Consider the following 56,519-nt stretch of genomic DNA (forward strand, 5'->3'; position numbering starts at 1 on the left):
AGCCAAAGTACGAATATAGGTACCAGAGGAGCACGACACATCGCAAGAAAAAATCAGCGGATCTTCGGTTGCGGCGATTTCAAAATGGTAAACGGTGACTGGCCGGGGTGGCCGCTCTACCTCGCCCCCTTCACGGGCTATTTCATGAAGTCGCCGGCCCCCTATTTTGATAGCCGACACCATGGGAGGAATTTGTTCAATCGCTCCAATAAATTTCTGGGCCGCCGCCTCAACCTGTTCGAGGGTTATCCCCGCCATGTCATGCGTTGCCGTTACTTCTCCGGCCGCATCTAACGTTGAGGTTTCTACACCCAGCACAATTTGCCCGGTATAGCGTTTAGAAAGCCCGGTCAGGTACTTGAGTAACCGTGTTGACTTACCAACCCCCAGAACCAGGACTCCGGTGGCATCGGGGTCCAAAGTGCCGGAATGGCCAACTTTGCGGGTGCCGAGAATGCCGCGAGATTTAGCCACCACATCGTGACTGGTCCAGCCCGCCGGTTTATCAATGATGGCGATGCCGTTGGGCGGCGGATCAGTCTTGTTCATCCGCAGCGTCGTTTATTTCACGCAAAATAGTTTCAATGCGACCAGCGGAACGGCTTACCTCATCAGTGGTAAAAAGCAAAGGGGGCACCCTGCGTAGACGAGTCTGCGTGCCAATCGCTCGCTGCAATTGTTTTCGATGATCTTCGAAAGCTTTCAACAAGTCGTCGTCTTCGACGTTTCCTAAAACGTAAACCTTGGCTTGGCTAAGGTCCCGGTCGGTCACCACCCCAGTGATGGTGGCCAGAATAAGGCGGTCGTCGTCTATGTGTTCTAGCTCCTCAGCGAGGATGCGGCGAAGCAACTCGTTGAGTCGGTCGGTGCGGTCATAGCCGCGGGTAGAACGACTAGAGCGGCGAGGTTGTCGAGCCATAAGATCTAGACCCGGGGAATTTCCCGATCCTCATAAGTTTCGATAACATCGCCGACCTTAAGGTCTTGGAAATCCGAGAGGCCGATACCGCATTCGAAACCAGTTTGGACTTCGGCCACATCTTCTTTGAAGCGGCGCAACGATTTGATATCGCCCTTCCAAATGATGGCCCCATCACGCAAGAAGCGCACTTTGGAGCCCCGTGAAATGGTGCCGTTTTGAACATGGCAACCTGCGATACGCCCGATTCGAGGAACGGTAAAGATTTCTCGAACCTCTGCGTCGCCGGTGACCACCTCTTCGAACTCGGGGGCCAACATGCCGACCATGGCCGCTTCAATGTCTTCAATCAACTTGTAGATGATTTCGTAAGTACGGATCTCCACGTTTTCGGTTAGAGCAAAGTCTCGAGCTTTGCGTTCGGGGCGCACATTGAAACCAATAATGGTGGCGTTGGCGGCCGCCGCTAATTGGATGTCGTTTTCGGTGATACCGCCAACCCCGCGGTGTACAAAAGACAGGCGCACTTCTTCACGTTCAAGTTTGCGCAGGCTCTCAATTACCGCTTCCAGCGAGCCATTAACGTCCGCTTTGACAATGAGGTTCAAGTTGGCTGCTTCGCCCTTTTGAATCTGCTCAAAGATATCTTCCAAGCGAGCGCCGCCCGAGAGCGCGTGGGCATCACGGCCAATGTTGGCTTGGCGACGCCAGTGGCCGCGTTTGTCAGCTACCCGGCCGGCAATTTTTTCGTTCGGAGCAACCACAAAACCTTCGCCGGCATCTGGTACATCAGACAAACCCAATACCTGAACTGGGGTTGAAGGGCCAGCTTCTTTAATTTGTTCGCCGTGGTCGTTGATCATGGCGCGGACCTTGCCCCAAGCGGCACCAGCCACCAGAGGGTCGCCGACGCGAAGAGTGCCTCGTTGCACCAAAATGGTGGCCATCGGCCCACGGCCAATGTCAAGGTTTGATTCCAGGACTACGCCCTGGGCACGACCATCGGGGTCAGCACGGAGGTCTTCTACCTCAGCGATGACCTGCAAGTTTTCGAGAAGGTCGTCGATCCCCGTGTTTTGCAAAGCCGAAACCTCAACCGTTACCGTGTCGCCGCCCCAAGATTCGGGCACCAGTTCGTGTTCGGCAATTTGCGCCAAGACACGATCTGCATCAGAATTTTCACGATCCATTTTGTTGATAGCAACCACGATGGGAACGTCAGCAGACTTGGCGTGGCTAATAGCTTCCACTGTCTGAGGCATAACCCCGTCGTCAGCGGCTACCACCAGAATTACAATGTCGGTGGCTCCCGCACCTCGGGCTCGCATGGCGGTGAACGCCTCGTGGCCCGGAGTGTCGATAAAGGTCAGCGTGTTTCCGCCATGCTCGGCTTGGTAGGCCCCAATATGTTGGGTGATCCCTCCCGCTTCGCCATCCACCACGTTGGCTTTACGAATCTGATCAAGAAGCTTTGTTTTCCCGTGATCTACGTGACCCATGACGGTAATAACCGGCGGACGCAGAGGTGCTTCGTCATCGGCTTCGTCGTCGATGACGTCAAGCAGTTTAAGTAACTCGACTTCTTGTTCTTCGCCTAAGTCAACCATGCGGATTTCCGCACCGATTTCGGCGGCAAAGAGTTCAATCATGTCGTCAGAAAGCGACTGGGTAGCGGTAACCATTTCGCCTTGTTGCATCAAGAAACGCACCACATCTGCGGCAGTACGGTTTAGCTTCGGGCCAAGTTCTTGAGCAGTACTTGAACGCTCAACAACCACTTCGCCTTCCGGCACTGCTGCATCTTCGGGCGTGTAGTTCGGGGTGCCCATTGGCTGTAGTTCTTCGCGACTACGACGACGCTTTTTGCGTCGAGCTGGTGGGCGTCGACCGCCAGGGCCGCCAGGGCGTCCGCCGCCGGGACCACCAGGGCGACCTCCACCGGGTCCGCCACCAGGGCGCACACCGGCACCAGGTACCGATTCACGTGGGCCTCCACCGGGTGCTGGACGACGTCCGGCCGGAGGAGGGCTATTACGGCGTCCCGGAGGGCCACCCGTAGGTTGTTCATTTCGACGACCGCCCATACCGGGGGGCGGCGGAATAGGTTTTCCGCTGTTAGAAGTAGGGGGCCCAGGGGGCGGAGGAATAGGTTTTCCCGTTGACGACATGGGAGGGGTTGCCCCAGCAGTCGGCATACGCGGCGCAGGGTTGACTCGTTCTGCAGGGTCGGGAATTACCGATTTTTCCGCAGCGGGCGGCTCTTCTTTTTCTGCTTCTTCGACTTCTGGTTCAGGAGTTGGTTTGGTTGGAGCAGATGAACCACTAGAAGAAATCACTCGTGGAATGGGCGCAGCAGGCGCCTCTTCGGGTTCAACCAGGGTGTCATTTTCTTCAGTTATTTCTTCTTCGCCAACTGGGAGCTCAGGCTCAGGCTCAGGCTCAGGCTCAGGCTCAGGCTCAGGCTCAGGCTCAGGCTCAGGCTCGGGCTCTGGCTCAGGCTCAGGCGCTGGTTCAGGTTCAGGTTCTTTAATCGGCTCTGGTTCTTCTTCAACCACTTCGCGGGTGAGGCCTTCACGCTTTGCTTTACGGCGCACCCGGTCGGCTTGGGGTTCGGGCATACCCGATGAGTGACCCTTGACGCCGATACCCAGCGTTCCACAGAGTTCCACGACCTCTTTATTGGTCATTCCAAGTTCTCGCGCCAATTCATAGACGCGGATATTGCTCGCCACGGTGATTCTAAGTCTTTCGGTAGAAAATGGCTAAACAGCCAATGCCTGACGTTATCGCAGAAGCGACCCTGTTCACCCGTTCTCGGCCGAGGAACCGTCACCTTTTACTAGCCAACTCTTCAACAAATCGGCGAATATTCCCTCAGGGAGTGTCGTTCGTAAGGCTCGACTCAGTGCATCACGCTCTATGGCCTGTGCTAAACACGACTGTTGACGGCACAGATACGCTCCGCGGCCGCCGAAATTTGACCCCAGCAACAATTGTTGTTCTACGCTGTCCCAGGCCAAACGTTGAAGATCAACCGCCGGCTTTTTTAGCCGACACCCGACACAGGTTCGTTGTGGACCGACGGCTATTGCTCTTCGGTTTCTTCAGTAGAAGTTTCTTCAGTGGAAACTTCTTCATCGGAGGCTTCGACAGCAACCTCGGTGTCGGATTCAACCTCTGCCTCAACTTCTGGTTCCGTTACCGCTTTGGTTTCCGCTTCTTCGCTTTGTTCCACTTCAGCGGCTCCACCGTAATCTCCAGCAAGCACGTCTTGGCCGCCGTCGGCAGCCTTCCAAACGTTTTCACCAGTTTCTTCGTCAAGAACCCATTCACCCTCAGCCCAGTCGGTGGCGGCAAATGCTGCTTCTTCGGCTACCTGGGTTTCGCTTTTAATGTCCACTCGCCACCCGGTCATGCGGGCCGCCAATCGAGCATTTTGCCCTTCTTTACCAATGGCCAGCGACAACTGGTAGTCGGGCACGATCACCGTGGCGGTACCAGTCTCTTCATCGATCAATACTTCGTTGACTTTGGCTGGTGACAGCGCTTTCATAACGAAGTCTGCGGGGTCTTCCGAGAAAGGAACGATGTCAATTTTTTCGCCACGTAGCTCGTTAACCACCATGCGAACTCGAGCACCTCGGGCCCCCACACAAGCGCCCACAGGATCCACCTGAGGGTCGTTGGAGCCCACAGCGATCTTGGTGCGATGCCCTGGTTCACGGGCACAAGAACGAATTTCCACTACCCCATCAGCGATTTCTGGAACCTCAAGTTCAAAGAGGCGTTTAATAAGCCCAGGGTGGGTACGGCTCACCACAATTTGTGGACCCTTCGAGGTCTTACGAACCTCTACGATGTAAGCCTTCAAGCGGGTATTAGCTTCCGGGCGTTCAAAAGGAACCTGTTCGGCTTGGGGAAGCAATGCCTCAACCCGACCGAGGTCCAGCAGGGTGTAACGAGCATCCGTTTGTTGAATAAGACCGGTGACGATGTCGCCTTCGCGACCTGCATATTCTTCGTACTTGAGGTCCCGTTCGGCTTCGCGAATGCGTTGCCCCATGACTTGCCGGGCGGTGGTGGCCGCGATACGGCCAAAGTTGTCGGGAGTAACCTCGAACTCTTCGCCAATAACTTCACCCTCTTCGTCGAGTTTTTGCGCAAAGACCCGAATCTCCATCGTTTCAGAATCAATAGTCACCCAAGAGAAGTCTTCGGCTCCCGGCATGCGCTTATAAGCCGACTCTAAAGCGTCGGCCAAAGCAGCAAAAAGCGCTTCTGGAGAGATCCCTCTATCTACAGCGAGGGCTTGGAGTGCTTCCATCATTTCGGAGTTCATTGCTTCACGTCGCTTTCCGTAGATGACCCGACACCAGTTGATGCAGGTCGTTCATCATTTCGTCGAGGCCCTTTTGGTTCAGGTGCCCAATCAAAAACAGTGCGTGCTTTTAAAATCTCGCTGAAAGCCACCGTGCGGGTAGCCCCATCTTCTAAACGTATGGTGGCCGAGTTGTCATCGCTGGACTCTAAAACGCCGCCGAAACGACGATCTCCCTCAACCCCTGGTTGGGTCTTTATGGTCACCGTTTCGCCCATAGCTCGAGCAAAATGATCAGGCTTTTTTAAGGAACGTTCCAACCCCGGACTCGTCACCTCAAGGGTGTAGGTCCCATTAATAGGTTCTTCATGGTCAAAGGCCCGAGAAACTTCTCGCGTTAATTGAGCAATAGCGCCCATACCTACCCCGTCAGGGTGGTCAATAACCAAGCGAACAACGCCGCCTTCGTATTCCAGGTCGAAAAGCTCAACACCTACCCGGTCACACAACGGAGTCACCAAGGTTTCGACTCGTTCAATTATTCCCATGGCACCTCCCTTGTTGTCCTTTTAGTCCTAAATGCAGCAAATGAGAAAGGCGTGGGCCAAGCCCACGCCTCGTCAGAAACTGCACGATGTACGCAACAGAAGAGCATACCGGACTTCCCGCCCGTCCACAGAAAAACATCCCCTCCGTCTCGAGGACCGCCCCCATGACAGGGCCAGAAACGATTAGGGCTCGGTGTGGCGGCGGATCATTTCAATACGGGTACCAGAATCATTAGCGTCCACCCCTTGGGAAGCCAACAAACGGTCACGATCTCGGGCTGCTTCCCTCTCCGCTCGATCTATATCCACTCGAGCGAGTGCCGCATCGGCACCGTGTTCCATAATGAAATCTGCCCACTCCACCAAAGTCGAAACCATTTCATCTTCGGGAACCACCGCCGCATTACGGCCCTTGATAAACAAATGGCCCCGATGATTACCCGCCGCTATACCCAAATCGGCATCACGCGCCTCGCCGGGGCCATTGACCACGCACCCCATGATGGCTATTTGCAACGGAATCTCTCGATCAGCGAAAGCAGCTAACGCCTCTTCGGCCACCGCCACCACATCAATTTCAGCCCGTCCACAACTCGGACAAGCAATCAAGTCAACGTTTTTACGTTCCCGTAAACCCATGGACTCCAACAGTTGGCGGCCCGCTTTGGCCTCTTCAATAGGGTCAGCGGTAAGGGAATAACGAATGGTGTCGCCAATACCTTCCGCCAACAACGTGGCAATACCCGCCGTGGATTTCAACAAACCACCCGGCAAAGGACCCGCTTCCGTAACCCCCAAATGCAGCGGATGTTCGGTGAGTTCAGCCAGTTGCCGATAAGCATCAATCATCAACGGCACACTCGAAGCCTTCACCGAAATCTTTATCTGATCAAAACCCACTTCAGAAAAATAGCCAATCTCTTGCAGCGCCGACTCCACCATGGCCTCCGGGGTCACCACGTCGCCATACTTGGCGTACAAATCAGGATGCAGCGACCCCCCATTTACCCCGATGCGAATCGGAACACCACGGTCTTTGGCTTCTCGAGCCACCACCTTGATGTGCTCAGGTTTACGAATATTTCCGGGGTTTAAGCGCAAGCAATCCACACCAGCTTCCAAAGCGGCTAACGCCATGCGGTACTGGTGGTGGATGTCGGCCACGATGGGCACCGGCGACCGGGGAACAATCCGCGCCAACCCCTCGGCTGCCTCCGGTTCGTTACATGTACAGCGAACAATGTCTGCTCCCGCCATAGCGAGGTCATAAATTTGCTGCAAAGTAGCTTCATGGTCAGCAGTTTTTGTCACGGTCATGGATTGCACGCTTATCGGCGCGCCACCGCCCACCGGGACGTCGCCCACCATGACCTGATGAGTAGGACGACGGGGAAAAGTGGATTGAACCTCCATGGCGCTGAGGCTACCTGCTATCTGGCTTGCCCCAAGGCAAGAGACTTACTTCTCGTCAGCAACAGTTCAACCAAAATCTGGAAGATCAACAATGTCGCGAAAAAGCGCTAGGGCAGACAACGACAACAGAAACATCAACACCACCCAAGTAAGCGGCACCAACTTTGAGGCATCAGCGCGGTAATTGCGACCACCAAAAGAACGCAACCGCTCATAAATAGCAATCGCTATATGTCCACCGTCGAACGGCAACAAGGGCACCAAGTTAAACACCGCAATAAACACGTTAATGAGCACCATGAACCAGATGAACTGGTAAATACCCGACTCGAAAGCCGCACTCCCCAACCGGGCCGCCCCATAAATAGAAAGCAATCGATTCTCATCTTCAGAAGTTAACGCCACCCCGTCCGCGGCCTCACCCCCGTCGCTGCTAACCGTGCCTCGAACAAAATCCGCAATTCCCCCCGGAGTGAAAAACTTCACCAAAGCTTTAGCAGAAGCAGCCACCAACTCCGCTACCTCAGAAACTGCTTGACCAGTAGCCGAAACAATGTTTTCGGTAACCAACGGTCGCTGCGGAGAAACTCCAAAAAAACCACTTACCGCCATAGTTTCGGTGGGCAACTTATTGATCGCCACCATAAGTACCACTGTGTCTTGGCCATAACGCAGCGCCTCAACTCGTACCGGTCCCTGCCCTTCCAACGATGCCGGAAGATCTGACCAATATCGCACCGAGGTGTGATTGACAGAAACCAGTTGATCTCCTTCTTGCAAACCAGGAAATGCGGCGGCCCCAATGACCGTCAAACGTTCATTCAACCGGGCGGTCCGCACAAACGAAGTACCTTCATGGCTGATTTCAAACGGAACGAGATGACCCGTTGAGGCACGCACCACTTCGCCAAACTTTTCAAAATCTTCTACCGCTACCCCAGCCACTTTTTCTACTTGGTCCCCGCTTACTACCCCAAGGCTTTGGGCCGTCGAACCCTCAACGACCGCCCCAACCTCCCACGATGAACTATCGGGGCGACCAATGGTGGTGAACAAAATCGTCAACAAAGTAATGGCCAACAAAAATTGCATCCCCGAACCAGCGAAAGCCACCGCTACTCGGTGAGGAAAAGGCTGGGCCCGAAAAGAACGGTGCTCGTCTACCGGCGCTACCTCTTCCATGCTGGACATGCCGGTGATGCGCACATAAGCACCGGCAGGAATGGCCTTCACCCCGTACTCGGTTTCCCCGCGGTGCATTGACCAAATACGCGGGCCAAAACCAATGAAATACTCCGTGACCTGCATACCCGACCAGCGAGCGACCAAAAGATGGCCCAGTTCATGCAACGCCAACATGGCCACAAAAGCGCCAATCACCACCAAAAGAGAAACGCCGCCCGCCCAACCTAAAAACACCACGGTCAACAATGCGGTGACTCGGCGTGAAGACCCGGCAGGCTCAAGTTTTTCTTCGGTCATGCTTCCCGCTTAATCAAAGCCTGAGTGGCCGCTCGAGATTGTTCATCAGCCAAAAGGACTGCCTCTACCCCATCGGCTAAATCCCCCGGCCAGGCCTCAAGCATCTTTTTCAAAGTCTCGCCGATCCCCACCCAAGAAAGTGCCCCATCAAGAAAAGCTTGGACAGCAACTTCGTTGGCGGCGTTAAGCCAAGCCGGCGCTGTTTCGCCCAAACGCCCTGCCGTAAAAGCCAAATCTAGACAAGGGAAAGCCTCACGATCTGGCGCTTCGAAATCAAGGCGAGAAAGATCCGTCCAATCAATGGCCCCAAAAGGCACGTCCAAACGGTCCGGGTAAGCCAAGGCGTAACCCATGCAAAGCCGCATATCAGGAAGCGACAACTGAGCCATCGTCGCCCCATCAGAAAAAGTAACCATGGAATGCACAATGGACTGCGGGTGCACCACCACGTCAATTTGGTCGTAGCCCACCCCAAACAGTTCACGGGCTTCAATCACCTCAAGCCCTTTGTTCATCAAGGTCGAAGAATCCACAGTAATTTTTGGGCCCATTGACCACGTGGGGTGATCCAATGCCTCTTCAACAGTAATAGTCGCCAACTCTGCGGCGCTTCGTCCCCGAAAAGGGCCGCCCGATGCGGTCAAAACAATGCTGGCCACTCGCTCATGATTGTCGTTAGCTCGCAAACATTGATGAATAGCGCAATGCTCGCTATCTACCGGAAGTATCTCCGCCCCCGGAGTAGCCCGAGCCCGCTGCACTACTGGTCCGGCGGAAATAAGCGACTCTTTATTAGCCAAACCCAAACGACGGCCGGCCAACAACGTCGCCAAAGTGACCGACAAACCAGCGAAACCCACCACCCCGTTAATGGCCACCTCAGCAATAACCGCAGCCTCGGCTAAAGCCTGTGGACCAGCCAAAACCTCAGTGCCGGCCGGTACCCGCTCCGCCAACTCTTGGGCCCGGTTTTGGTCGGCTAAAGCCACCACTTTCGGGCGAAAGCGCTCTGCTTGTTCAACCAACAAATCAATGGACGAAGCCGCCCCTAAAGCAACCACCTCGTAGTCCCCGGGGCAAGCAGCAACCACCTCAAGGGTTTGTGTGCCGATAGAACCCGTAGACCCTAAAACAGCGACAGAGGTTGCAGACATAGCAAGACCGTACCGCCTCAAAAAGCCGAGGCGGTTTCGGGTCAGCCCCCGAACAAGTTAAGCAAACGAGCGGTGTAGTAAGTGGCCGGCAAAACAAAGAGCAGCGCATCAAAACGGTCCAACAAACCGCCATGGCCCGGCAAGAGGCTTCCCATGTCTTTAAGACCGAGATCTCGTTTAATCATGGACTCGCAAAGGTCGCCCAGCGGAGCCGCCAAGGCAGCCACCACCCCAAGAACAAACACAGAACCCATGTCGCCGGGGGTATCACCGAAAGGCGTTATCTGCCCAGTGATCACCACCGTCACCCCAAAGGATGCGGCCATACCACCCAGCAGACCTTCCATAGTTTTGTTCGGGCTCACCGCAGCCAAAGGCGTACGGCCTGCTACACGGCCCACCAACAAACCACCGGTGTCATAAGCCACCGCCGCTAATACGGCAGCAAGAAGCATGCCGATGCCGTTGACATCGTTCAACATGAGCCCAATAAACGAACCCAACAAACCGATATAAAGCACACCGAAAAGAGTGACCGACACGTTCAGCATCGGAGCATCTCGATCAACCCCGGTGAGGTACCAAAGGAAAGTAAACAAAACGGTGAGCATAAGCACCACCGGTATGGCGGCTTCGAAGCGCCAGTATGCACCAAGGTTTAAGGCCGCAACCGCCACAATGCCCAACAGCGAAGCTGGTTGGTAACCCGAACGACGCACCGCCATGAAAAACTCGGCGGCGGCCAAGGTCAAAATAACCGTGGACAAGGCCACGGTAGCTCCCGTACCCAATTTGAAAGCCACCAAAACAAGCGCAGCCAAACCCAAACCAGTCACAATGGCCATGGGCATATCCCGCTCATCACCTGAAGATTTTTCTGGACGTTTACGGCGCTTGGCTCCGCCACCTCCACCACGGCGCTTCGGCGCGGACTCGGCCACCGGTGCCGGGGTGCCCATGGGGGGCAATGCTTCTTCATCCGGAGGAAGCAACGGTGGGTTGAAATCTCCACTAACCGCCGCCGCTGCTTCGGTAGCCTCTTCACCAAAGAAAAGGGTGGCTGGTTCGCCAGCCTCGCCCACCGGTTGTTGAGATTCGTGTTCGGCCGGCACGTCATCGGCCCAACGTGGAGCTTCTTCCACCAAGTCGGCCCATTTGTCTTGTTCCGGAGGGGCGGACGGGGTATCGGTCCAATGCGGCAATTCTTCTTCTGCCGATCCTTCACCGAACACCGAGCGCCCAGGGGCCACCTTGTCCTCGGTGGGCTCTAAGCCCAAAATACGTATTTCTTCAAAATTTTGTTGGTCGTTCATTGGTTCTCCCCGGTCGCTACAAAAGGTTCACACCTCAAGTAAGTCACTTTCCTTTGCTGATCGTGCTTGGTCAATTTCGGCTTCGTATCGGTGAATAAGATCATCGAGTTCTTGCGATGCATGCTTAATGTCGTCCTCCGACACCCCGCCATCGTCGGAAATATCGTCAAGGTCTTTGCGGGCGTTTCGCCGCTGACCCCGGAGGCGAGTCTTTCCGTCTTCGGCCATGCTGTTTACCATTCGTACCAGATCCCGGCGCCGTTCTTCGGTCAACTCGGGAAAAGTTAGACGAACTGCATGGCCATCGTTGCTGGGGGTGAGCCCCAATTCGGCTTTCATGATGGCTTTTTCTACCGCTACCACGTTGGCCGGATCATGTGGGGTAATCAGCAACTGGCGAGCTTCCGGCACGGCGAAGCTGGCCAGTTCCAACATTTTCATTTCTACGCCGTAAGCCTCAACAGTAAGACGCTCAACCAACGTAGAAGAAGCACGGCCGGTGCGGATGGTCGAAAACTCGCGACGACTATGCGTCACCGCCTCAGTCATGCGCTCTTCGGTCTCTTCGAGAACCATCTGAATCATTTCGTTACTCAATGTCACCCCTTGTTAGGTGACCAGCGTACCGACCGACTCACCGGCAAGGATGGATCTCACGTTGCCGGGGACCATAAGGTCAAACATTACGATGGGCATTTGGTTATCCATACACAAAGTAATGGCCGTGGTGTCCATAGCTTTTAACCCTTGTTGGACAACTTCAAGGTGCGTAATTTCGTCTATTTTAGAGGCCGTCGGGTCGAGGCGCGGGTCGGCGGTGTAAATGCCATCAGTGCCGGAATGCGAGCCCTTAAGCACCACTTGTGCTTCCATCTCCACCGCTCGTAAAGCGGCTGCGGTATCTGTGGTGAAAAAGGGGTTTCCGGTTCCTCCCGCAAAAATGACCACACGGCCTTTTTCTAGGTGGCGGATAGCTCGGCGCCGAATATACGGCTCAGCAATTTGCGACATATGAATAGCCGTCTGCACCCGAGTGGGTTGGCCGAGCTGCTCCAAGGTGTCCTGGAGCGCCAAAGCATTAATGACCGTGGCTAGCATGCCCATGTAGTCGGCTTGAGCACGGTCCATGCCCGCACCAGCACCAGACATGCCTCGCCAAATGTTTCCGCCGCCCACTACCACCGCAAGGTCAACAGCAAAGTCTCGACGGACGTCCGCTATTTCTTGAGCGATCTTGGTGACGACCTCACCGTTGATGCCATAACCATCTTCACCAGCAAATGCTTCGCCAGAGACTTTTAAAAGAACTCTGTCCCAGCGAGAGGTAAGACGGTCAGACAAGATCAGCCTCCGAGGTAAGCCTGGTTAAATTGAACAATTTCGCCATCACCCAAAGAGTCTCGCACAGTTACCTTGTCCCCGTGGAGTCCTTGGTCAAGAAGTACTGATTCACGGAACCAACCGGTCATCCGGCCTTCCACGATCTTGTCCCAAGCTTGTTCAGGTTTTCCTTCGGCTTTGGTGATTTCCAAAAGAGCGGCTCGTTCTTTTTCAATTGCTTCTTCAGAAATTTCATCGCGGGTTAGGGCCGCTGGCTTAGCAAATGCAATGTGTAGGGCAATCTGGTGAAGATTTTCTTGACCTACCCCGGAGCCTTCAACAATGACCCCGTTTACCCCACGACCATCTTGGACGTGTAGGTAGGTGTCGATCAAGTTGCCTTCGCCGGCTTCTACTAATTCAATCGTTCCTATTTCAATATTTTCTTTTACCGACAGGCGCAGGTCGTCAAGGGCAGCCTCTCGGGCGTCCATAGCCGATGGCCCTTCAGCCAAGACTGCGGCTACCAACTCATCAACGAAAGCCACGAAGCCATCTGATTTTGCAGAGAAATCGGTTTCACACTTAAGGTGAACCAAAGCAGCTCGGTTGCCTTCTACCGCAAGAGCCACCGCACCTTCGATGTTTGATCGGTCGGTTCGTTTAGCTGCTTTAGCTAAACCTTTTTCACGCAATAACTGTGCTGCTGCTTCGGCATCCCCACCGGTTTCTACCAGTGCGCCTTTGGCATCCATCATTCCGGCACCGGTGGCGTCACGCAGCGCTTTTACTTCTTTTGCAGTTATGTCGGCCACGACTAGGCCTCCTCAGCTACTTCTTCAACTGGAGCTTCCTCAGCGGCCGGAGCCTCCTCAGCTACTTCTTCAACTGGAGCTTCCTCAGCGGCCGGAGCCTCCTCAGCTACTTCTTCAGCCGGAGCTTCCTCAGCGGCCGGAGCCTCCTCAGCTACTTCTTCAGCCGGAGCTTCCTCAGCGGCCGGAGCCTCCTCAGCTACTTCTTCAGCCGGAGCTTCTTCAGCGGCGGTAGCCACTCGAGCCTCACGCTCAGCGGCGTCGACGGCTGCTTCAGCGCGAGCCACCGCCTGTTCGGCTTCTTTGTCTTCAGCATCTAACGAAGGGCCATCATCTTTGCTCTGTTGACGAGCGTTGGCGATGTAACGGCCTTCTTCAATGGCGTCCGAGATCACTCGGCACAACAAGCGGCTGGCCCGGATGGCGTCATCGTTGCCGGGAATAGGGAAATCAATAACGTCAGGATCGCAGTCGGTATCCAATACTGCAATAACTGGGATGCCCAATTTGTTTGCTTCGGTAACCGCAATGTGTTCTTTCACGGTGTCCAAAACGAAGATGGCGTCGGGGAGCCGTTCCATGTTGCTAATGCCGCCCAAGTTGCGTTCAAGTTTTTCCAACTCGCGAGAAAGCATCAACGCTTCTTTTTTGATCATGGATTCGAATTCGCCGGAGCTGCGCATGCGCTGGTACTCCTGCATTTTTGCCACCCGCTTAGAGATGGTTTGGAAGTTGGTCAACATGCCACCCAACCAACGTTGGTTAACGTACGGCATGCCGCATTTTTCGGCGTAGGACCGAATGGGGTCTTGTGCTTGACGCTTGGTGCCTACAAAAAGAACCCGGCCGCCGTTAGCTACCAGGTCGCGGGTAAACCCGTAGGCCTTTTCGATGCACTCCAAACTCTGTTGGAGGTCAATGATGTAAATCCCTGAACGGTCGCCGTGAATGAACCGTTGCATTTTCGGGTTCCAACGACTGGTTTGATGACCGAAGTGAACGCCGGCCTCCAACAACTGTTTCATGCTTACGACTGCCATGTCGTGTTTCCTTCCCCAACGGTTCTACTCGCCTCGAGCCGGCGCCGTTAAGCGACCGTGGGTGGTCCGAGGTGTTTTTAGTTTGTTCGAAACGAGTGTTCCGAACCGACTGACGAGTGTACCGGCTCCAAGAGGCAACGGTGGCGGGTTTCATTGCGCTGCCTCTAAGATTCCGCCGCCAGTTATTACGTTATGTACCCGGTCAAAAACAAAAGGCAGCACCGTTTCAAACACCCTTCGGGCAGCAACTTTGCAGGCTGCAGGTTGCCCAGCTAAAAAAAGTGAGATCTCCCGAGTGGCTGCTGGCGCTTCAGTAATTGCTTCGTGCGGCCTTAAACTGTCCACCAAAATAATGGCCGACCGCCCACCTTCTAAAACACTTTGGGCCGGCGGAACCATCAAATCTGTTGTCGCAGCCACGGAAAGCGCAGGGACTTCCGAGGGTATTTTTTGTGAATTTCCTCGGGCTAACCCCCACAGCACCGGCTCACCCAGTGCAGGAAGACCAAGAACCTCCCCCACCACATCGGTCTCAGGCAACAAAGAAAAAGCATCCCCAATCTGCGCCAAAGTGGACCCCCGGTGAGGAGTAGCCAAAGTAACCAACCGCACGTTGGGAAGCGACCCTTGCTCTTGCAACCGGTTGAGGGCTGCTATGGCAACCAAGCCGCCCAGAGAATGGCCGTAAATTTCTATGGTGGCATCGGGCCGCAAGAGCGACACGTTAAAAATAAGCCCAGCCAACATTTCTCCGCTGCGCTGAACCGCTTGATTTGGGGCAGAGTTGTCGTGGGTAGTCACCAACAAAGGGTCGTCCCACGTCACCGCACCATCTAGTTCCGCTGCCGGGGCCCGGCCTCCGGCATAGGAAAAACGCACAATATCTGACGAGGCCAAACCAAGCGCTTCGGTATTCAACAACGATGGCGGGCCGCCAAATGATGTTTGGTTTAGGCCCGGGACCACGATGGCCACCCGCTCGCCGCTAGGCACGCCAACTTGAACGTCAGCGGGGGTGCAGTCAGCGGGGCCTTTGACCGCCACAAACAAATCGGCCCCAAAGTTTGTCCACGCAATAGCCGTTGATACAGGCTGTTTAATCATCCATTCACCCAGCGAGGCGGTCATCGCCGCCGTACTTACCACCGCCTCAACCGTTCCCCCTGCTTGGTCCCCGACCCAGCCGGCGGCAGTTCCAGCGGCGTCCGCCACCCGGCCAAAAAATGACCGCTCAGTACGGCGGCGCGCTTCTCGAGCCGCCGCATCAACTGACGAATCTACGTGGGGGGTAAGTTGCGCTCGCAACGCTGGTTGGCGACCCACCACAAGCGATGGGTCAAGGTAGCGGCCTTGGGTGTCCCTTACCCCAAAATGCAAACGCTCCGCTGCTTGGCCAAGGGTCGTTCCGGTGCGCACCGCCTGGCCTTCTGTGATCCGTAGGGAAGCAAGAAACGAATAACTGGTACGCAAGCCATCAGGGTGCAAAACGGTGACGTGCAGGCTGCCCCCCACCTGGCCGGCAAAAATAACCTCTCCATCGGCGGCGGCGTGGACTTCTTCGCCGGAAATCGTGGCGTACTCCAGCCCCCGATTTCCGGGTAGCCACGGTCGTTCCGGCAACCGAAACCCATCGACCACCGGCCCCGAAACCGGTGGTGCGTATGTTCCTTCTTCAGGAAAAACAAACACCGGGGTCACGGTGGTCGTGGTAGTAGATACTGGCGGAGTGGAAGCCCCCGGGGGCCAAAGAAGCCCATCCATGGCCGATGCTGGAGAAACCAAGCCGGCCAAAAGCGCCCAGGTTAAAAATATCGTTGATGAAGCAAACAGAACAAAACGCTGCATAGCGCCTCCCGGTTTTTAAAAGTAAAAGGGGAAGGAAAAGTGTTTTCATGTGGTGTTGGACATCCGTTCGTAGAAACCCCGCTGGGTGGTCACCCAACCGGACCGGACCAGAGCGCTTAACGCCGCAGAAAGATCCACCGGCGAAAGCCCACAACGATCAGCCAAAGTATTCAGCGAGACTGGTTCCCACCCCATGGCCTCAAGTACTTGTTGGTGTTGCGGGGGCAACAGAGCCCTGACCGGGGACGGCGCTGGTTCATTGACAAAGAGGTCTGCACCCTCAAGTTGTTCCAACAAGTCGCTCACTTGGCAAAGAGGAATCGCACCGTCAGCCAAAAGTCGGTTTGTGCCACTTGAAGCAGGGCTGCGAATCGGGCCGGGGACAGCAAACACCGGCCGCTGCCGTTCGATAGCCGCATCAACGGTGTAAAGCGAACCACCTTTTTCGTGCGACTCAACCACCACTACGGCATCGGCCAGGCCAGCGATAATCCGGTTGCGAGCCGGAAAGCGCCACGGAGCGGGGGTAGTGCCTAATGGGCATTCTGAAACCAAGAGGCCACGCTCGGCAATTTGACGCCAGAGAGCACCATTAGTTTTTGGGTAAATCACGTCAAGCCCTGTAGCCACCACCGCCACCGGGGGTTGGCCCTCACCTTTGACGGCCATTGCGCCGGCGTGGGCCGCAGCATCAATACCTAACGCCAACCCAGAAACCACGCTAACTCCGGCGGTTGTCAGGGTCCTGCCCAACTCATAGGCAACTTCGCTGCCGTAGCGAGTGCATCGGCGGGTGCCCACTATGGCCACTCGAGGGGCAGGGGCCAAAGCCTGAAAGTCGCCCTGAGCAAAGAGCACCAACGGCGGGTCGGGGTCGTCACGCAAGCAACTGGGATACTCCGAATGCTCTCGGCCCATCACCTGAACCCCTTGCTTAACCAGTTGTGACCACAATTCAGAAACAGAAAGTTGACCAGCCGCCTTAGCCCATGCCGCAGTGAGAGTGAGCAAGCGCCCCCCGACCACTGCTTCTACCTCGGGCAATGGCTTTCCTTGTAGGCAGGCCCGCCAGGCTTGTTCTGGTTGCCGGTCGGAGAGCAGCGCTCGCAAACGCGCCGGCCCCATATCGGGCAGGCTGCTTAAGGCGTTGAGCCAAGCTTCGGCGGGGAGCGGGCTATCCGACGGCATGGCCCACCGGATGAAACGGGTCGATGCGCAGGCTTAACGCAGTATCAATAAGGTCAGCGGTCAATGGGCCGTGGTGTCCGCTGAGGTCGCCGATGGTTAAGGCAACCTTGCGAACCCGGTGAAGACCTCGGGCACTTAAGGTGCCGGCGTAAAGCGCCGCTTTAAGCAACTGAGTTGCTTCTTCGGTTAGAGATGCCGCTTGTTCAACCATGGCCGGAGACAACTCGGCGTTAGCCACCACCCCACGTTCTTCGGCTCGGCGGCGAGCCGAGGTCACCCGTTCGGCTACTTGTTCAGAGCTTTCGCCGGGGTCACCACTCAAGAGATCCAACGGGTTGGGTCGTTGTACGTCTACGCGCAGATCAAAACGGTCAAGCAAAGGGCCAGAAACACGACGGGCATAGCGCGCCCGAGTGGATTCCGGACAACGGCACCCACCTGGTGCCCCCGAGCCACCACAGGGGCAGGGGTTCATGGCGGCCACCAACAACACCTGGGCCGGAAACTCTGCGCTGCCAAAGGCTCTACTCACTCGAACCGTGCCGTCTTCTAGCGGTTGGCGAAGGGTGTCGAGCACGCTGGGCGCAAACTCCCCCAACTCGTCAAGAAACAACACCCCACCGTGCGCCAAGCTGACCTCTCCGGGGCGCATAACCATGCTGCCGCCGCCGACCAAAGCGGCCGCCGATGCCCCGTGGTGGGGAGCCCGCCAAGGAGGCCGGCGCAATAAACCGCTACTGGGAAGAGGCTCTCCGGCCGCCGAACGAATACGTGACGAAGCAAGAGCTACTGCTTGGGTGAGGTCGGGCAACAAGCCCGGCAAGCGACGAGCCAACATGCTTTTGCCCGCTCCGGGTGGGCCGATCAACAAGAGGTGGTGGGCCCCCGCAGCGGCTACCTCAAGAGCAAATCGGGCCATTCGTTGCCCTCGCACTTCTGCAAGGTCAGGGTCGTCTTCTAAACTTTCTTCTTCGGGGATTGACGCCACTGCTGGCCACGGCTCATCGCCTCGAAGAGCACGAACCAAACTTCGTAAATCGGGGACGCAATATAAAGTTTCGGGGCCCACCACCGTGGCTTCCGCTTGGTTCCCTAAGGCCACCACTACGCCCGGTTCCTCAATAGCGTCTACCAGAGGCAGCGCCCCGGCTACTGGGCGGAGCGAACCGTCGAGACCCAGTTCGCCTAAAAAAGCTAAGCCTGCGACAAGTTCTGGTTCGATCTCGCCGCAGGCCACGAGCAAACCCACGGCCATGGCGAGGTCAAGCACCGCCCCGGCTTTAGGCACCCCGGTAGGAGCCAGGTTGATAGTTATGCGTTGGTTGGGCCACGCCAAGCCACTGGATTCCAGTGCGGCACGTACTCGGTCTCGTGCTTCACGACAAGAAGTGTCGGGCAAACCCACCACGTTAAAAGCAGGGAGCCCGTTAGCGACGTGAACCTCAACGGTTACGGGGTGGCCACGTACCCCTAAAAGAGTGGCTGAAGAAATAGCGGCAAGCACGATGCTCCCAAATGTTTTTTAACCAAAAAATGATTAAAGCTGTGGGAGGAGCCATTTGCCGCCGACTCCGAACGCACCTCCGACACTAGACCCCAAGTGAGACAGTCCCACCCAATTCACCGTTTTCTCTTAAAGAACCTCACGGATGTAACGCACCACCGCTTCAATTTCTTCTGCAGAAAAACGGCCGCCAAACGAAGGCATACCGTCTCGGCCGTCGCTCACTACCTGCATTTGGTCAGCAATTTCGGGGTAGCGGTTTTCGCTTTCCTTAAGTGCTGGGCCGCGACCACCACCGCCGTCCGCCCCATGACAAGTCACGCAAGCATTCCCCCAGATTTGCCGGCCTTTTTCTAAGAACGAGTCGGCTCCTTCGGGCACTACAGGCGTTTTAAGAGAACAAGCACTTGCCGACAAAACCAAACCAAGAAAAAGTGCGGCCAGTTTTTTCAGAGTACGGGTGGATCTCATCAAGAACTGACGATACTGGCACTTATGGGATTCAACCCGAACCGTCCACATCGATCTCGACCCAGCGACTTACTTTTTGTAACGGCCTCGGTGGCCGCTGCTTTAGTTTTGTTGATCTGGGTCTTTTTTGGGTAGCCGATATGGAAAACCCAGAAATTCTTGGCGAGTTAGAGGTTCGCTTTATTCAGCCTTACCAAGCCACCAAGGAATACCTTTGCCCCGGATGTCATCGTGAAATCCCGCCTGGGTTAGGCCACCTGGTGGTGGTCCCGGTAAAAGCCACCGACCTTCGACGCCACTGGCACCGTGGGTGTTGGGAACGCAGACGCCCGGGACGCTAGAACGCTCCTTCAATCCTTTCGAGGTGCCCGGGAAAAATAGCTACCACGTCAAAGCGCATGTTCCCCTTTGCCCAGCGGCGTCCTGGTCCTTGCCGCCACACCATTGCTGCATGACGCAACCGGCGTTGTCGTTGTGCCCCTACCGCTTCCGCTGGATGACCAAAGCGAAGCGAGCGGCGAGTTTTGACCTCGCAAAAAACTACCAGACTGCCTTTGACGAGAATAAGGTCGATTTCCCCTTCGGGGCAGCGCCAGTTTCGCCCTAAGGTACGGAACCCTTCGCTTCGGTAGAAACGTTCGGCCCGATTTTCACCCCATTTGCCTAAGGCAAGGTGGGGCGCCGTGGATTCAACTTTTCTTTTTACAGATTTTTGGTCGGCCATAGGCCTGACCTTAAAGAGTGGGTGTGACAGTCCGGTAAAAGAGGACGGTCACCGCAGCACTACCAGTCGCGCTTTTCCTTAACCTTGGCCCGTTTACCAATGCGGTCACGCAAGTAGTAAAGCTTGGCTCGGCGAACATCGCCGTGAGCCAGCACTTCGATTTTTTCCAAAACTGGAGAATGCACAGGGAAGGTGCGCTCTACACCCACGCTGAAGCTGAGCTTGCGGACGGTGAAGGTTTCGCGAATACCGCTGCCTTGGCGACGGATGACCACGCCTTCAAACATCTGAATACGTTGGCGGTTACCTTCGGTTACCCGGACGTGGACTTTGACGGTGTCCCCAGGGGAAAAGACGGGGATGTCGTCACGGAGGTTTTGTTGATCAACCAGATCGGTGGGCTGCATGTTCGTTCCTTGAAAAGAAGAAAAGGCCGCTCTTCGGCCGACTCAGAAGTGTAGAGGAAGCGAGGGCATTTTCACCCCTCTTGATCTTCTTGAGAGGAAAACTCCTCAAGAAGTTTTTTTTCTTCATCGTTGAGGCCGCCGCGATCGGCTATGAGATCCGGACGAAGTTTCAGAGTCCGCCCCAAGGCCTGAGCCTTACGCCAGCGGGCCACTCGGCCGTGATCCCCCGAACGCAGCACCTCGGGCACCATCAGGCCTCGAAAATCGGCAGGTCGCGTGTAGTGCGGATATTCCAATAATCCGGTACTAAATGATTCGTCTTGCGAAGACTCAACGTTTCCTAAAACGCCCGGTCGCAGTCGAGCCACCGCTTCAATCACGGCTAAGGCGGCCAGTTCCCCGCCCGCAAGCACGTAGTCGCCGAGAGAGATCTCGTCATCGCAGAGTTCGGTACGGATACGTTCGTCTACTCCTTCGTAGCGGCCACAAAGTAACGAAAAGCCGTCGAGGGCGGCCAACTCTTCGGCCACCGATTGGTTAAAGGTGCGTCCCCCTGGCCCTAACAGGATCAACGGACGAGGTGGGTCGGCTTGTTCAACGGCCGCAAAGACTGGTTCGGGCATCATGACCATGCCTGCACCGCCCCCGAAAGGACTGTCGTCTACGGTGCGATGTGGGTCTTTCGCCTCTGCTCTCAAGTCCCGAGAAGTTACGTTAAGTAACTCTGCTTCGGTGGCTCTACCCAAAATACTTTGGCCAACGTATTGGTCAATCATTTGAGGAAAGAGGGTAAAAACTTCAACCTGGAGAATCATTGGTCTTCTTCTACGTCTTCTAACAAGCCGTCAGGGATGGTTACCTCAATGCGAGCGTTGGGGTCGACCCGGCCCGCAAAAACTACCGGGATTAACCCTCCGTTAGCGAGTTCTAAAAGGTCGCTCGCTGGGTTGGCTAACACCCCAACCACCGGGCCGTGATTTTTTCCGTGTTGGTCTACGACTTCTGCGCCGATGATTTCATGGATCCACAAGGTGTCGTCATCGGGGTCATCAATGGGTGGGGCAGAAAGAACTTTGCTGTGCAACGCATCAGCGTCTTCGCGGCTTGCTACGTCTACAAAGCGAACCAGGTAGCGGTGCTGGTGGGGGCGACTGGCCGCCACCGTCAGTTGCCTTTGGGGGGTAAAAAGAACGGATCCTGGGTTGAGGCGTTCAGGACGGTCAGAAACTAGGGTGACCACCACCTCGCCGGTTAGACCGTGAGGCCGGTCGATGCGCCCGACTTCTAAAAAGTTTGACCTCTCAGGTTTCCCTGATGCCAGGTCAGCCATGGTTTTTTCAGTCGACGAAGTCGACGTCGATCTCAGTCTCGTCGTGGATGGCGGCTGCTCGAACAATGGTGCGAATAGCGTTGGCTACTCGGCCACGTTTGCCGATCACTCGACCCATGTCGCCATCGGCCACGGTTACCGAGAAGGTACACCGTTCTTCGCCGCTGGTTTCGATCTGAACATCATCGGGGCTTTCAACAATTGCTTTAATGAGGTATTCCAAAACGCCTTCTGCGGTTTGCGCTTCAGCACTCATTATTTCTCTTCCTCGGCGGCTTCTTCAGCAACTTCCTCAGCTACCTCTTCAGCAACTTCCTCAGCTACCTCTTCAGCAACTTCCTCAGCAACTTCCTCAGCTACCTCTTCAGCAACTTCCTCAGCAACTTCCTCAGCTACCTCTTCAGCTACCTCTTCAGCTACCTCTTCAGCAACTTCCTCAGCAACTTCCTCAGCTACCTCTTCAGCAACTTCCTCAGCTACCTCTTCAGCAACTTCCTCAGCAACTTCCTCAGCAACTTCCTCAGCTACCTCTTCAGCAACTTCCTCAGCAACTTCCTCAGCTACCTCTTCAGCAACTTCCTCGACAACTGGCTTTGCTTTGGCTACCGGAGCAACAAATGCTTCGCCAGAAAAATCTTCCCAAGCACCAGAGATCTCCAAAAGTTTCTTTACTCGATCCGAAGGCTGGGCACCATGGCGCAACCAGTGCACCGCCTTGTCATTATCAATTTTGATAATCGATGGATCGTTAAGCGGATCATAAAAACCCACCACTTCAAGGAAACGGCCGTTACGCGCTTTGCGCGAGTCGGCAGCTACCACTCGGTAGGTCGGTTGCTTCTTTTTTCCCATCCGCATTAGGCGGAGTTTTACGGCCACGACGGGCTCACTCTCTTATCGTCAGGTCCGGCTCAAAGGCACGGTTCGGTTTTATGTAGGGGCCAGATAATGGGCACCCATTCGGAGAAACAGTCTGCCTGATGAAAAGACGTTTCCCGCCCTTTATCCGACATATCTCTCTATCCGAATGGGTTTCCTCCACCAAGGTCAAATCCTTCAAAACCCGCCGAGGGGTCATTTTCGCCCAAACCAGGGAGCGACAAACCCTTTTTTGGCAAAGGAGCCGGGCCCCGTTGGGTGGTACGCCCGCCACCTTTTCGTCCCTTTTTTCCTCGTTTTTTCTTTCCCCGAGAGCCGCCGCCCATTTGCTTCATCATCTTTTTCATCTCGCGAAACTGTTTAACCAATTGGGTTACCTCGGCTACCTGCGTGCCGCTTCCTTGGGCAATCCGCATCCGTCGCGAGCCATCAATCATCTCGGGTTGCGCCCGTTCGGCCTCCGTCATGGAATGAATGATCCCCTCCAAGCGGTCGATGCGCCCCTCATCAACCTCGGTATCGACTCCCTTCATCTGTTGAGCCATCCCAGGAACCATGCCCATCAAATTACTAATCGGGCCCATCTTACGTAGTTGTCGGATCTGTTCTAAAAAGTCATCCAAAGTAAACGTGCCGTCAAGCATGCGGGCGGCGGCAGCTTCCGCTTCTTCTTTTTCGAAAGTTTCCTCAGCCTTTTCGATAAGCGTTTCGACATCGCCCATGCCAAGAATACGGCTAGCTAAACGGTCCGGGTGAAACGCTTCGAAGTCTTCAAGGTTTTCGCCCGTGGAAGCAAAAGCGATCGGTTTCCCCACCACTTGGCGAATGGAAAGCGCCGCCCCGCCTCGAGCGTCACCGTCCAGTTTGGTCAAGATGACCGCATCAAGAGCCAAACGCTCGTGAAAGATCTCGGCTACCCCGACGGCATCTTGGCCGGTCATAGCGTCCACCACCAAGAAGGTGTAGTCCGGATTGATAGCGGCCGAGATGTTCGCCACCTCATCCATAAGGTCGTCGTCTATCGAGAGACGCCCTGCGGTGTCGCAAATAAGCACGTCGCGCCCTAAACGCTGTGCCTCTGCCAGACCCGCCGCCGCCACCGCTACCGGGTCGCTGGACTCGCTAAACACCGGAACCGAGAGTCGGTCGCCAAGCGTCCTTAGTTGCTCAACCGCCGCCGGGCGAGCCAAGTCGGCGCCCACCAACAACGGGTTCCGGCCCTGTGATTTAAACCATCGAGCCAACTTGGCGGCCGTCGTAGTTTTACCCGAGCCTTGCAAACCAGCCAACAGAACAACCGTGGGGGGCTTTGAGGCGTAGGCCAGACGCATGGTTTCACCGCCCAGAACGACGGTGAGCTCCTCGAGCACAATCTTTACGACCTGTTGGCCGGGGTTCAAAATACCGCTGAGCTCTTCGCCCAAAGCGCGCTCGCGAATACGATCTTGAAGGGTACGGATAACCCCTAAGTTGACGTCAGCTTCCAGAAGGGCGCTACGGATTTCCGCCAAGATCTCATCGATCTCTTCAGGGCCCAGACGGCCCTTACCACGGATCTTTTTGAGGATTCCCTCAAAACGGTTGCTAAGACTTTCAAACATCGTTGATGAGTGTGCCGCAGAATCAGCCGAATAAGGCGTCTACGAAGGCAGTTGGCTCAAAAATCATTAAATCTTCAATACTTTCGCCTACCCCTACCAGTTTGACCGGAATACCCAACTCGCTTTGGATAGCCAAAACAATGCCGCCCCGCGCTGAACCATCCAGTTTGGTCAGCACCACACCCGTGACCTCAGCAGCTTCGGTGAACTGCTTGGCCTGCATCAAACCATTTTGGCCGGTGGTGGCATCAAGCACCAATAAGGTCTCGGTCACCGTACCGGCCCCTTTTTCGGCCACCCGGCGTACTTTACGCAACTCATCCATCAAGTTGCTTTTGGTGTGCACCCGGCCTGCGGTGTCGGCCAAAACCAAGCCGCTTCCTCGGGCCGCTGCGTGTTCAACCGCATCAAAAATTACTGAACTGGGGTCAGACCCTTCAGCCCCAGAAATAATCGTCACCTCAGAACGGTTTCCCCATTGGGTCAGTTGCTCAACGGCGGCCGCTCGAAAAGTATCACCAGCGGCCAGCACCACCGAACGCCCCGCAGTTATTTCTCGATGCGTCAACTTGCCGATGGTGGTGGTTTTTCCCACCCCGTTGACACCCACGAACAGCCATACGCTAGGGGCCCCGCTTCGGTTCAGTTCCAAGTCAGCATCCTGGAAAAAGCGCACCATTTCTTCACGTAACAGGTCCAGCACTTCCTCCGGGTCAACCACCGAATTCTCTTCGGCTTGGCGACGTACCTGTTCGAGCAAACTACTCGTCGTAGGTAACCCAACATCGGCTCCCAAAAGAGCTTCTTCGAGATCGTCCCAAACTGCTTGATCCACCTGAGGGCGAGAACGAAAACCCCCTAACCGGTCAGAAAAAGAAGCCCGGGGTTTTCCCAGTTTGTTGCGCAAACTCATAGAGCGGCAATCCTACCGTTGGCCCGGCAATCCACTAGGTTCAATTGCTCAATCTAAGAAACTGTCAAGGTCGCCAAGTTCTACAACCGCTACCCCGGCTACCCCTTCGCGTTGGTAGCCCAATTCAATGACCATCCCCGGCAACCTGAGTTGAATATCGGCCCGTAAAGTGCCCATTCCGCCCATCGGTACACCTTCGGACGAGACGATCAAATCGCCCACCTGTAGCCCGGCGAGGGCCGCCGGGGACCCTTCGGTTATTTCAACGATGACGGCCCCTGAGCGGCCATCTAATGGCGATTCACCTCGAATGCCTAGCCATGCGGTACCTACCGGTTCGCCGTTGAGCAAGCGTTCGGCCACCAACAACACCGTGTCGATGGGGAGGGCAAACCCAATCCCCGCGTTTGCTTCAGCGACCCCATCGGTTCGAATTGACGTGTTCATGCCAATAACCCGACCCGAACGGTCCGCTAAAGGGCCCCCAGAGTTCCCTGGGTTAATGGGTGCGTCGGTTTGGATAGTGGCCACCCCGGCGCACTCTGCGCTATTTCCGCCGCCCACCTCGCACCCGTACGAAGGGATAACCCGACCCAATGCGCTAATAATTCCCGAAGTCACCGACTGTGAAAGGCCAAACGGGCTTCCCACGGCAACGGCAAGTTGACCCACTTGTAGCTCGTCGCTGGGCCCAAACACCGCAGGCACCAGGCCGTCAACGGCTTCGGTTAAGCGAATTACTGAAACGTCGCGGCGAATATCTACCCCAACTATTTCTGCTTCTATCCGTTGACCGTTGGACAGGGTTACCAACGCAAGTTCTGCGTCGCCAATCACGTGACCATTGGTGACGATGTGGCCCTCTTGATCCATGATTATGCCCGAGCCTTGCCCCACCAAAGGGATTTCAATAAGCACCACTGAAGGAGACACGGCTTGAGCCACCGCCACTACCGGCTCATCACCAGGGTCCAACACCAGTGCCTCGCCCATAACAATAGAGATTGACGAAGTTTCGTCAGTATTTTTTTCATTATCTAGCAGGCCAGGAAGAAGCCAACCGGCTACTCCGCCCAGCCCCAATAAAATCAGCACAGCCACCAAGACGAAAAAAAATCTCCGTCTACCAGATGCCGGAGAGGACTCGACAGGAACGTGCACCAGCTCGGCCAACGAAGCCTCTACCGCCGGGTCTAAAACCTCCCCAACAAAAAGAGGCTCCTCAATATCAGGAACCTCTAAGTCAGGTTGTTCATTGTTCTCGTCCACCGGTTTAACCTACGCCGCGCACAGTAAAACAGTTGCCATTTATGCCTCAACGTAACGGGGGAACCAAAGGGTGAACGTTGCCCCTTCGCCCAAGCCAGACCGAACCGTGACCTGACCTCCGTGACCTTCCGCTATTTGCCGCACGATTGCTAGTCCTAAACCCGATCGCCCATCTTCTCGAGAAGAAGCACGATCTCCTTTCCAAAAGCGTTGAAAAACTCGCGGAAGATCTTGAGCAGAAAGACCCGGCCCATCATCGGCTACCGAAATCCATATTTGTTGATCGTCATGGCCGGCAGTAACCGCCACCAATCCTTGAGGATCCACCACGCGCAATGCGTTATTCAACAAGTTGGCCAGTGCCCTACGCAAAGCCACCCCATCTCCCACTACCAAAAGGTCTGGAGCGACCTTGGCGTTTAATACTGCTTGCGCTCGAGTCGCTGCTGCGGCAAAATCTTCAACCGTTTCGGCCACCAAAATCGAAAGGTCAAGTGGCTCACGTTGGGCATCTGGGCGTTTGTGATGGGCATAAAGCAACAAGTCGTCGACTAGCGCCGACATCCGTATCGCTGAACGGCCCGCTACTTCACCAGCAATCCGGAAGTCTCCGGTGGTGGCTTCGGGGTCGTCCATCACCACATCAAGGTTGGTGCGCATAACCGCTAAAGGATTCCGCAATTCATGCGAAGCCTCTTGAATAAACCGGCGCTGACCTTCGAAAGCTTCGTCTAGGCGATCCAGCATGTTGTCAAAAGTGTCCGCCAAGTCACGGAGTTCGTCAGTGGGCCCGCCAAGTTCTATTCGTTGCGACAGGTCGGTGGCTTGAATATGGCGAGCTACCGCAGTAATCCTGCCGATAGGCCGCAGCACCATTCCCGAAACGTACCAGCCGATCACCATGCTGGCCAGAAACAAAGCAACCAACGACACCACAGAATACGAGCGCAGTTGGGTTAAAGCTCGCCGATTGACCGCCTGTTCAAAAGCCACCAAATAAGGCTGCGCCTCTTCAAGTACAAGAGAGGAATCCGCCACGCTGTTGCGCACGTTGAGCTCTTCCATTTCTTCACCAAGTACCTGAAAAGCAGCGGTGCGAGACATCGGTTCATCGTCAAGGGCATTCGACAAACTTAAATAAATTCCCCCCACCACCAGCGAAGCCAAGCCAAATAACAATATTGAGTACAAAAATGCCAGACGTATTCGGATGCTTCCTAACGGCGGTTTCTTCACGAAGATTGACTACCCAACAAGCGGTAACCCCGACCAACCACCGTTTCAAGCAACTCATTTTCTTCACCGTCGGTAACTTTTTTACGCAAGGTCCCGATAGTCACTCTTACCGTGTTGGTGAACGGGTCGGCGTGTTCGTCCCACACGTGTTCCAACAAATCTTCTTGAGACACCACCTCGCCAGGCCGAGACATGAAGTAATGCAACACGGCAAACTCTTTGGCCGTTAACGACAAATCTCTGCTACCCCGCGAAACTTGGTGGCGAGCGGCATCAAGGCTGAGGCCCCCAACTTTGAGTACCGCTCCCCCTTGCCCAGCGTTGCGGCGAAGGAGCGATCGCACCCGAGCAGCCAACTCTTCAAAAGCAAACGGCTTTACCAAATAATCGTCGGCCCCCACATCAAGGCCGGCAATGCGATCTTCAATAGTGTCACGGGCGGTGAGCATTAAAATACGTGGAACCAAACCTTCGGGCGGATTCTCACGCAAAGCCACGCAAACGTCAAGACCGTCGATACCGGGCATGGTCAGGTCAAGACACACCAAGTCGTAAGGCGTGTACGACGCCTTTTGTAATGCTTCCTCGCCCCCGAAAGCCACATCAACGGCGTAGCCCTGACGGCGAAGGCCTCGAGCCACCGCCTCTACAAGGTCAACCTCATCGTCAACGACTAGAATCCGCATACCTTGACGGTACCGCGCTTAACCCCTCGGTTGCTGTCGCCTCGCCGGTACTTAAAGAGTTGCCGGCGTGTCTGAAAAAACTACCGGCTGATTTACTGCGTGGTTTTCCATTCGTTCGCTCACTACTTTTGACGAGCCACCGGGGGCCATAGAGACCCCGTACAAGCAGTCTGCGGCTTCCATGGTGCGTTTTTGGTGACTCACGATAAGCAACTGAGCATCTTCACGGAACTGCTCGACCAACCCTAAGAAGCGATGCAAGTTCACGTCATCGAGGGCTGCTTCTACTTCGTCCATCACATAGAACGGAGACGGACGGCTACGGAACACGCCAAACAAGAAAGCCAAAGCGGTGAGCGAGCGTTCTCCACCCGACAGCAAGGAAAGTTTCTTCACGTTCTTACCTGACGGCCGTGCTTCTACTTCAATACCGGTGTTCAGTAAGTCGTCCGGGTCGGTGAGCCGGAGTTTCCCGGTGCCGCCCGGGAACAGCCCAGAGAACAAGTCAGTGAAGTGCTCGGATACCTCTGCCCATGCTGAAGCGAACACCCGAACAATCTCTTCATTTACTGAGTTAATAACCTTGCGGAGTTCACGACGAGTTGAACGAATGTCGTCAAGTTGTTCCTGTTGAAAATCGTGACGCTCGGTGAGGGCCTCAAACTCTTCAAGAGCCAGAGGGTTTATGGGGCCCATTATCTTGAGGTCGCGTTCAAGTTCTGCCAAACGAGCCGGGCCAGATACTCCTTCAAGAAACTCCGGCGCCGGGGTGTCCAAAATGGCTTCCGGCTCACGGTCAAATTCGGTTCGGATGGTGACCGAAAGGTTTTCTAAACGCAACCGGGTTTCTGCCCGCTGAATTTCTAAACGCGATTGGCGTTCTCGTAACGACGACAGGCTTCGTTCAGCGGCGGTTCGATCTCGACGGATACCGTCTAAGCGTGCCACTACGGCCCTCACCCGCTCAGACTGCAGGCGGCGAGTTTCACGCAACCCTTCAAGGCGAAGTTCAATTCGAGAGACCCGCTCATCTAGCAGGGCCATAAGTCGCCGACTTACCGCTTCGCGCCGGTCAAGTTGTTGCCGTTGTGCCGAAGCATGTTGATGAGCCTCGGCCAAATTAATCATTTGAGCCTGCTGCTGTTCGAGTCGGCGTTCTACTGCGCTTCGCCGTGCGGTGACGTCGGCAAAGTGCACTTCGTGGGCGGTGCGATGCCGGCTTAGTTCGGTGGTTCGTTCTTCTAGGCGTTGCCGGTCGGCCACCATCCGGCGCCCATCAGACGCTGACTCTTCTTCACTTGCTTGCAGGGCAGGCAGGCGTTGTTCGAGCACTGCTACCCGTTCCTGGTAGTCGCTTTGCCTCCCCGTTAACTCAGATATTTGTGATTGGAGTGATTCTATTTCGAGCCCAAAATCTCGGCGTTCAGATTGCAGTTGTTGTAACGCCTTGGCAGCCGCATTGAACTCATTGTCGTGTTCGTCGAGCGACCGGGTCACGCTCAGCAATTCTTGATCAAAATCTGCAGCCCGTTTCTCTGCTTCGTCAAAAGCTCGTTGGCTGTTGTTTCGCTCTGTTTCGGCCGCTACCAGTCGGACCTCCGCTTCGCCCAGCGCAGCACCGGTGGCGCCGCCACGGTCGCCGCCGATACGCCATCCAGAAGGGCCAAAACGGTCGCCATCTCGGGTAACCAACACTGCGGTGGGGTCTTCTATGGCCAAGTCAATCGCTTTGACGCTTCCGCCCGTTACCAACGTGACGTGCGCCAATAAGCGATCCAGAAGCTCGTTTACTCCCGCCACACTCGACCGGACATGAGCGCGAACGTTGGAACCGGTTGGGGCAGGGCGAGGGTCGGTTGCCGCCCCGGTTAAGGCAATGACTGCTGCCTTAAAGTTGCCTCGCTGAAGTGCGCCGATGGCTTCTTTGGCACTTACCGTTCCTTGCACCACAACGGCGTCTAAGGCTTCGCCGGCTGCTGCCTCGAAAGCCGCTTCGTACCCAGCATCTACTTCTACGAGATCCAGCAAAGTACCCAGTACGCCATCAACCGCCGCCAAGTGTGCCGCACCCGCTCGCGACCGGGCTTCGTCCAGAGCCATGGTTAGGGCCTCTACACGGGCACTGATGGTGCGTAGGTCGGCTTCGGCGGTCATTAACCGTTCCCATCCGGCATTGCGATCTTGGGCCGCTTGACCGGCTTGTTTTTCTAAAGCGGTGGCTTCAACCATGAGCGGTTCTTCGACTACGTCGCCTTCAGAAAGACGGGCCCGTAGTCGTTCGGTCTCTACGTCAAGACGCTGCCTTGACGCTTCGAGAGCGGTCTTGCGATCTACCAGTCGGTGGTTTTGATTTTCTGTTTGCTCAGCTGAAGTGCGCAAAACTCCCAACTCGCCGCGAACCTCAGCAGCCATGCCGTCCATGGCCGGCATGCCTTCTGCCCATTCCTGTTCAAAAGAGGCACGATCTGCAGTTAACTCCGTTTCTGACAAAGCAAGCCGTTCAGCTTCTGGAGCGAACGATTCCGATTCGACCAAGAGTCCCGCCAGTTCTGCTTCTGCGCTGACTACTTCAGATTCTAGGTCAAGCACCATTTGTTGAGAGGCTGAGGCCAAGCGGTCGTTTTCAATGCTCCGCAAACGCTCGACAAGTACCCCGCGTAAACCGCGCCCACGTTCTCTTAACGCTTCGTGACGCACCAACTGGTCGCCCAGGTCGTCTCCGCCTCGAGCCACTAACTCGGCTTCTGCGGTGGCGACTTCTGCATCAAGGCGGCCCAGGTCTGCTTTGGCCGTTACTTCTTCCCGGGCCAAAGAAGCACGCTGTTCTGCTTCGGTTTGTGCTTGACGGCGCAACCCAATCATTTCGGTGGCGGCACGGTGTAGTCGCAGAGCATTGAGTTCGACGATTAAATCACCATGGCGGCGGGCTGCTTCGGCTTGTCGTTCCAAGGGGCGCAGTTGCCGCCGCACCTCGCGTTGAAGGTCGCCCAGACGGTTGAGGTTTGTTTCAGTGGCCGCCAAGCGACGTTCTGCTTTTTCTTTTCGTTTACGAAACTTCAAAATGCCGGCGGCGTCTTCAATGATCATGCGTCGGTCTTCGGGGCGAGCGTTGAGCACCGCATCGATTTGGCCTTGTGACACGATGACATGTTGTTGGCGCCCTACCCCGGCATCAGACAAAAGTTCTTGAATGTCAAGCAACCGGCAGGGGGCTCCGTTTAACGAATACTCGCTATCGCCGTTGCGAAAAAGTATTCGAGTGATGGTGACCTCGCCGAACTCAACCGGCAACAACCCCGACTCGTTATCAAGGGTCAATGAAACCTCTGCCCGACCTAAAGCAGGACGAGTGGTGGTCCCGGCAAAAATGATGTCGTCCATTTTTTGGGCCCGCACCGCGCTGGGTGCTTGCGCCCCCAATACCCAAGCTATGGCATCCACTACGTTGGATTTACCGGAACCGTTTGGCCCGACCACCACGGTGACTCCTGGTTCCATATCGAGCGCGGCGGTGTCAGCGAAAGACTTGAACCCTTTGATGGTTAGCCGTTTAAGAAACACCAGAATCGACCTTACTACCGCGAAATCACATCGATGTCATTCATATTGACCACCGTAGACGCGTAATGCCCTGCCGCGCCGGTCATTGACCTATTTTTTTTAAATTCGTTCTAAACCTGCGTATCGCAGTAGTAGGTCCATCGGCCTTTAAATTTCTTTCGTTTAATGGGCAGCCGACTGCGATCACTTAAATCTCCGTGCTTCCCGTAAACCGTTAGGTGTTCTTGATACAACCCTGGCTCGCCAAACACATCGACGAATGGGCGGCCTTCAATATGTGTCCCTCGGTACTTCACCCCGTCGTGAATGATCTCTACCAGAGCTCGATGGAAGCGGCGGACCTCTTGGGTAGACAGCGAATCGCTCTTACGATCGTGGCGCAATCCTGAGGCGAATAAGATCTCGTCGCTGTAGATCTCCCCGACCCCCACTACTATTTCATCGTCGCATAGAAGCTCTTTGAGCCCCTTTGAGCGACCCAATACCTCAGCGGCGAAAGTGGTCCACGGCACCGGGTCGGCTACCGGGTCCATACCCAAGCCGGCCAATTCCGGCATCTCATCGAACAATATGTCGGCCGACACCACGGCGACTTCAGAGTTTTTCTCTGGGTCGATCAACCGAAGTTGTCCACCTTGGGTGAAGGTAATAGTTATTTCGGTGCCTTTTTCAACCGCCGCTTTATTTGGTTGTCGGCGCAGCGAAGCACCGGCTCCTACTTTTATGACCAAGTAGTCGTCGCCCATAATCATCACCAGAGCCAGCCCCGCACGTCTTACTGACTTAATCTTTTTGCCGGGCAGTAGATCGGTAAATGCCTTACGGCTCCGGTAACGACCCAGCACGGCCAGCGAGGCTGCTTCGACAGTTTTTATTTTTCGCCCAGCGATATCGCGTTCAAGGTCGCGTCGCAGAATTTCTATTTCTGGAAGTTCCAGAGGGATACTCATGAGGGGTCCTTCGGAGAGGGTTGAGGTTTGAGGGGATTTTCGAGAGATTGCCAGGCCATACGGGCTGCGTCTTGTTCAGCTCGTTTTATTGAGGTCCCAGTTCCGGGGCCAAAAATCTGACCATCCACCGAAACCAAAGCCGAAAAACGTCGGTCATGGTCAGGGCCTTCTGCGGTCATTTCGTAAACTGGGGCAGAACGAAAGCGTTGCGCCGAAAGTTCCTGCAAACGAGTTTTGAAATCGTGAAAACCCGGCGACATAGCTGTTTGATCAATATCTTGGCCCATGAGATTTTCGACTACTTCAACAGCCGACGAAAGCCCGCCATCGAGGTAAACGGCTCCCAGAACTGCTTCAAAGGCATCGGCCAGGATAGAGCTTTTATCTCGCCCACCAGAGGCTTGCTCACCTTTACCTAAGTAAAGTGCTGTCCCCAAGTTTATTTGGCGAGCAGTTTTCGCTAGAGCGTTGGCGCTCACCACCCCCGACCGAATTTTGGCCAACTGGCCTTCGGGGAGTTCCGGGTAGGCCCGGTAAATCAATTGGGTCACTGCCATGCCCAGCACCGCGTCACCAAGAAATTCCAAGCGTTCATTTGAGGGGCCACCAAACTCTGCGCACCACGAACGGTGAGTAAGTGCTCCAGAAAGGAGCGTTGGGTCGTTGAACCGATAGCCCAAATCCTCCGCCAAAACTTGGGCGGCCGGGTGGGTTTCTGGGGCGTCGACGAGGTTAACCGAGGCGGGAGACGACATAGTCAACTGCATCGCGCACGGTACGAAGATCTTCGAGGTCTTCGTCTTCGAAACGAAAGCCCACGGTTCGCTCGCTGAGTTCTTCTTCAATTGCTTCCACCAACTCAATAAGCGCTAAGGAATCAGCATCAAGGTCGTCAGCAAAAGAATCACCTTCACCTACTTCAGTAACGTCGATTTCTAAAATGTCGGCCAACCGTTCTTTAACCAAGGTTAGGATTTCTGGTCGCCCGATGGGGGAACCTTCTACATGGGTTTCTGCAGGCATGGCTTTTCTGCTTTCGTCGCTGGTGAGGCTTCATCCTAGCGGATGAAAGAGCTTGCTCAGCAGGGGCGAAAAGGGGCTGAAAGGGGTTAAAAGTTAGCCAGCGATGGCTTTAGTAAGGTGATCTACCACTTTGGTTTCCACCATTTCGGCGGCCACTTTAATGGCGTTTTCCATCGCATGAGCCCCCGAAGAGCCGTGGCTAATGACACACACACCTTTTACCCCCAGCAGCATGGCGCCGCCGTAGGTATCCGGGTGGAAAAAACGGTAAATCTGGTCGAATTCCGGACCCAACTGGGCAGCCGCTTCTGTAGCTTCTGGGCGCTCCCCCATGGCACTAAAAAGCGCCAGCATTAAGTTTTTCAATGCTCCTTCAAGGGTTTTTAAAGCAACGTTTCCCGTGAACCCATCGGTTACTACTACGTCCACTTCGTCGGTGAGGAGGTCTCTTCCTTCGACGTTGCCGATGAACTCAGCCGCTCCCCAGTTCACTGTTTGCATTTCTGCGTAGGTTTCTTTAACCAACGGGCTGCCCTTGCCTGGTTCTTCACCGATAGAAAGCAACCCCACCCGGGGGGAAGAAATATTTAAACGATCTTGGGCAAACACTGCACCCATTTGCCCAAACTGGGCCAACCACTCGGGCTTGCATTCAGCGTTTGCTCCTGCATCAAGCAACACGGTGGGGGTCGTGCCCGGTGCGGGAAGCAGGGTGGCGATAGCCGGGCGAGACACTCCTTTGATGCGCCCCATGCGTAAAAGAGCACTCGCCATGGTCGCCCCCGTGTTGCCGGCGCTCACCATGGCCGAAGCTCGCCCATCACGGACAGCCTCTGCAGCGCGTACCAGTGAGGAATCTTTCAGGCGACGCACGCTCGAACCAGGTTCAGCATCCATAGCAATAACTTCCGAGGCTTCAATAACCTCAAGGTCGCCGCAGTCAGTGAGTTCTTCTGACCGACCGACCAGCACCACATCTATACCGTGGTTTTCTTTTGCCAAGCGCGCCCCAGCCACAATCTCGCTGGGTGCACGGTCGCCTCCCATCGCATCAACAGCGATAGGTAGCGAAGTAGTCATAAAAAGTTAATCAACGTCTACGGCTTGACGACCGGCGTACCAACCACAGTTGCCACATACCCGGTGAGGACGTTTAATCGCCGCGCAACGCGGGCATGAGCTCCGTGAAGCCACGCCGAGGGTCCAGTTCGAAGCACGACGGCTTCGCCCTTTAGCTTTAGAAGTTTTTTTCTTAGGGACAGCCATCGTTTTTTCCTTAGGCCCGGTGAAAATTATTACGGCAAGCTGATCGGCAGCCTGACGACTCCGCAATGGTAGCGGGAGAACAAGCGTTTAGACCACCGAATCGGGTGGGGAAATTTCATCATCAATACGCAACCCATCTAAAGCCGCCCATCGAGGGTCTTTTAGGGGAGCCGGCTCTTGTTCAATCGGTTCGTTTTCGGTGTGCGCAGGGAATCGTTCCGGCGCAGGGCCTTGGCAATTTTCTTGACAAAGGGGGGCCAAAGGAAGAGCCAGCAACACTGCGTCACGTACTACGGCTTCCACGCTAACCATTTCGTCGCCGGGCGTTCCGTCAAAAAGAAAAGTGTCGCCAAGGTCTTGGTCGGGAGCCGCTGGGTCAACGGACCGAAATACTTCGGTAACGCTGAGCTTGATCTGTCCGGTTATTTCTTCGAGGCATCGACGGCATTCGGCTTGCCATTGCGTTTCTATTTGGCCCGCAACCACCACATCAAGCCCTCGCACTTCAACCGAAAGATCGAGATGTACCTCACCTTGGGGCACACGCGCCACCGAGGTTGCGAGGTCATCGAGACAAGCCGCTCGCTGGATTCGTCGCACCACATCGGAGCGGCGCCGTAAAGAAGCCAGCGAAAGCACCAACACATTGTCGGCTGGTTGATCAACGGGGGTATTCACCGACAGCATCGTCCTGGTCAAACATTGCTACCCCGGGTCGGGGTTGGTTTTCAGAATCAAGAGGTTCAACTGGCGGCTGTTTTTGGCGCTCTCGGTCTAAAACAGTTTCTTGTAATTTTCGACGGCCGGCAGAAATAGTGTCGCGGGCCGATCCAAGAAGAGATTCGAAACTTTGTAATTTTTGATCGCAGTAGTCTTCGGTTTCTCTTCGCATGCGCCGGGTTTCATCTCGCGCTGTTTCTACCAGTTGGCGAGCCCTTTGTTCGGCCGTACGCACCACTTCGGTGCGTTGCACTAAGCGTTCGGCACGAGACCGGGCCAACTCAAGTATTTCGTCACCTTCGCGTCGCACCTTGGCTAAGAACTCTTCGCGTTCTTTAAGCAACCAACGGGCGGCACGCAAATCTTCAGGCAAACGACCCATAGCCTCATCTAACAGGCTTAAGAGCTCTTCTTTATTGATCATCGATGATGCAGACAGCGGCATGGGCCGGGCAGAATCAACAAGGTCGCGGGCTTGGCGCAAGATCGCTTCAACCTGAGGCGGCCGATAAGGATCCGTCTCGACGGAAGGCGGAACCTCGGGTAAAAGTTCGTCGTTCACGAAATGCTCTTTTTTTGCAATTCACGAAAAACGGGGGCCGGCACCATGTCACTGACGTCTCCGCCAAAGCGTGCTACCTCGCGGATAAGCCCCGAAGCCAAAAAGGAGCGCCGCGAAGCGGTAGGTAAAAAGAGGGTGTGCATGCCAGAAATGGCTTGATTGGTTTGCGCCATTTGAAGTTCAGATTCAAAATCTGACACAGCCCGCAAACCCTTAATAATAAAATCTGCACCCACATCTTTGGCCAAGTTGACGACCAGGCCATCAAACATGGTGGTGCAAACGTTGGGCAAATGAGCGAAGCATTCGTCAAGCAAAGCCATGCGCTCTTCTAGGGTAAAGAGCCCGCCACCTTTTGAAGGGTTCATGAGGGTCCCCACTACTACTTCGCTAAAGAGCGATGCTGCGGTTTCGACCATTTCGATATGGCCGTTATGTACCGGATCAAACGAACCGGGGTACAGAACACAAGTCATGAGACCGAACTCCCTTCTTTCTGGACGTCATTTTCAGGTGGCCCAACGGCGGCCACAACCACCACGGTAGCCCCATAGCGGCGACTCCTGAGTACATCCCACTCCGGGCCGGGGTCAATTTCGCGATTTGACTCCAAAACCACCAGCTTTGCTTTCACATTTTTTAAGAGTTTTTCCCACTCGTCGAAGTCATAGGGCGGGTCCAAAAACACCAGGTCCCAAGTTTCTTGATGGGTCGAGAGCCAAGTAAAAGCATCGGCACGATGCACCTCGGATTGGTCGTCAAAATGGCAGAGGGCCAGATTTTCTTTAATCAGTTCTGTATGACGCGAAGACTTCTCTACCAGCACCGCCCGTTTTGCTCCCCGAGAAAGCGCCTCAATGGCCAGAGCCCCAGAGCCGGCGAAAAGGTCAAGCACCACGGCATCTTCAAGGGCACCCAAACTAAAGAGAGCGTTAAAAACCGCTTCACGCACCCGGTCAGTAGTGGGGCGCGCTGAATCATCTTGAGGAGATTTAAGGCGACGCCCTCGGGCGGTTCCGGCGATTACACGCATAGTCTTAGTATGGTGCTTCTATGCGCGCTGCGACAACAATTATTTGTGTGGACTGCGGGGGGACCTGCCATTTGCTGGCCCACCACGAAACAGAATTCGGCCCTGGCGAGAACGTGGCCTACCGCTGCGCCGACTGCCTTGACCGCTGGGATCTTGTGATGCCCGACGAAGACGACGGTGCCGGCGACCAAGTTTACTAAGCCGGGTCTCGCCACATCATGGGAACAGGCGGACCACCTATAATCTCAACCACCTGGGTAACCCGAAAACCGTGTCGTTCGTAAAGCGGAACATTGACCGGGTCGCTGGACTCTAAAGCAGCCGGCATGCCCTCAACGTCACAGCGGTCAGTAATAACTTTTATCAACGCCGACCCGAGGCCCTTCCCTCTGCTTTCGCTACGAGTGCCCACGAACTCTAAATACCAGTGCGGTTCTTTCGGTTTAGCCTCGATCATGGGTTCCAACGCCGCAAAGCGTTTCATGGTTTCTTCTTCGCCCATCAAAGCAATGGTGGCCGCCAACACGGCATCCCACGATGGTTCAAGGTCACCTTCTACTAAAGGCGACAACCAAAGGGCGGCCGACCCTTTTCCTTCACTGAGGTAAAGAAAATCCATACCCACCCCAGCCGCTAAGCGGGCGGCAAAAAAAGTAGCCAACAAACCTGGGCGAGTCACCGGATCGGGAAACAAAAAAGACAACACCGGGTCGTGGGCAAAAGCTACCGACAAAACCGCTACCGCATCAGGAATTTGCTCTGGTTCGGCCAATACCGGGTGAAAGGTCATGACCGAAAAAGATAATCGGTTTCTTCGTCGCCGAGGAACACGGAGATTTCATCAGCCAACTCCGGATACTTCTTGAGCCCTTTTCCGTCGCCGACAAGATTTATAGCCACCTCACGAGCCGCCTCTACCCATTCACGATCGCGACGCAACGAAGCCAACCGTAAATCGTTGCGACCCTTCTGGCGTTGCCCCATGATGGTTCCCTCCCCACGCAAATCAAGATCTACCTCAGCCAACTCAAAACCATCGGTAGTACGCACCAAAGCTCGGAGGCGTTCTTCACCGTCTGGGGTGGTGGCCTCCCCCACCAAATAGCAAAAACTTGCGGCCGCCCCTCGACCGACCCGGCCTCGCAGTTGATGGAGTTGCGCAATACCAAAGCGGTCAGCATCTAAAATCACCATCACCGTGGCGTTGGGTACATCTACCCCGACCTCTATCACCGTGGTGGCCACCAGCACCGAGGTTTCGCCTGCACGAAAAGCTGCCATGGCCGCTTCTTTTTCATCCGAAGAAAAACGGCCATGGAGCAGCGCTATTGACAAGCCCGCCAGTTCGGTTTCTTGCAACCGGGTCAACGTTTCTTCTGCCGATCGCACCTCTAAAGCATCGGACTCTTCAATCAACGGGCACACCACATACACCTGGTGGCCGGCCGCTACCTCGCGACGCACCGCATCCCAAGCCGGTGCTTCTTCTTTAACCCATTCGGTAGTTATGGGAGTGCGGCCCGGGGGCATCTCGTCGAGCACTGAAACATCTAAATCGCCGTACACCGTCATAGCCGCCGTGCGAGGGATTGGCGTTGCCGTCATCACCAGCACATCGGGCACCGAGTCGTCGGAATTTTTTTCTCGCAAAGCAGCCCGTTGCTCAACCCCGAAACGATGCTGCTCATCAACCACCACCATGCCCAACGAAACAAAAACCACACTTTCTTGAATCAAGGCGTGGGTACCGATAACCACGTCAACCCCGCCGGTGGCCAGCCCCACGGTAATTCGTCGACGCTCCGCCGCCGAGGTGCTGCCGGTCAATAAGTCCACCTGCAACGGGCGTTCACCAAGCAACGTTGCGGGATCAGGCACCGTCATGTTGCGCAGCAAGGCCGCTACGCCCAAATAATGTTGACCCGCCAACACCTCAGTAGGGGCCATCAACGCCCCCTGGTGGCCCCCTTGTACCGCCGCCAACAAAGCACTCACCGCCACCACGGTTTTTCCTGAACCCACATCACCCTGGAGCAGACGATGCATGGGGCGCGGTTCTTTAAGATCAACGTTTATTTCTTGAATCACCCGTTGTTGCGCCCCGGTGAGTTCAAAACCTAAATTCTCGTGAAAAGCAGCAACCAAAGACCCACCGACCTGATGAGCGATACCTTTAGCCGACTGTTCTAAAGCCACCTTGCGTTGCACCAACTCCAACTGGATGCGCAACAACTCATCAAAAACCAACCGCCGGCGGGCCTCCGCCACCTGAGCCATGGACTCCGGATGGTGGATCTGATTAATGGCCGTCGAACGGTCTACAAACCGGTAACGAGCACGCACTTTGCTAGGCACCGGGTCACTAAACCCTTTCACCATCATGACCCGCCGCAAAGCTTCGCCAATCATGGTGTCGAGTTCCCAAGTGTGTACCCCAGCGGTTTCTGACTGCGGGTAGACCGGCACCACCCGGCCGGTACGGTTGCCCACCAAATCAACTATCGGGCTGGTCATCTGAGGGCGCCCCTGGTATTGGTCAAGCCGCCCAAAAACTACCAGTTCATCCCCCGGGCTGAGCTGCTGTTCACGCCAGCCTTGGTTAAAAAATATTAGGCGCAGGCTCCCCGTGCCGTCGGTGACCGTGACCTCCACCAGTGAGCGACCATTGCGGGTACGCCGGGCAGAAACTTTTTTAACCTCCACCAACAACATGGCTTCTTCGCCCACCGGCAACTCAGTGATCGTGGCTTGCCGCGTGCGGTCAAGGTATTTACGCGGATAGGTAAAGAGTAAATCCAAAACGGTGCGCACCTCAATTTTTGCCAACGCCGCGGCACGCTTTTCACCAACCCCTTTAAGGTCAGTAACCGAGCGTTGGTCAAGTTCTCGCAGGGTTAAGCCGGGTTCGGTCACCGGCACCCCTTACTCAATACCCAAAAAATAGGGGTACAGCGGTTGACCACCTTGATGAACCTCAAGCTCAAGATCAGGATGCTCAGTTTCTATCCAAGCGGCGATAGTTGAGGTGGTTCCTTCATCGGCATCCTCGCCTACGATCAACGTCACCAACTCGTGGTCATCGACTAGGTAGTCAATTATTTGAGTAGTGGCAGCAAACAACGAATCGGCTACCACCTTTACTTTGCCACCGGTGAGACCAAGGTAATCGCCTTCGGTAATGTCACCGACATCGCTCCCGGTGTCACGCACCGCCACGGTGACTTCGGCCGCCACCACTGCAGAAGCCGCAGCGGTCATCCCGGCATGGTTAGCTTCAGCGGTACCTTGAGGGTCGTATTCCAAGAGCGAAGCGAACCCTTCGGTGATGCCTTTAGTGCGAATAACCCGCACCGTTTTGTCGGTCTGGGCATCTACTTGTTCGGCCACGGCGACGATGTTGCCATTGTTGGGCAAAATAATTACTTCTTGGGCTGGTACCGCTTCAACGGCCGCCAAAAGTTGCTCGATCGACGGGTTCATGGACTGCCCGCCGGCCACTACCCGACGCACCCCCATGGATCGGAAGATTTCAATAATGCCTAAACCGTTCGCTACGGCGACCACCGCACAAGGCACCGGGTCGCCCACCGGTTGGTCTGCCCCATCGGCTATTTGTTCACGCACCCATGCTTGCTCTTCGGCTTCTTCAAAAAGATCAGAAACCCGAATACGGTACGGGCGGCCTACTTCGATACCTGCTTCGACGGCCCCACCGATGTCATCGGTATGCACGTGACAGTTCCAAGTGCCATCACCGCCTACCACCACAATGGAATCCCCTAAAGCATCCCAGGCCGCTTTGAACGACTCCACCGAATCATCGGGAGCATCCAAGAAATACATCACCTCATAGCGGGGGCCAGCCAAAGACGCGCCGTGGTGACCGGCGGCCGCAGGGTCGGGGGCGGCCGCCACTGGGGTATCAGGAGCCTCCGGCAGGGGGCGTCCATCGACTATGTGAAGCAAAGCATCAAACAGCAGCAGCAAGCCGCAACCACCGGCATCAACTACCCCGGCCTCAGCCAAAACGGGCAGCATCTCTGGGGTACGGGCCAAAGCATCTTGACCCTGAGCCAACGCGGCCTCCGCAACGGTAAGCAAACTTTCTTTACTCACCTCGGCTGCCGCTTCGGAGGCTTCACGAACCACCGTCAAAATAGTGCCCTCCACCGGAGTGCCTACCGCACCGTAAGCGGCGGTCGACGCTGACACTAAGCCTTGCGCCAACACTTGGGCATCAAGTTGGCCGGCACTGCCGATTTCCGCCGACAAGGCCCGCAATATTTGCGACAAAATAACTCCTGAATTGCCGCGAGCACCCATCAGTGAGCCGTGAGCAATGGTGGCCGTTACTTCTTCAAGAGATGCGGTCTCGGCTAAATTTTCGAGAGCTTCCACCACCGACTTTGCGGTCATCGACATGTTGGTGCCAGTGTCGCCATCAGGCACTGGATAGACATTAAGTAAGTTGAGAGCTTCCCGATGGGCAACCAAGGCATCAGCGAAACCCTTCATAAGAGCACGGAGGGCAGAGGCGTCAAGAACGGTAAGAACGGTCACAGAGATAGAGCGTAGTCAGATAAAGGGATTGTCGCATTGACCAGTTAGAGGTTGATGCCTCGGCGGCACCCTGTAGCCTTGTCTTTTGAACGTATCCGGGCAGCGAACCTTCGTTGCCCATTTTAATGAGGTTATGACATGGCATCCGTGTGTGAAATTTGTGGCAAGAAACCGTGGTTCGGTAAGCAGGTGAGTCACTCTCATCGGCGTACTAGTCGACGCTGGAACCCCAACATCCAACGAGTACGGGCGGTCGTCGGCAAGTCGACCCGCCGGGTAAACGTTTGTACCGGTTGTTTAAAAGCCGGAAAAATACAAAAAGCTACCCGCTAACTCACCTGAGGACCAGGAGCAACCATGCAAGGGGTAATCAAGTCTTACGACCCAGGCACTGGTGATGGCATCGTCATCAACCAAACAGACTTCGCCGAGTTCGACTTGGCAGACAACGCCCTTGAAGGATCAATCTTTCGCATGCTTCGTCCCGGACAACGAGTAGTTTTTTCTTTAAACGACGCTCAGCAGGCCACCGGCTTATCTTTCGGCTCTGAAGGCGATATGGCTACTCCGGAGAACCTCTAGTACCTATAGGCCAGAAGTCACACCCCTCAAAGCGCGCCAACCCACTTTTTGGCGACTAGGAATAGGGGCGATGACTTCACCTACTGAAAATCAAAAACTTCTTGACTGGGTAGCCCATTGGGCCGAAATTTTTGATCCCACCGATATTCACTGGTGCGATGGCACAGCCGAAGAAGCAGATCGTTTAGCCAGTCTGCTCGTTGAATCCGGTACTTTTGAGCGCCTCAACGACGACCTGCGCCCCAATAGTTATCTCGCCCTTTCTGACCCCGGAGACGTAGCTCGGGTTGAGGACCGTACGTATATTTCTTCTCCAGAAGAAATCGATGCTGGCCCCACCAACAACTGGCGCCAACCCGACGAACTCAAAGAAGAAATGCTGGGGCTCTACCAAGGGGCCATGAGCGGGCGCACCATGTACGTGGTGCCTTTCTCTATGGGGCCGCTGGGTTCTCCTATTGCTCACATTGGGGTGCAACTTACTGACTCGCCTTACGTGGCGGTCAACATGCGCATCATGACCCGCATGGGTCAACCGGTGCTTGATGTTTTGGGCAGCGGCGACTTCGTTCCCTGCTTGCACTCCGTAGGCGCTCCGCTGGATGAAGGCGACGTCGATGTCCCTTGGCCTTGCGACGCCGACAACAAATACATTTCGCATTTCCCTGCCACTCGAGAAATCTGGTCTTACGGATCGGGCTACGGCGGCAACGCTTTGCTGGGTAAAAAATGTTTCGCTTTACGTATCGCTTCGACCATGGCCCGTGACGGTGGCTGGTTGGCCGAACACATGCTTATTTTGTCTTTGACTTCCCCGGAAGGCGTAAAACGCTACGTCGCGGCGGCTTTCCCCTCTGCCTGCGGCAAAACCAATATGGCCATGCTGGTGCCTACCCTCCCCGGGTGGACCGTCGAAACCATCGGCGACGATATTGCGTGGATGAAGTTCGGCGACGACGGCCAGTTATACGCCATCAACCCCGAAGCAGGTTTTTTCGGGGTAGCCCCGGGCACCTCAAACAAAACCAACGCCAACGCCATGGCGTCCATCGCCAGCAACTCGATTTTTACCAACGTGGCCCGCACCCCCGAAGGCGATGTCTGGTGGGAAGACATGACCGAAGAAACTCCGCCACACCTGACCGACTGGCGAGGCCAGCCCTGGACCCCGGACTCCTCCACGCCGGCCGCTCACCCCAACGCTCGTTTTACCGCTCCAGCGGCCCAATGCCCTTCTATCGCCCCCGAGTGGGAAGACCCAGCCGGAGTGCCGATTTCGGCCGTTTTGTTTGGCGGGCGTCGGGCTTCGAACGTTCCATTAGTCACCGAAGCCCGCGACTGGGATCACGGGGTATTTTTAGGGTCGGTCATGAGTTCAGAAAAGACGGCCGCCGCGGCGGGCACCGTGGGCGAAGTACGGTTTGATCCGTTCGCCATGTTGCCTTTCATGGGCTACAACGTGGGCGACTACATCAACCATTGGTTAAGCATTGGTGCTCAAGCCGACCCAGAAAAACTGCCGAGAATGTTTTGGGTCAACTGGTTCCGCAAAGATGCCGACGGCAGCTTTTTGTGGCCAGGCTTTGGCGAAAACAGCCGAGTATTAAAATGGGTGCTGGAGCGCATTGACGGCACGGCGGGTGCCACCGAAACCCCTATCGGTAACGTGCCCACCGCCGCTGATCTTGACTTAAGCGGCCTTGACCTTGACGACGGCGACCTCAGCGAGTTGCTGTCGGTAGATGCCGAAGCTTGGGCTCACGAAGTGGCCTTAATTGAAAACCATTTCGCTTTCATCGGCGAACGCTTACCTCAAGCCATGCTGACCCAACTCGAAAACCTTCGCTCCCGCCTCGCCCAACAGGCCTAACCTCTCCTCTTTTTTAGCCACCCTCCGCCCCCCAAACCCCGTCATGTGGTCTCAGAGACGACATGACGGAGGCGAGGTAAAAGGCAAGGTCAGGGGTGGAATAAGATTTTTGGGGCGGATTTTTTTGAGCGCAGAGTGTGGCTGCTTTTAAACAGCGCTTACCAACATGGCGCGAATGCCCAAACCCATGAGAAACAGCCCGGCCCCGCCGTACAACAAATGCCGGTAAGGACGCATGGACTGGCGATAACTGTAAACAATGCCCACCGTTATCAACGCCACAAAACCGTAGAACAAATGAAACTGGGGAGGCTCAATATCTTGGCCCGCTACCAAACCCACACCAAGCGTCACTTGAACCGCCACCGAAAACTGCACCAGCGCCACAAACCACCACAAAGCTCGACCACGCAAAGACTCCACCCGATGAGCAGCCAGCGACCACAAGCCCGCCAGCCCATTTCCGATAACCATGATCCAAGCAAAAGCCTCGTGGGTATCTCGCAAAGACGCCATAACAAGTAAAGAACTCATGCAGCCATCATGCCTGAAGAACCGTCCAGCCCCACGCTTAGTTCAACAACAAATCAGTGCGGTGCGGTTCCCCAACAACCCGAGGCCGCCCCGGGTCGACAAACCATTCCGTACCAAAAGCCGCTTCGTAACGAGCATCCAACGGAGCCAAGAAAAACGAATCCGGAGCAACCTGGCTGGCGTGAGCCGCAATAGCCGCCCGTTTACGCTCCAGCACCTCGGTCACCACAATGCCGTGAGTAATTTCAGCATCAGGCAGACCAAACAAATCATCGGTTAACCGTTCACTGCGCTTAGCCAAATCAGCGTCCGGCTCTTGCCCCACCTCGCTGACCTCACCCATGGCTTCGGCCACCACCGAACGCACAATGTCACGATTCATAGTCACCCAACGCAAACGCACCCCATGTTCGGCCGCCCAACGGGTGCCCACCCGATGCACCTGAATATGGTCCGGGTGGCCGTAGCCGCCATGAGGGTCGTAAGCCACCAACAAATCCACCGCCTCATCAGCCAACAAAACATCAAGACGATCCACCGCTTCGCTCTCCTCAGCCTGCCAAAAACACGCCGGGTTTTCGCTGCTGGGCGACCCAATCATGCCGCTGTCTCGGTAATCCAAAAAGGCCACCCGGGCCACCCCAAGCAAATCTGCCGCAGCCTGCACCTCTTGCGAACGCCGCTCCCCCAACTCTTCGCCGTCGCTCAACACCTCAGGCACCGGCTCACCTTCCTCGCCTCGCGTGGCGAGAACCAACAACACGCGGTGGCCCGCCGCAGACATTTTGATCATGGTCCCCGCCGTAGCCAAAGCCTCATCATCGGGATGGGCATGAAAAAACACCACGGTGGCCATGATTAAGCCACCGCCCCCGAAGCCCGCAAGGCCTCTACGTCTAAACCCGCCTCAACCAAAATCTCATCAGTGTGCTGACCGGGGTGTGCCGGCGGCCGAGAAATAGCACCCGGAGTCTCACTAAAACGAGGAGCCGGCCCCGGTTGGGTTAAACCCGCCGACTCCACAAAAGTCCCCCGCTCCACATTATGGGGGTGGACAACCGCTTCATCAATAGTCAAGACCGGGGCGTAACAAACATCGCTGCCCGCCAAAATAGCGTCCCACTGATCACGGGTTTTGGCAGCAACCACGGTGGCTATTTCTGCTTTCAACGCTGGCCACTGCGTTTGATCAAATTGCGGCGCAAAACGCTCCGAGTCAAGCCCCAACTTTTCTACCATCTCGGCGTAAAACTGCGGCTCAATAGACCCCAACGAAATATACGAACCGTCAAGGCACTGATACACATCATAAAAATGGGCACCTGTGTCGAGAGTATTTACCCCTCGCTCTGGCTTATGCAAACCGGTCGCTAAAAAACCGTGAAAGAACCCCATGAGACTGGCTGCTCCGTCGACCATGGCAGCGTCTACCACCTGGCCCTGCCCGGTAGAGCGCGCACTGAACAAAGCACACACCATGCCAAAGGCCAAATACATACCACCCCCGCCAAAATCGCCCACCAAGTTCAAAGGCGGCACCGGACCCGAATCAGCTCGCCCCATGTGGGCCAAAGCCCCCGCTAAAGCAATGTAGTTAATGTCGTGACCGGCGGCCGAAGCGTACGGGCCCTCTTGGCCCCACCCGGTCATACGGCCATAAACCAGCGCTGGGTTACGGGCCAGACATTCCTCCGGACCCACCCCCAAGCGTTCCGCTACCCCAGGACGAAAACCTTCAAAAATCATGTCGGCGCCTTCTACCAAAGACAACAACACCTCAACACCTTCGGGCGATTTGAGATCTACCCCAATGCTGCGCCGACCCCGCTCGATCACCCCAACCGGCGGCTGGCTCGGGTCGCCGCCTTTTACTGCGCCGGCACGATCAACACGGATCACCTCGGCGCCCATGTCGGACAGCATCATCCCGCAAAAAGGCCCCGGGCCAATACCCGCTAACTCAATTACTCGCACCCCATCTAAAGCACCCATGCTGCCTCCTTGGCTCTAGTCAACTCGGTGAGCGTCGCAGCGCAGCGCATGCTCAGAAATCGCTTCAATCAAAAATGGCCAAGAACCAGGCGGTAGGTCATGTCCCCAACCATCGACCAGTACAAAGTCGGCACTAGGAATAACCTCTGCCGTGCGGCGCCCTCCACTTTGGTCAATCAGTGTGTCGGCCCCGCCGTGAATTACCCGGGCAGGCACGGCGATAGTGGCTAATTGTTTTTCACGGTCCCCGTGGGCCAGCGCAGCCCCCCATTGGCGGTTAAATGCCTCTTGAGATTGCGGCGAGCGTTCGGCGTAAGCCTCAAACGTGCCCCGCACCAAATCTTCATCGTGCCAGGCTGGGCTAGCCCACAAGCGGCGGTCAGTAAGATCTTTTTCTACTCGAGCCTCCTGAGTTCCTGGCGTTGGTGCCATCATGGCGGCCATGGTTTCTCCCGTGGGTTGCCCAAAATCACGGTTCCCAGTATTGGAACCCATAGACACCAAACTTCGGCATCGTTCAGGGTGATCAACCGCCACCGTCTGGGCCACCATGCCGCCCAAAGAAAACCCCACGATGTGCGCGTCCGCTACTTCAAGGTGGTCGAGCAACCCAACAACGTCGGCGGCCATACCGGACAGTGTGTACGCCGACCCTTCCGGAAATTTCGTAGAGAGGCCACTGTCTCGAGAATCAAAACGAACCACCTGAAAACCTTGAGCGGCCAAACCAGTACAAAACCCTTCCTCCCACAACAGCAACTGGCTCCCTAAACCATGCAACAGAACCAGGGTGGGGTCTTCGGGGCGGCCAAAAAGTTCGTAACATATTTTTACGTCGGGGCTTACTTGAGCGAAAGGCATACCCCATCATCCGAGGAAACCGCCCCTCACAGCAAACCGGGGCGGATAACGTCGGGGTATCGAGATATTTGACCAACCTTTTTCGGCGCTCAACACCACCACGCTTTACGCCTTGCTGCGCCTACGTTTTGAAGTATTTGTGCTCGAACAGCAGTCATTTTATTTAGACACCGACGGTCGAGACCTCGAACCAGAAACCCGCCACCTTTGGATTGAGGACCAAAACCAAATAGTGGCTTACCTACGCTTGCTGGCCGACGGCCCAGACGGGCACTGCATTGGGCGGGTAGTGACCGCCCCCCAAGCACGGGGCAAAGGCTTAGGTGCGCTGTTGGTTAACCACGTAGCGTCTACCACCAGCGGGCCGCTGACCCTCAATGCTCAAGCCTATTTAGCGGATTGGTACCTTTCTTTAGGGTACGAAGCCACCGGCGAGGTCTTCGACGAAGAAGATGGAATACCTCATTTACCGATGGCTTTAAAGCGCCTTTAATCGTTTAACGGCTGAGGCTGTCACTCCCCCTAGGTAAGGTGCTTTCATGGCACCAGACGAGAACACCTTGCATCTTGACGAATCGTCGAACGCCGATGCCCTTTTGGTGGGCCTCAACGAGGAACAACATTTAGCGGTCACCACCGATACCACACCACTGGCTATCCACGCTGGGGCCGGCTCCGGCAAAACACGGGTACTCACCCATCGCATTGCTTGGCGATCCGAAACCGGGCGAGAAGACCCTCGCCGGGTCATGGCCCTCACCTTCACTCGCAAAGCCGCAGCTGAACTACGTCACCGTTTACGCCGGTTGGGGCTACGCGACCAAGTGGCCGCCGGCACCTTCCACGCCATTGCCCTCGCTCAACTTCGCAACTGGTGGCAAGACAACGGGCAAAAAGAACCCGAGTTGTTGACCAGAAAAGTTGGTTTTATCGCTCCTTTGCTGCCTCGTGATCGCCGAACCACCGATGCCCTCGATGTCACCACCGAAATCGAATGGGCCAAAGCACGGCGCATTCGCCCGGAGGCTTATGCCTCGTTGGCCGAAGAAATGAGCCGCAACGTCCGCATGGCACCAGCCATCATTGCCAGCATTTATCACGAATACGAGGAACTCAAAACAAAACGTTCCATGGTCGATTTTGATGACTTGCTCGAAAACTGCGCTAAAGCTATCCGCAGCGACAAGGCATTCGGCAACGCTCAACGTTGGCGTTTCCGCCACTTCTATGTTGATGAGTTTCAAGACGTGAACCCCTTGCAGATGGCTTTGCTGACCGCATGGTTGGGGGGGAGCAATGACCTGTGCGTGGTGGGCGACCCTGACCAAGCCATCTACGGTTGGAACGGCGCCGAAGCCGACCATTTGGTGCGCTTTACCACTCACTTCCCCGACGGCCAGGTCATCGATTTGCATCAGAACTACCGCAGCACACCACAAATTTTACGTACGGCCGCATCCGCCCTGGTGGGGCGCCCCCCGTTGTTAGCTAACCGGCCGAGCGGTTCTACCCCCACAGTTGCTGTTCATGCCGATGACCAGGCCGAAGCGCGAGCCATTGCCCAATCGGCCCGCGACAGTAAAGGCCCGGCCGGCCGGTGGGCTGACCAAGCGGTACTGGTACGCACCAATGCTCAAGCCGAAACCATGGCCACGGCACTCCGGCAAGCACAAATCCCGGTACGTACCCGAGCCGGCAGTGGCCTAATGGACCGGGCAGACATCAAAGGCGCTCTCACCATGGTGGGGCGCAGCAAGCGGCCACTTAACGAACACCTCGGTGACTTGCGCTCCGGTGACCTGCCGGCCGACCTTAACGATGCCCAAGAAATTGAGAGTGCACGAGACTCCGAACGAGCAAACGCTTTTGCCGAACTACAGCACCTGGCCCACGAGTATCTGTCGCTTGACCCCGGTGGCACCGGTACCGGTTTCGTTACGTGGGCGCGTGAACAAGCCCGCACCCATCAGGACGACTCAATTGATGCGGTGGAGATCGCTACCTTCCATGCGGCCAAAGGTTTGGAATGGCCCATTGTGCACGTGGCGGGGGTGGAACAAGGGTTGGTCCCCATTGGTCATGCTCGAGATACAAAGTCGAGGGCCGAAGAACGCCGCCTGCTTTATGTGGCTTTAAGCCGGGCCAAAGACCATTTGCATATTTCGTGGGCCGCCGAGCGTCGCTTTGGCGAAAAAATGTCTCGCCGTCAACCCTCTCCATGGTTAGAAGATGTTGAGTTCGCCATATTGAACTTAGATCAACCGCTCGAAAAAGCGCAGCAAGCTCAACGAGTAAAACAAGTGCGCCAACAAGTGAGCCGAGAACAAGAAACCGATTCACCGGTATTGGACGCTTTAAAAACTTGGCGAAATGACTTGGCTCGTGCCAACGACGTTGACCCATGGAAGGTGTTTAATAACGCCACGTTGGAGGCTTTGGTAGCACTTTGGCCCACCGAGCAAGAGCAGTTGCTGGCTGTTTCGGGTATTGGCCCGTTCAAAGCCGATCGCCACGGGAAGACTTTACTCGACATTCTGAGCCGCTTTGAACGTCCAGATATTCCCGAGCCTTCTGCGCCGGTAGCCAAGAAAAAATCTGCTCCGCCCGCCGCACAAACAAACCCTGATCTTGCTTCAGCGTTAAAAAAATGGCGTATGGATCAAGCGACTGGTAAACCAGCTTTCACCGTATTTACTAATGCTTCACTGGACCAACTGGTGGCTCAGCGGCCAACTACTGAAGAAGAGCTGTTGGCCATCACCGGGATCGGGCCAGGCAAGGTGGCTCGTTTCGGTGAATCTTTGTTGAGTTTTTTAGCGCAGCAGCCTTAGCCTTCGAAGGTTTTTATGGCGCGTTTGGTGGCTACCAAACGCCAAGCAGCTTCCACTATTTCTGCTACCTCTGACCAGTCCAACTCCACGTCGAGGCGCAAACCGACCCATCCGCTGGGGCCCAGATAAGGCGGTATGAAAAATCTTTCCGGCTCTTGATCTACTAACTCGGCTTGCACCCCGGGTGCTGCTTTAAACCACAAGGTGGGGCGACCGTCTTTGGGGTGCTCGTGTAAATTTACAAAAGCGGTGCGTGAGGTCACCCCAAAGGTTGGCATGCCGTGGTTGATGCGTTCATCAACTTCCGGCAGAGCTAAACAAATTTTCCGCAGGGCCACCAAGTAACGATCTTCGGGAAATCGGCTGGGGTGCCCCACCGGTCAACCCACCAAGAAATCTGCGACCACCGGAGCATGGTCTGAAGGTTTTTCGCCTTTGCGTTCGTTACGGTCCACCACCACGAAATCCGTTTTTGTGGCCAGAGCGTCCGAGGCCAAAACTAAATCGATACGCATTCCATGTTTTTTGTAAAAGGCTCCGCCTCGATAATCCCACCACGAGAACAACCCGGGTTGATCATACTTTTGTCGGAAAACGTCAACGAGGCCAAGGTCGATCAGTCTCTCTATGGCTTGACGTTCTGGCGGGGTGACATGAGTGAGCCCTTCGAGGGCGGCGGCGCTCCAAATATCTCGGTCGTCGGGGGCCACGTTGAAATCCCCCACGATGGCGATGGGGTCGGTTTCTGGGTTGGTGTTGGCCACGAGGTCATCATGTAGACGAGTAAGCCAATCCAGTTTGTAGTGGTAGTGGTCGTGGCCCACTTCTCGGCCGTTGGGCACGTAACAGGTCGCTACCCGCACTCCCCCGCAGGTGGCCCACAAGATACGGGCATCGGGGTCGGGGTCGGAGCGGCCGTCGAGGAACCCGGATCGCACGTCATCAAGTCCAACTTTGGAGATAATAGCTACCCCATTCCACCGGCCTTCCCCGTTATGAGCAGACTCATAGCCGAGGGCGGTGAAGGCTTCATGAGGAAACGCTTCTTCGGTCATTTTGGTTTCTTGGATGCACAGCACGTCGGGTTGCACGGCTTGAATCCATGCTTCTACTCGCCCCAGTCGGGCTTTTAACGAGTTGACGTTCCAGGTGACGATACGCATGGAAAAAACTTAGCACGGCCGACAAAGAGCGGCACGACCCACTTCTCTGCTCATTTTTTTCATGAGAAACCTTCAATTCCGAACCTGGGGTCAGACCCCAGGTTCGGAATTGGAGAGATCGAAACCGACCACGGCGGCTAGTTCTGCTAAGGCTTGGGCAGGGTCGGTGACCTTTATGGTGGTCATGCCCATGGCTCGAGCGGGCTTGAGGTTGACCCCCAAGTCATCGAGAAATACGCACTCTTCGGGAAGAACCCCCAGACCTTGGCAAGCCATTTCGTAAAACCCTGATTCCGGCTTGCGCACACCAACCACACTAGATTCCACCACCAAATCAAAAAGTGCGAGAACTTCAGCTTGTTCTCCCCCGTGATGGGTTTTTGACATAGACACGGTGTTGTTGGTCAACAAAGCCAGTGGCAAACGGGTTTTGATTATGCGTAAAGCTGCCACCATTTCTGGCCGCAACTCGCCTTGTAAACACCCCAACACTCGGCGGGCGCTAATCTCAATACCCAAAGCCAACGCTTCAGCTTCGAAGAGTTCACAAAATCCTGCCTCGTCCAACTCGTTGCGTTCCATCAAGGCCCAAGCGTTGCCGTCGGGGTTTTGCGTGTTGATAAAACGCACCGTGTCCGGCGGTAGCCCGGCCTCGTTTTCGTAAAGAGCGAAGGCGTCAAAAGGGCTGGTCAAGATCACCCCGCCGAAGTCAAATAACACTGCTTTTATCATGAACCGAAATGCTAGACCATCAGCCGGTAGCCTCAGCGGTCGTGAGCGCACAATTTATTTACACCATGCAAAAAGTCAGTCGGTACTACCCGCCGGACAGAGACGTACTCAAAGACATCACCTTGGCTTTCTATCCCGGAGCCAAAATTGGTGTGCTGGGGTCAAACGGTTCCGGCAAATCGTCTTTGCTAAAAATCATGGCTGGGCTTGACGATGGGTTCACCGGCGAAGCTCGTTTAACCGATGGTTTCACGGTGGGACTTCTTGAACAAGAACCCCATCTTGACGAAAGTAAAGACGTCATGGGCAACGTCATGGATGGGGTGGGTGAGGTCGCCACCTTGCTTTCTCGTTACGACGAAGTGTTGGCCGCTTGGGCCGACCCCGAAGCCGACTACGAAAAACTCGGCGAAGACCAAGCAGCGTTGGAACGCAAAATCGAAGCCGCCGGCGCCTGGGACCTTCAGCGCACCATTGAGATCGCTATGGATGCCCTTCGCCTTCCGCCGGGAGATGCTTCCGTGGAGCACCTCTCCGGTGGTGAACGCCGACGGGTGGCTTTATGTCGTTTACTGCTCTCTCGCCCCGACCTGTTGCTACTAGATGAGCCCACCAACCATTTAGACGCCGAGTCGGTGGCTTGGCTTGAGCGCACTTTGCGTGACTACACCGGCACCGTCATGGCTATCACCCATGATCGCTACTTCCTCGACAACGTAGCTAGCTGGATTTTAGAGATGGACCACGGACGAGGCTTGCCTTTTGAAGGCAATTACTCCGGTTGGCTTGAGCAAAAAACCGATCGTTTGGTGGCCGAAGAAAAAACTGATTCCTCCCGACGCCGTACCTTAGAACGCGAACTGGAGTGGGTCCGTATGGCTCCCAAGGCTCGTCAAGCAAAGGGGAAAGCCCGCTTAGCGGCTTACGACCGATTAGTTGTTGAAGCCGCCGAAGCCGATCAACGCGACAATGCTTTACAGATCACCATCCCGGCCAACCAGCGTTTAGGCGACCAGGTCATAGAGGTGACCAATTTGTCTAAAGGGTTCGGCGATCATTTGCTTATCGATGACCTGTCGTTTACCTTGCCGCCGGCAGGCATCGTGGGGGTTATCGGCGGTAATGGTGCCGGAAAAACCACCTTGTTTCGCATGCTTACCGCAGCCAGCAACGGTGACGCCGACCCGGCGGCCAACCCCGACAGTGGCGAAATTCAAGTCGGCACTACCGTAGAAATGGGTTACGTCGACCAGTCGCGAGAATCCTTGGACCCCGAACGCACCGTGTATCAAGAAATCACCGATGATCATGATTTTATTCAGGTGGGAAAACGCGAGATGAACGGTCGGGCCTACGTGGCTTCGTTTAACTTCAAAGGGTCTGATCAGCAGAAAAAAGTCGGGAATCTTTCTGGCGGGGAACGCAACCGAGTGCACTTGGCCAAAGTGCTCAAAAGCGGGGCCAACCTGTTGCTGCTTGACGAGCCCACCAACGATTTAGATGTAGATACTTTGCGAGCCTTAGAAAGCGGCTTGGAGTCGTACCCGGGTTGTGCAGTCATCATTAGCCATGATCGCTGGTTTTTGGATCGAGTGGCCACCCACGTGTTGGCTTTTGAAGGCAACTCGCAGGTGCGGTGGTTTGAAGGAAACTTCAGCGAATACGAAGCAGCACGCAAGAAAGAACTCGGGAGTGAAGCCACCCCTACCCGCATGAAATACAAACCCCTTTCTCGAGGTTGATGGTGGCTGCCGTTGACGCTCGTACCCGCATTTTGGCTCCTCAGGTCATTCGAGGTGTTGCCCTTTTGCTTTGCGTGACTGGTATTGCTGGCATGATCGTCACCTCAATTGCTGACGATATTCCAGCGGCTCTTTCGTTTGGATTGCTGGGCGCTACCGGTGCGTTGGCGCTGCTTTTAGTAGGCGCTTTAGTACCGGCCATAGAGTCAGCAGCGTCTTTGAATGAGGCGTTAGCAGCCGAGGTCGAAGCGCAGGTTGAACGTTTACTGGCTGCGGGAGTTGATGAAACGCCGGTACGAGATTTAGTGCGTGATGCCGTGGATTTAGGTCGCCAGTCAGCTGGCGATTAGCGCCAATATCTGAGTAGCGGCGGCCACCGGGGCACCATCGGCCGGGGTTAACACCAGGTCAGGGTTTTCCGGGGCTTCGTAGGGGGCATCAATACCGGTAAATCCGGTGAGTTCGCCGGCCCGCACTTTGGCGTAAAGACCTTTGGGGTCTCGCTGTTCGCATACTTCGAGCGGGGTGTCAACGAATACTTCAAAAAACGGCACGCCGGCCGCTTGGTGAAGTTCTCGAGCCTGTTGGCGTCCTGCTCGAAATGGGCTGATTACCGGCACCAGCGCGACCAAGCCAGCGTCGCCCATGAGGCGGGCTACTTCAGCAACTCGCCGCACGTTCTCGGTACGATCTTGATCAGAAAATCCGAGATCTCCGTTTAGCCCGTGGCGCAGGTTGTCGCCGTCCAGCAAATAAGCGGGCTTCCCGGCCGCTATTAGCAGCCGCTCGCAGGCCACAGCGATCGAAGATTTTCCTGACCCTGAGAGGCCGGTAAACCATACAGTGGCGCCCGCTATCCCTAAAGCGCTTTTGCGTTCGTCTCGGCCAAAGCTGCCTGCGTGCCAGACCACCCCGGGGCTGTGTTGGCCCACTTTAAGCTCCGCTCCCGACGATCATGCCAGCGGCCACCGTGGCGTTGCTGGCTTCGTCGATCAACACGAAAGAACCGGTGTTGCGGTTGCGTCGGTATTCGTCAAAGAACAGAGGCTGGGTGCTGCGGAGGGTTACGCGGCCTATTTCGTTAAGACCTAACGATTCTGGAGACATCTGCCGATGCAAAGTGTTTACATCTAGCTGGTATTGCAGGTCGGTGACCATGACCCGAGCGGTGCGGGTGGTGTGTTTTATGGCCAATTTCATGCGGGGGGTCAAAGGCTTGGTGTCGGACATCCAGCACACCATGGCTTGCAGGTCTTGCCCGGCATGGGGTTGGTTGTTGGGGCGGCAAATCATATCGCCCCGTGAAATGTCAATATTGTCGGTTAAGCGCAAGGTGACCGACATGGGTCCGAATGCTTCATCAATCGGGCCATCGAAAGTATCTATGGAGGCCACCGTGGAGGTAAACCCGCTGGGTAGCGCCATCACCTCGTCACCGGGTTTGAATACGCCACCGGCCACCGTGCCGGCATACCCCCGGTAATCGTGGTGTTCGTTGGTTTGGGGGCGAATCACGTATTGCACAGGGAACCGAGCATCAATGTGGTTGCGGTCGCTAGAAATATGTACTTGTTCAAGGTGGTGCAGCAACGGCGACCCTTGGTACCAAGGCATATTTTCTGACCGGTCCACCACGTTGTCGCCGTGTAGGGCCGACATGGGGATGAAGGTCAGGTCGGCAACGTCTAGTTTCATAGCGAAGTTACGGAACTCTTCTTTTACTGTTTCGAAGGCTTTTTCGTCGTAATCCACTAAATCCATTTTGTTTATACAGACCACCAAGTGAGGAATACGCAGCAGCGACGCTAAAAAAGCGTGGCGTCGCGATTGTTCTACTACTCCGTGGCGGGCGTCAATGAGTACCAAGGCCAGGTCGGCGGTGGAGGCTCCGGTGATCATGTTGCGGGTGTACTGGGTGTGCCCTGGAGTGTCGGCAATTATGAACTTGCGTTTCGGGGTGGCGAAATAACGGTACGCCACGTCGATAGTGATGCCTTGTTCGCGTTCGGCACGCAAACCGTCGGTCAATAAAGCCAAATTGACTTGTTCGTTGCCCATCTGCTTAGAGGTAGCTTCTATGGCTTCCATTTGGTCTTGGAAGATGGATTTTGTGTCGTAAAGCAATCGCCCGATCAGGGTGGACTTGCCGTCATCGACACTTCCTG

The 56,519-nt window shown here is 55.5% G+C and carries 59 protein-coding genes, 1 pseudogene and 1 CRISPR repeat array (2 of these 61 cut by a window edge); of the genes and pseudogenes, 9 read left to right on the forward strand and 51 right to left on the reverse strand.

From position 1 onward, the window contains the following. From truB to EYQ49_00420, 18 genes are all read right to left on the reverse strand, one after another. On the reverse strand, positions 1-549 hold the 5' portion of the coding sequence (gene truB / locus EYQ49_00335; protein HIG24325.1) for a tRNA pseudouridine(55) synthase TruB. Its footprint begins 324 nt before the window's first position; the window shows 549 of its 873 coding nt (coding positions 1-549); it begins with the start codon at positions 547-549; the stop codon falls past the left edge of the window. Further along, positions 536-919 carry a 30S ribosome-binding factor RbfA gene (gene rbfA / locus EYQ49_00340; GenBank protein ID HIG24326.1) on the reverse strand — a complete coding sequence of 128 codons (384 nt, stop codon included), beginning with the start codon at positions 917-919 and terminating at the stop codon, positions 536-538. Before rbfA ends, truB begins: the two co-directional genes overlap by 14 nt. Positions 920-924: 5 nt before the next feature. Beyond that, positions 925-3,606 (reverse strand): translation initiation factor IF-2, encoded by a 2,682-nt coding sequence (infB, locus tag EYQ49_00345; protein HIG24327.1) that lies wholly within the window; start codon positions 3,604-3,606, stop codon positions 925-927. Between the two features lie 117 nt (positions 3,607-3,723). Then, a complete protein-coding gene (locus tag EYQ49_00350; GenBank protein ID HIG24328.1) occupies positions 3,724-4,008 on the reverse strand; it encodes a YlxR family protein in 285 nt (94 codons plus the stop codon). Continuing rightward, positions 4,005-5,258 (reverse strand): transcription termination/antitermination protein NusA, encoded by a 1,254-nt coding sequence (gene nusA, locus EYQ49_00355; GenBank protein HIG24329.1) that lies wholly within the window; start codon positions 5,256-5,258, stop codon positions 4,005-4,007. The genes EYQ49_00350 and nusA overlap by 4 nt, the downstream gene beginning before the upstream one ends. After that, positions 5,255-5,785, reverse strand: a complete 531-nt coding sequence (locus tag EYQ49_00360; protein ID HIG24330.1) for a ribosome maturation factor RimP — start codon at positions 5,783-5,785, stop codon at positions 5,255-5,257. The genes nusA and EYQ49_00360 overlap by 4 nt, the downstream gene beginning before the upstream one ends. A gap of 183 nt (positions 5,786-5,968) precedes the next feature. After that, complete coding sequence (gene ispG / locus EYQ49_00365) at positions 5,969-7,198, reverse strand: flavodoxin-dependent (E)-4-hydroxy-3-methylbut-2-enyl-diphosphate synthase (protein ID HIG24331.1); 1,230 nt, start codon at positions 7,196-7,198, stop codon at positions 5,969-5,971. 66 nt (positions 7,199-7,264) lie between these two features. Then, positions 7,265-8,680, reverse strand: coding sequence for an RIP metalloprotease (locus EYQ49_00370; GenBank protein HIG24332.1), 1,416 nt, complete (start codon positions 8,678-8,680; stop codon positions 7,265-7,267). Beyond that, on the reverse strand, positions 8,677-9,834 hold the full coding sequence (locus EYQ49_00375; protein HIG24333.1) for a 1-deoxy-D-xylulose-5-phosphate reductoisomerase: 1,158 nt from the start codon (positions 9,832-9,834) through the stop codon (positions 8,677-8,679). Before EYQ49_00375 ends, EYQ49_00370 begins: the two co-directional genes overlap by 4 nt. A 41-nt stretch (positions 9,835-9,875) precedes the next feature. Continuing rightward, positions 9,876-11,147 (reverse strand): hypothetical protein, encoded by a 1,272-nt coding sequence (locus EYQ49_00380; GenBank protein HIG24334.1) that lies wholly within the window; start codon positions 11,145-11,147, stop codon positions 9,876-9,878. A gap of 27 nt (positions 11,148-11,174) precedes the next feature. Beyond that, positions 11,175-11,744, reverse strand: coding sequence for a ribosome recycling factor (locus EYQ49_00385; GenBank protein HIG24335.1), 570 nt, complete (start codon positions 11,742-11,744; stop codon positions 11,175-11,177). Positions 11,745-11,756: 12 nt separating this feature from the next. Next, the gene (locus tag EYQ49_00390; GenBank protein ID HIG24336.1) at positions 11,757-12,488 is read right to left on the reverse strand and encodes a UMP kinase; all 732 of its coding nucleotides are present in this window, start codon (positions 12,486-12,488) and stop codon (positions 11,757-11,759) included. A 2-nt stretch (positions 12,489-12,490) separates the two neighbouring features. Beyond that, positions 12,491-13,282, reverse strand: a complete 792-nt coding sequence (tsf, locus tag EYQ49_00395; protein HIG24337.1) for a translation elongation factor Ts — start codon at positions 13,280-13,282, stop codon at positions 12,491-12,493. 2 nt (positions 13,283-13,284) lie between these two features. Next, entirely contained in the window at positions 13,285-14,319 is a 1,035-nt protein-coding gene (gene rpsB / locus EYQ49_00400; protein HIG24338.1) for a 30S ribosomal protein S2, read from the reverse strand. Positions 14,320-14,469: 150 nt separating this feature from the next. Then, positions 14,470-16,164 (reverse strand): hypothetical protein, encoded by a 1,695-nt coding sequence (locus tag EYQ49_00405; GenBank protein ID HIG24339.1) that lies wholly within the window; start codon positions 16,162-16,164, stop codon positions 14,470-14,472. 45 nt (positions 16,165-16,209) lie between these two features. Next, positions 16,210-17,352 (reverse strand): DNA-protecting protein DprA, encoded by a 1,143-nt coding sequence (gene dprA, locus EYQ49_00410; protein HIG24340.1) that lies wholly within the window; start codon positions 17,350-17,352, stop codon positions 16,210-16,212. Then, positions 17,339-18,859, reverse strand: a complete 1,521-nt coding sequence (locus EYQ49_00415; GenBank protein HIG24341.1) for an ATP-binding protein — start codon at positions 18,857-18,859, stop codon at positions 17,339-17,341. Before EYQ49_00415 ends, dprA begins: the two co-directional genes overlap by 14 nt. A 126-nt stretch (positions 18,860-18,985) precedes the next feature. Beyond that, positions 18,986-19,378 (reverse strand): c-type cytochrome, encoded by a 393-nt coding sequence (locus EYQ49_00420; GenBank protein HIG24342.1) that lies wholly within the window; start codon positions 19,376-19,378, stop codon positions 18,986-18,988. An 89-nt stretch (positions 19,379-19,467) separates the two neighbouring features. Between EYQ49_00420 and EYQ49_00425 the strand changes: the two genes are divergently transcribed. Beyond that, positions 19,468-19,668, forward strand: a complete 201-nt coding sequence (locus EYQ49_00425; GenBank protein HIG24343.1) for a hypothetical protein — start codon at positions 19,468-19,470, stop codon at positions 19,666-19,668. On the opposite strand, the gene EYQ49_00430 is transcribed toward EYQ49_00425, so the two are convergent. From EYQ49_00430 to rsmD, 21 genes and pseudogenes are all read right to left on the reverse strand, one after another. Next, positions 19,665-20,051, reverse strand: a complete 387-nt coding sequence (locus EYQ49_00430) for a YraN family protein (GenBank protein ID HIG24344.1) — start codon at positions 20,049-20,051, stop codon at positions 19,665-19,667. The genes EYQ49_00425 and EYQ49_00430 overlap by 4 nt on opposite strands. A 59-nt stretch (positions 20,052-20,110) precedes the next feature. After that, positions 20,111-20,458, reverse strand: a complete 348-nt coding sequence (locus tag EYQ49_00435) for a 50S ribosomal protein L19 (GenBank protein ID HIG24345.1) — start codon at positions 20,456-20,458, stop codon at positions 20,111-20,113. A gap of 71 nt (positions 20,459-20,529) precedes the next feature. Beyond that, positions 20,530-21,273: a tRNA (guanosine(37)-N1)-methyltransferase TrmD gene (gene trmD / locus EYQ49_00440; GenBank protein HIG24346.1), complete on the reverse strand. Its 744-nt coding sequence runs from the start codon at positions 21,271-21,273 to the stop codon at positions 20,530-20,532. Further along, positions 21,270-21,788 (reverse strand): 16S rRNA processing protein RimM, encoded by a 519-nt coding sequence (gene rimM, locus EYQ49_00445; GenBank protein ID HIG24347.1) that lies wholly within the window; start codon positions 21,786-21,788, stop codon positions 21,270-21,272. The genes trmD and rimM overlap by 4 nt, the downstream gene beginning before the upstream one ends. Before the next feature lie 7 nt (positions 21,789-21,795). Continuing rightward, entirely contained in the window at positions 21,796-22,044 is a 249-nt protein-coding gene (locus EYQ49_00450; GenBank protein ID HIG24348.1) for a KH domain-containing protein, read from the reverse strand. Between the two features lie 24 nt (positions 22,045-22,068). Further along, positions 22,069-22,349: direct repeats of the CRISPR family, unit length 29 nt; unit sequence TCAGCAACTTCCTCAGCAACTTCCTCAGC. Between the two features lie 99 nt (positions 22,350-22,448). Further along, positions 22,449-22,667 (reverse strand): annotated as a pseudogene (gene rpsP, locus EYQ49_00455) (30S ribosomal protein S16). Between the two features lie 140 nt (positions 22,668-22,807). Beyond that, complete coding sequence (locus EYQ49_00460; GenBank protein HIG24349.1) at positions 22,808-24,268, reverse strand: signal recognition particle protein; 1,461 nt, start codon at positions 24,266-24,268, stop codon at positions 22,808-22,810. 22 nt (positions 24,269-24,290) lie between these two features. After that, positions 24,291-25,181, reverse strand: coding sequence for a signal recognition particle-docking protein FtsY (ftsY, locus tag EYQ49_00465; protein HIG24350.1), 891 nt, complete (start codon positions 25,179-25,181; stop codon positions 24,291-24,293). Positions 25,182-25,229: 48 nt separating this feature from the next. Further along, positions 25,230-26,450 carry a trypsin-like serine protease gene (locus EYQ49_00470; protein HIG24351.1) on the reverse strand — a complete coding sequence of 407 codons (1,221 nt, stop codon included), beginning with the start codon at positions 26,448-26,450 and terminating at the stop codon, positions 25,230-25,232. A gap of 39 nt (positions 26,451-26,489) precedes the next feature. Next, on the reverse strand, positions 26,490-27,686 hold the full coding sequence (locus EYQ49_00475; protein HIG24352.1) for a HAMP domain-containing histidine kinase: 1,197 nt from the start codon (positions 27,684-27,686) through the stop codon (positions 26,490-26,492). Continuing rightward, positions 27,683-28,372: a response regulator transcription factor gene (locus EYQ49_00480; GenBank protein HIG24353.1), complete on the reverse strand. Its 690-nt coding sequence runs from the start codon at positions 28,370-28,372 to the stop codon at positions 27,683-27,685. The genes EYQ49_00475 and EYQ49_00480 overlap by 4 nt, the downstream gene beginning before the upstream one ends. Before the next feature lie 51 nt (positions 28,373-28,423). Continuing rightward, a complete protein-coding gene (gene smc / locus EYQ49_00485) occupies positions 28,424-31,939 on the reverse strand; it encodes a chromosome segregation protein SMC (protein HIG24354.1) in 3,516 nt (1,171 codons plus the stop codon). Positions 31,940-32,043: 104 nt separating this feature from the next. Beyond that, on the reverse strand, positions 32,044-32,883 hold the full coding sequence (locus EYQ49_00490; protein HIG24355.1) for a hypothetical protein: 840 nt from the start codon (positions 32,881-32,883) through the stop codon (positions 32,044-32,046). Further along, positions 32,880-33,650, reverse strand: coding sequence for a ribonuclease III (gene rnc, locus EYQ49_00495; GenBank protein ID HIG24356.1), 771 nt, complete (start codon positions 33,648-33,650; stop codon positions 32,880-32,882). Before rnc ends, EYQ49_00490 begins: the two co-directional genes overlap by 4 nt. Beyond that, entirely contained in the window at positions 33,616-33,906 is a 291-nt protein-coding gene (locus tag EYQ49_00500; GenBank protein HIG24357.1) for an acyl carrier protein, read from the reverse strand. The genes rnc and EYQ49_00500 overlap by 35 nt, the downstream gene beginning before the upstream one ends. Positions 33,907-33,999: 93 nt before the next feature. Next, positions 34,000-34,986, reverse strand: a complete 987-nt coding sequence (plsX, locus tag EYQ49_00505) for a phosphate acyltransferase PlsX (GenBank protein HIG24358.1) — start codon at positions 34,984-34,986, stop codon at positions 34,000-34,002. Positions 34,987-34,992: 6 nt separating this feature from the next. Continuing rightward, on the reverse strand, positions 34,993-35,172 hold the full coding sequence (locus EYQ49_00510) for a 50S ribosomal protein L32 (GenBank protein HIG24359.1): 180 nt from the start codon (positions 35,170-35,172) through the stop codon (positions 34,993-34,995). Between the two features lie 87 nt (positions 35,173-35,259). Continuing rightward, the gene (locus tag EYQ49_00515; protein ID HIG24360.1) at positions 35,260-35,859 is read right to left on the reverse strand and encodes a hypothetical protein; all 600 of its coding nucleotides are present in this window, start codon (positions 35,857-35,859) and stop codon (positions 35,260-35,262) included. Further along, positions 35,834-36,454: a hypothetical protein gene (locus EYQ49_00520; protein HIG24361.1), complete on the reverse strand. Its 621-nt coding sequence runs from the start codon at positions 36,452-36,454 to the stop codon at positions 35,834-35,836. Before EYQ49_00520 ends, EYQ49_00515 begins: the two co-directional genes overlap by 26 nt. Next, a complete protein-coding gene (gene coaD / locus EYQ49_00525; GenBank protein ID HIG24362.1) occupies positions 36,451-36,930 on the reverse strand; it encodes a pantetheine-phosphate adenylyltransferase in 480 nt (159 codons plus the stop codon). The genes EYQ49_00520 and coaD overlap by 4 nt, the downstream gene beginning before the upstream one ends. Next, complete coding sequence (gene rsmD, locus EYQ49_00530; GenBank protein HIG24363.1) at positions 36,927-37,487, reverse strand: 16S rRNA (guanine(966)-N(2))-methyltransferase RsmD; 561 nt, start codon at positions 37,485-37,487, stop codon at positions 36,927-36,929. The genes coaD and rsmD overlap by 4 nt, the downstream gene beginning before the upstream one ends. A 20-nt stretch (positions 37,488-37,507) precedes the next feature. Here rsmD and EYQ49_00535 point away from each other — a divergent pair, with 20 nt between their 5' ends. Next, positions 37,508-37,687 (forward strand): hypothetical protein, encoded by a 180-nt coding sequence (locus EYQ49_00535; protein ID HIG24364.1) that lies wholly within the window; start codon positions 37,508-37,510, stop codon positions 37,685-37,687. On the opposite strand, the gene EYQ49_00540 is transcribed toward EYQ49_00535, so the two are convergent. From EYQ49_00540 to EYQ49_00550, 3 genes are read right to left on the reverse strand one after another with little or no spacing between them, the layout of a single operon-like run. Beyond that, entirely contained in the window at positions 37,684-38,277 is a 594-nt protein-coding gene (locus tag EYQ49_00540; GenBank protein HIG24365.1) for a GNAT family N-acetyltransferase, read from the reverse strand. The two genes, EYQ49_00535 and EYQ49_00540, sit on opposite strands and share 4 nt — an antisense overlap. Continuing rightward, a complete protein-coding gene (recG, locus tag EYQ49_00545) occupies positions 38,274-40,400 on the reverse strand; it encodes an ATP-dependent DNA helicase RecG (GenBank protein HIG24366.1) in 2,127 nt (708 codons plus the stop codon). Before recG ends, EYQ49_00540 begins: the two co-directional genes overlap by 4 nt. A 9-nt stretch (positions 40,401-40,409) precedes the next feature. Then, positions 40,410-42,047: a DAK2 domain-containing protein gene (locus tag EYQ49_00550; GenBank protein ID HIG24367.1), complete on the reverse strand. Its 1,638-nt coding sequence runs from the start codon at positions 42,045-42,047 to the stop codon at positions 40,410-40,412. A 138-nt stretch (positions 42,048-42,185) separates the two neighbouring features. Between EYQ49_00550 and rpmB the strand changes: the two genes are divergently transcribed. From rpmB to EYQ49_00565, 3 genes are all read left to right on the forward strand, one after another. Beyond that, the gene (gene rpmB / locus EYQ49_00555) at positions 42,186-42,380 is read left to right on the forward strand and encodes a 50S ribosomal protein L28 (protein HIG24368.1); all 195 of its coding nucleotides are present in this window, start codon (positions 42,186-42,188) and stop codon (positions 42,378-42,380) included. A gap of 24 nt (positions 42,381-42,404) precedes the next feature. Further along, complete coding sequence (locus EYQ49_00560; GenBank protein ID HIG24369.1) at positions 42,405-42,629, forward strand: hypothetical protein; 225 nt, start codon at positions 42,405-42,407, stop codon at positions 42,627-42,629. A gap of 70 nt (positions 42,630-42,699) precedes the next feature. Beyond that, the gene (locus tag EYQ49_00565; GenBank protein HIG24370.1) at positions 42,700-44,499 is read left to right on the forward strand and encodes a phosphoenolpyruvate carboxykinase (GTP); all 1,800 of its coding nucleotides are present in this window, start codon (positions 42,700-42,702) and stop codon (positions 44,497-44,499) included. Between the two features lie 147 nt (positions 44,500-44,646). On the opposite strand, the gene EYQ49_00570 is transcribed toward EYQ49_00565, so the two are convergent. The 4 genes from EYQ49_00570 to EYQ49_00585 are packed head-to-tail and all read right to left on the reverse strand — an operon-like array spanning position 44,647 to position 47,886. Continuing rightward, positions 44,647-45,033 (reverse strand): hypothetical protein, encoded by a 387-nt coding sequence (locus EYQ49_00570; GenBank protein ID HIG24371.1) that lies wholly within the window; start codon positions 45,031-45,033, stop codon positions 44,647-44,649. Positions 45,034-45,070: 37 nt separating this feature from the next. Further along, positions 45,071-45,889 (reverse strand): GlcNAc-PI de-N-acetylase, encoded by an 819-nt coding sequence (locus EYQ49_00575; GenBank protein ID HIG24372.1) that lies wholly within the window; start codon positions 45,887-45,889, stop codon positions 45,071-45,073. 2 nt (positions 45,890-45,891) lie between these two features. Further along, a complete protein-coding gene (locus EYQ49_00580; GenBank protein ID HIG24373.1) occupies positions 45,892-47,025 on the reverse strand; it encodes a CoA transferase in 1,134 nt (377 codons plus the stop codon). 15 nt (positions 47,026-47,040) lie between these two features. Next, on the reverse strand, positions 47,041-47,886 hold the full coding sequence (locus tag EYQ49_00585; GenBank protein ID HIG24374.1) for an alpha/beta hydrolase: 846 nt from the start codon (positions 47,884-47,886) through the stop codon (positions 47,041-47,043). A 58-nt stretch (positions 47,887-47,944) separates the two neighbouring features. On the opposite strand from EYQ49_00585, the gene EYQ49_00590 reads away from it, so the two are divergent. Together EYQ49_00590 and EYQ49_00595 are read left to right on the forward strand one after the other, a co-directional pair. Beyond that, positions 47,945-48,379, forward strand: coding sequence for a GNAT family N-acetyltransferase (locus EYQ49_00590; GenBank protein HIG24375.1), 435 nt, complete (start codon positions 47,945-47,947; stop codon positions 48,377-48,379). Positions 48,380-48,425: 46 nt separating this feature from the next. Next, on the forward strand, positions 48,426-50,717 hold the full coding sequence (locus EYQ49_00595; GenBank protein ID HIG24376.1) for an ATP-dependent DNA helicase UvrD2: 2,292 nt from the start codon (positions 48,426-48,428) through the stop codon (positions 50,715-50,717). On the opposite strand, the gene EYQ49_00600 is transcribed toward EYQ49_00595, so the two are convergent. From EYQ49_00600 to EYQ49_00610, 3 genes are all read right to left on the reverse strand, one after another. Beyond that, entirely contained in the window at positions 50,714-51,058 is a 345-nt protein-coding gene (locus tag EYQ49_00600) for an MmcQ/YjbR family DNA-binding protein (GenBank protein HIG24377.1), read from the reverse strand. The genes EYQ49_00595 and EYQ49_00600 overlap by 4 nt on opposite strands. Positions 51,059-51,097: 39 nt before the next feature. Then, positions 51,098-51,880 carry an exodeoxyribonuclease III gene (gene xth / locus EYQ49_00605; protein ID HIG24378.1) on the reverse strand — a complete coding sequence of 261 codons (783 nt, stop codon included), beginning with the start codon at positions 51,878-51,880 and terminating at the stop codon, positions 51,098-51,100. A gap of 90 nt (positions 51,881-51,970) precedes the next feature. Beyond that, the gene (locus EYQ49_00610; GenBank protein HIG24379.1) at positions 51,971-52,612 is read right to left on the reverse strand and encodes a haloacid dehalogenase; all 642 of its coding nucleotides are present in this window, start codon (positions 52,610-52,612) and stop codon (positions 51,971-51,973) included. Between the two features lie 8 nt (positions 52,613-52,620). Here EYQ49_00610 and ettA point away from each other — a divergent pair, with 8 nt between their 5' ends. Continuing rightward, entirely contained in the window at positions 52,621-54,354 is a 1,734-nt protein-coding gene (gene ettA, locus EYQ49_00615) for an energy-dependent translational throttle protein EttA (protein HIG24380.1), read from the forward strand. Beyond that, positions 54,354-54,704 (forward strand): hypothetical protein, encoded by a 351-nt coding sequence (locus tag EYQ49_00620; protein HIG24381.1) that lies wholly within the window; start codon positions 54,354-54,356, stop codon positions 54,702-54,704. Before ettA ends, EYQ49_00620 begins: the two co-directional genes overlap by 1 nt. Here EYQ49_00620 and cysC read toward each other — a convergent pair. Next, positions 54,690-55,286, reverse strand: a complete 597-nt coding sequence (gene cysC, locus EYQ49_00625; GenBank protein HIG24382.1) for an adenylyl-sulfate kinase — start codon at positions 55,284-55,286, stop codon at positions 54,690-54,692. The genes EYQ49_00620 and cysC overlap by 15 nt on opposite strands. Before the next feature lies 1 nt (position 55,287). Continuing rightward, positions 55,288-56,519, reverse strand: the 3' portion of a protein-coding gene (cysN, locus tag EYQ49_00630; GenBank protein ID HIG24383.1) for a sulfate adenylyltransferase subunit CysN. Its footprint extends 25 nt past the window's final position; 1,232 of the gene's 1,257 nt are visible here — the last part of the coding sequence; its start codon lies off the right edge, out of view; its stop codon occupies positions 55,288-55,290.

The organism is Acidimicrobiia bacterium (genome assembly GCA_012959995.1).
Lineage (GTDB): Bacteria > Actinomycetota > Acidimicrobiia > Acidimicrobiales > MedAcidi-G1 > MedAcidi-G2B.

Bases quoted from the DNA above. Each gene is read 5' to 3' on its own strand.
- rbfA (HIG24326.1), bottom strand. From the start codon at position 919: ATGGCTCGACAACCTCGCCGCTCTAGTCGTTCTACCCGCGGCTATGAC.
- infB (HIG24327.1), bottom strand. From the start codon at position 3,606: ATGACCAATAAAGAGGTCGTGGAACTCTGTGGAACGCTGGGTATCGGC.
- nusA (HIG24329.1), bottom strand. From the start codon at position 5,258: ATGAACTCCGAAATGATGGAAGCACTCCAAGCCCTCGCTGTAGATAGA.
- EYQ49_00360 (HIG24330.1), bottom strand. From the start codon at position 5,785: ATGGGAATAATTGAACGAGTCGAAACCTTGGTGACTCCGTTGTGTGAC.
- ispG (HIG24331.1), bottom strand. From the start codon at position 7,198: ATGGAGGTTCAATCCACTTTTCCCCGTCGTCCTACTCATCAGGTCATG.
- EYQ49_00370 (HIG24332.1), bottom strand. From the start codon at position 8,680: ATGACCGAAGAAAAACTTGAGCCTGCCGGGTCTTCACGCCGAGTCACC.
- EYQ49_00375 (HIG24333.1), bottom strand. From the start codon at position 9,834: ATGTCTGCAACCTCTGTCGCTGTTTTAGGGTCTACGGGTTCTATCGGC.
- EYQ49_00380 (HIG24334.1), bottom strand. From the start codon at position 11,147: ATGAACGACCAACAAAATTTTGAAGAAATACGTATTTTGGGCTTAGAG.
- rpsB (HIG24338.1), bottom strand. From the start codon at position 14,319: ATGGCAGTCGTAAGCATGAAACAGTTGTTGGAGGCCGGCGTTCACTTC.
- EYQ49_00405 (HIG24339.1), bottom strand. From the start codon at position 16,164: ATGCAGCGTTTTGTTCTGTTTGCTTCATCAACGATATTTTTAACCTGG.
- dprA (HIG24340.1), bottom strand. From the start codon at position 17,352: ATGCCGTCGGATAGCCCGCTCCCCGCCGAAGCTTGGCTCAACGCCTTA.
- EYQ49_00420 (HIG24342.1), bottom strand. From the start codon at position 19,378: ATGTGGACGGTTCGGGTTGAATCCCATAAGTGCCAGTATCGTCAGTTC.
- EYQ49_00425 (HIG24343.1), top strand. From the start codon at position 19,468: ATGGAAAACCCAGAAATTCTTGGCGAGTTAGAGGTTCGCTTTATTCAG.
- EYQ49_00430 (HIG24344.1), bottom strand. From the start codon at position 20,051: ATGGCCGACCAAAAATCTGTAAAAAGAAAAGTTGAATCCACGGCGCCC.
- EYQ49_00435 (HIG24345.1), bottom strand. From the start codon at position 20,458: ATGCAGCCCACCGATCTGGTTGATCAACAAAACCTCCGTGACGACATC.
- trmD (HIG24346.1), bottom strand. From the start codon at position 21,273: ATGATTCTCCAGGTTGAAGTTTTTACCCTCTTTCCTCAAATGATTGAC.
- rimM (HIG24347.1), bottom strand. From the start codon at position 21,788: ATGGCTGACCTGGCATCAGGGAAACCTGAGAGGTCAAACTTTTTAGAA.
- EYQ49_00450 (HIG24348.1), bottom strand. From the start codon at position 22,044: ATGAGTGCTGAAGCGCAAACCGCAGAAGGCGTTTTGGAATACCTCATT.
- EYQ49_00460 (HIG24349.1), bottom strand. From the start codon at position 24,268: ATGTTTGAAAGTCTTAGCAACCGTTTTGAGGGAATCCTCAAAAAGATC.
- ftsY (HIG24350.1), bottom strand. From the start codon at position 25,181: ATGAGTTTGCGCAACAAACTGGGAAAACCCCGGGCTTCTTTTTCTGAC.
- EYQ49_00480 (HIG24353.1), bottom strand. From the start codon at position 28,372: ATGCGGATTCTAGTCGTTGACGATGAGGTTGACCTTGTAGAGGCGGTG.
- EYQ49_00490 (HIG24355.1), bottom strand. From the start codon at position 32,883: ATGAGTATCCCTCTGGAACTTCCAGAAATAGAAATTCTGCGACGCGAC.
- rnc (HIG24356.1), bottom strand. From the start codon at position 33,650: ATGCAGTTGACTATGTCGTCTCCCGCCTCGGTTAACCTCGTCGACGCC.
- EYQ49_00500 (HIG24357.1), bottom strand. From the start codon at position 33,906: ATGCCTGCAGAAACCCATGTAGAAGGTTCCCCCATCGGGCGACCAGAA.
- plsX (HIG24358.1), bottom strand. From the start codon at position 34,986: ATGACTACTTCGCTACCTATCGCTGTTGATGCGATGGGAGGCGACCGT.
- EYQ49_00510 (HIG24359.1), bottom strand. From the start codon at position 35,172: ATGGCTGTCCCTAAGAAAAAAACTTCTAAAGCTAAAGGGCGAAGCCGT.
- EYQ49_00515 (HIG24360.1), bottom strand. From the start codon at position 35,859: ATGCTGTCGGTGAATACCCCCGTTGATCAACCAGCCGACAATGTGTTG.
- coaD (HIG24362.1), bottom strand. From the start codon at position 36,930: ATGACTTGTGTTCTGTACCCCGGTTCGTTTGATCCGGTACATAACGGC.
- rsmD (HIG24363.1), bottom strand. From the start codon at position 37,487: ATGCGTGTAATCGCCGGAACCGCCCGAGGGCGTCGCCTTAAATCTCCT.
- EYQ49_00535 (HIG24364.1), top strand. From the start codon at position 37,508: ATGCGCGCTGCGACAACAATTATTTGTGTGGACTGCGGGGGGACCTGC.
- EYQ49_00540 (HIG24365.1), bottom strand. From the start codon at position 38,277: ATGACCTTTCACCCGGTATTGGCCGAACCAGAGCAAATTCCTGATGCG.
- rpmB (HIG24368.1), top strand. From the start codon at position 42,186: ATGGCATCCGTGTGTGAAATTTGTGGCAAGAAACCGTGGTTCGGTAAG.
- EYQ49_00560 (HIG24369.1), top strand. From the start codon at position 42,405: ATGCAAGGGGTAATCAAGTCTTACGACCCAGGCACTGGTGATGGCATC.
- EYQ49_00565 (HIG24370.1), top strand. From the start codon at position 42,700: ATGACTTCACCTACTGAAAATCAAAAACTTCTTGACTGGGTAGCCCAT.
- EYQ49_00570 (HIG24371.1), bottom strand. From the start codon at position 45,033: ATGAGTTCTTTACTTGTTATGGCGTCTTTGCGAGATACCCACGAGGCT.
- EYQ49_00575 (HIG24372.1), bottom strand. From the start codon at position 45,889: ATGGCCACCGTGGTGTTTTTTCATGCCCATCCCGATGATGAGGCTTTG.
- EYQ49_00580 (HIG24373.1), bottom strand. From the start codon at position 47,025: ATGGGTGCTTTAGATGGGGTGCGAGTAATTGAGTTAGCGGGTATTGGC.
- EYQ49_00585 (HIG24374.1), bottom strand. From the start codon at position 47,886: ATGCCTTTCGCTCAAGTAAGCCCCGACGTAAAAATATGTTACGAACTT.
- EYQ49_00595 (HIG24376.1), top strand. From the start codon at position 48,426: ATGGCACCAGACGAGAACACCTTGCATCTTGACGAATCGTCGAACGCC.
- xth (HIG24378.1), bottom strand. From the start codon at position 51,880: ATGCGTATCGTCACCTGGAACGTCAACTCGTTAAAAGCCCGACTGGGG.
- EYQ49_00610 (HIG24379.1), bottom strand. From the start codon at position 52,612: ATGATAAAAGCAGTGTTATTTGACTTCGGCGGGGTGATCTTGACCAGC.
- ettA (HIG24380.1), top strand. From the start codon at position 52,621: ATGCTAGACCATCAGCCGGTAGCCTCAGCGGTCGTGAGCGCACAATTT.
- EYQ49_00620 (HIG24381.1), top strand. From the start codon at position 54,354: ATGGTGGCTGCCGTTGACGCTCGTACCCGCATTTTGGCTCCTCAGGTC.